Annotated in this window: 41 protein-coding genes (1 of these 41 cut by a window edge); 25 read left to right on the top strand and 16 right to left on the bottom strand. The window is 45.7% G+C overall.

Translation table 11 applies throughout. The features are described 5' to 3' along the window. Window positions 1-130: 130 nt before the first annotated feature. On the bottom strand, window positions 131-697 hold the full coding sequence (gene sodC / locus MHN09_RS04640) for a superoxide dismutase [Cu-Zn] SodC (RefSeq protein WP_239239362.1): 567 nt from the start codon (window positions 695-697) through the stop codon (window positions 131-133). 419 nt (window positions 698-1116) lie between these two features. Here sodC and MHN09_RS04635 point away from each other — a divergent pair, with 419 nt between their 5' ends. From MHN09_RS04635 to MHN09_RS04625, 3 genes are all read left to right on the top strand, one after another. Next, complete coding sequence (locus tag MHN09_RS04635; RefSeq protein WP_069944780.1) at window positions 1117-1758, top strand: glutathione S-transferase family protein; 642 nt, start codon at window positions 1117-1119, stop codon at window positions 1756-1758. Between the two features lie 234 nt (window positions 1759-1992). After that, window positions 1993-3837 carry a DUF885 domain-containing protein gene (locus tag MHN09_RS04630; protein ID WP_131138298.1) on the top strand — a complete coding sequence of 615 codons (1845 nt, stop codon included), beginning with the start codon at window positions 1993-1995 and terminating at the stop codon, window positions 3835-3837. A gap of 315 nt (window positions 3838-4152) precedes the next feature. Then, window positions 4153-4488, top strand: coding sequence for a VOC family protein (locus MHN09_RS04625; protein WP_014950470.1), 336 nt, complete (start codon window positions 4153-4155; stop codon window positions 4486-4488). Here the strand turns inward: MHN09_RS04625 and MHN09_RS04620 are convergent. The 5 genes from MHN09_RS04620 to MHN09_RS04600 form a co-directional block, all read right to left on the bottom strand. Continuing rightward, entirely contained in the window at window positions 4485-6575 is a 2091-nt protein-coding gene (locus MHN09_RS04620; protein ID WP_239239360.1) for an NADPH-dependent 2,4-dienoyl-CoA reductase, read from the bottom strand. The two genes, MHN09_RS04625 and MHN09_RS04620, sit on opposite strands and share 4 nt — an antisense overlap. Window positions 6576-6907: 332 nt before the next feature. Beyond that, window positions 6908-7381 (bottom strand): DUF4426 domain-containing protein, encoded by a 474-nt coding sequence (locus MHN09_RS04615; protein ID WP_239239358.1) that lies wholly within the window; start codon window positions 7379-7381, stop codon window positions 6908-6910. Between the two features lie 96 nt (window positions 7382-7477). After that, window positions 7478-8014, bottom strand: a complete 537-nt coding sequence (locus tag MHN09_RS04610) for a YggT family protein (protein ID WP_239239356.1) — start codon at window positions 8012-8014, stop codon at window positions 7478-7480. Window positions 8015-8034: 20 nt separating this feature from the next. After that, the gene (gene proC, locus MHN09_RS04605; RefSeq protein WP_014950466.1) at window positions 8035-8856 is read right to left on the bottom strand and encodes a pyrroline-5-carboxylate reductase; all 822 of its coding nucleotides are present in this window, start codon (window positions 8854-8856) and stop codon (window positions 8035-8037) included. 70 nt (window positions 8857-8926) lie between these two features. Beyond that, complete coding sequence (locus MHN09_RS04600) at window positions 8927-9613, bottom strand: YggS family pyridoxal phosphate-dependent enzyme (RefSeq protein WP_039227916.1); 687 nt, start codon at window positions 9611-9613, stop codon at window positions 8927-8929. Window positions 9614-9640: 27 nt separating this feature from the next. On the opposite strand from MHN09_RS04600, the gene MHN09_RS04595 reads away from it, so the two are divergent. From MHN09_RS04595 to MHN09_RS04585, 3 genes are all read left to right on the top strand, one after another. After that, on the top strand, window positions 9641-10684 hold the full coding sequence (locus MHN09_RS04595; protein ID WP_014950464.1) for a type IV pilus twitching motility protein PilT: 1044 nt from the start codon (window positions 9641-9643) through the stop codon (window positions 10682-10684). Window positions 10685-10692: 8 nt separating this feature from the next. Continuing rightward, on the top strand, window positions 10693-11805 hold the full coding sequence (locus tag MHN09_RS04590; protein ID WP_014977241.1) for a PilT/PilU family type 4a pilus ATPase: 1113 nt from the start codon (window positions 10693-10695) through the stop codon (window positions 11803-11805). Between the two features lie 140 nt (window positions 11806-11945). Continuing rightward, window positions 11946-12263, top strand: a complete 318-nt coding sequence (locus MHN09_RS04585; protein WP_049586039.1) for a DUF2007 domain-containing protein — start codon at window positions 11946-11948, stop codon at window positions 12261-12263. A 46-nt stretch (window positions 12264-12309) separates the two neighbouring features. Here the strand turns inward: MHN09_RS04585 and ruvX are convergent, their stop codons facing one another. The 4 genes from ruvX to MHN09_RS04565 all read right to left on the bottom strand — a co-directional run bounded on the left by ruvX (window position 12310) and on the right by MHN09_RS04565 (window position 15249). Then, window positions 12310-12741, bottom strand: coding sequence for a Holliday junction resolvase RuvX (gene ruvX, locus MHN09_RS04580; RefSeq protein WP_014980071.1), 432 nt, complete (start codon window positions 12739-12741; stop codon window positions 12310-12312). Continuing rightward, entirely contained in the window at window positions 12734-13300 is a 567-nt protein-coding gene (locus tag MHN09_RS04575; RefSeq protein ID WP_014950460.1) for a YqgE/AlgH family protein, read from the bottom strand. The genes ruvX and MHN09_RS04575 overlap by 8 nt, the downstream gene beginning before the upstream one ends. A 128-nt stretch (window positions 13301-13428) precedes the next feature. Next, the gene (gene gshB / locus MHN09_RS04570; RefSeq protein ID WP_049586041.1) at window positions 13429-14382 is read right to left on the bottom strand and encodes a glutathione synthase; all 954 of its coding nucleotides are present in this window, start codon (window positions 14380-14382) and stop codon (window positions 13429-13431) included. A gap of 138 nt (window positions 14383-14520) precedes the next feature. Then, complete coding sequence (locus tag MHN09_RS04565) at window positions 14521-15249, bottom strand: 16S rRNA (uracil(1498)-N(3))-methyltransferase (protein WP_014980069.1); 729 nt, start codon at window positions 15247-15249, stop codon at window positions 14521-14523. 908 nt (window positions 15250-16157) lie between these two features. Between MHN09_RS04565 and MHN09_RS04560 the strand changes: the two genes are divergently transcribed. Next, window positions 16158-17000: a mechanosensitive ion channel domain-containing protein gene (locus tag MHN09_RS04560; RefSeq protein WP_014950457.1), complete on the top strand. Its 843-nt coding sequence runs from the start codon at window positions 16158-16160 to the stop codon at window positions 16998-17000. Window positions 17001-17144: 144 nt separating this feature from the next. Here the strand turns inward: MHN09_RS04560 and MHN09_RS04555 are convergent, their stop codons facing one another. Further along, complete coding sequence (locus MHN09_RS04555) at window positions 17145-17942, bottom strand: M48 family metallopeptidase (RefSeq protein WP_156086824.1); 798 nt, start codon at window positions 17940-17942, stop codon at window positions 17145-17147. A gap of 502 nt (window positions 17943-18444) precedes the next feature. On the opposite strand from MHN09_RS04555, the gene MHN09_RS04550 reads away from it, so the two are divergent. From MHN09_RS04550 to prsR, 4 genes are all read left to right on the top strand, one after another. After that, window positions 18445-20247 (top strand): choice-of-anchor I family protein, encoded by a 1803-nt coding sequence (locus MHN09_RS04550; protein WP_156078751.1) that lies wholly within the window; start codon window positions 18445-18447, stop codon window positions 20245-20247. 407 nt (window positions 20248-20654) lie between these two features. Continuing rightward, window positions 20655-21779, top strand: a complete 1125-nt coding sequence (locus tag MHN09_RS04545) for a beta-ketoacyl-ACP synthase III (protein WP_014977238.1) — start codon at window positions 20655-20657, stop codon at window positions 21777-21779. A 146-nt stretch (window positions 21780-21925) separates the two neighbouring features. Further along, window positions 21926-23998 (top strand): XrtA/PEP-CTERM system histidine kinase PrsK, encoded by a 2073-nt coding sequence (prsK, locus tag MHN09_RS04540; RefSeq protein WP_239239354.1) that lies wholly within the window; start codon window positions 21926-21928, stop codon window positions 23996-23998. A 75-nt stretch (window positions 23999-24073) separates the two neighbouring features. Beyond that, window positions 24074-25435: a PEP-CTERM-box response regulator transcription factor gene (gene prsR / locus MHN09_RS04535; protein WP_014950451.1), complete on the top strand. Its 1362-nt coding sequence runs from the start codon at window positions 24074-24076 to the stop codon at window positions 25433-25435. Between the two features lie 93 nt (window positions 25436-25528). Here prsR and MHN09_RS04530 read toward each other — a convergent pair whose 3' ends face one another. The 4 genes from MHN09_RS04530 to MHN09_RS04515 all read right to left on the bottom strand — a co-directional run bounded on the left by MHN09_RS04530 (window position 25529) and on the right by MHN09_RS04515 (window position 29104). Then, entirely contained in the window at window positions 25529-25846 is a 318-nt protein-coding gene (locus MHN09_RS04530) for a hypothetical protein (RefSeq protein WP_014977236.1), read from the bottom strand. 18 nt (window positions 25847-25864) lie between these two features. Then, entirely contained in the window at window positions 25865-27997 is a 2133-nt protein-coding gene (locus MHN09_RS04525; protein WP_239239352.1) for a GGDEF domain-containing protein, read from the bottom strand. A 128-nt stretch (window positions 27998-28125) separates the two neighbouring features. Beyond that, window positions 28126-28449: a hypothetical protein gene (locus MHN09_RS04520; protein WP_014950448.1), complete on the bottom strand. Its 324-nt coding sequence runs from the start codon at window positions 28447-28449 to the stop codon at window positions 28126-28128. After that, a complete protein-coding gene (locus tag MHN09_RS04515; protein ID WP_239239349.1) occupies window positions 28409-29104 on the bottom strand; it encodes an AAA family ATPase in 696 nt (231 codons plus the stop codon). The genes MHN09_RS04520 and MHN09_RS04515 overlap by 41 nt, the downstream gene beginning before the upstream one ends. 225 nt (window positions 29105-29329) lie before the next feature. Here MHN09_RS04515 and MHN09_RS04510 point away from each other — a divergent pair, with 225 nt between their 5' ends. The 6 genes from MHN09_RS04510 (at window position 29330) to MHN09_RS04485 (ending at window position 38525) form a co-directional block, all read left to right on the top strand. Then, window positions 29330-30070, top strand: coding sequence for a glutathione peroxidase (locus MHN09_RS04510; RefSeq protein ID WP_014950446.1), 741 nt, complete (start codon window positions 29330-29332; stop codon window positions 30068-30070). Between the two features lie 84 nt (window positions 30071-30154). Next, window positions 30155-31243 (top strand): alpha/beta fold hydrolase, encoded by a 1089-nt coding sequence (locus MHN09_RS04505; RefSeq protein ID WP_187289714.1) that lies wholly within the window; start codon window positions 30155-30157, stop codon window positions 31241-31243. Between the two features lie 235 nt (window positions 31244-31478). Next, window positions 31479-31940: a hypothetical protein gene (locus MHN09_RS04500; RefSeq protein WP_239239346.1), complete on the top strand. Its 462-nt coding sequence runs from the start codon at window positions 31479-31481 to the stop codon at window positions 31938-31940. Window positions 31941-32128: 188 nt separating this feature from the next. Further along, window positions 32129-33532 carry a TolC family protein gene (locus tag MHN09_RS04495; protein WP_239239343.1) on the top strand — a complete coding sequence of 468 codons (1404 nt, stop codon included), beginning with the start codon at window positions 32129-32131 and terminating at the stop codon, window positions 33530-33532. Between the two features lie 12 nt (window positions 33533-33544). Next, window positions 33545-35194, top strand: coding sequence for an efflux RND transporter periplasmic adaptor subunit (locus tag MHN09_RS04490; protein WP_239239340.1), 1650 nt, complete (start codon window positions 33545-33547; stop codon window positions 35192-35194). Between the two features lie 55 nt (window positions 35195-35249). Next, the gene (locus MHN09_RS04485) at window positions 35250-38525 is read left to right on the top strand and encodes an efflux RND transporter permease subunit (protein WP_239239337.1); all 3276 of its coding nucleotides are present in this window, start codon (window positions 35250-35252) and stop codon (window positions 38523-38525) included. A gap of 85 nt (window positions 38526-38610) precedes the next feature. Here MHN09_RS04485 and MHN09_RS04480 read toward each other — a convergent pair whose 3' ends face one another. Beyond that, window positions 38611-39849 carry a dipeptidase gene (locus tag MHN09_RS04480; protein ID WP_239239334.1) on the bottom strand — a complete coding sequence of 413 codons (1239 nt, stop codon included), beginning with the start codon at window positions 39847-39849 and terminating at the stop codon, window positions 38611-38613. Between the two features lie 393 nt (window positions 39850-40242). On the opposite strand from MHN09_RS04480, the gene MHN09_RS04475 reads away from it, so the two are divergent. From MHN09_RS04475 to murF, 8 genes are all read left to right on the top strand, one after another. After that, window positions 40243-41013, top strand: a complete 771-nt coding sequence (locus MHN09_RS04475; RefSeq protein WP_014950439.1) for a SapC family protein — start codon at window positions 40243-40245, stop codon at window positions 41011-41013. Between the two features lie 158 nt (window positions 41014-41171). Continuing rightward, entirely contained in the window at window positions 41172-41996 is an 825-nt protein-coding gene (locus tag MHN09_RS04470; RefSeq protein WP_239239331.1) for a hypothetical protein, read from the top strand. Between the two features lie 491 nt (window positions 41997-42487). Beyond that, on the top strand, window positions 42488-42946 hold the full coding sequence (gene mraZ, locus MHN09_RS04465; protein ID WP_012519465.1) for a division/cell wall cluster transcriptional repressor MraZ: 459 nt from the start codon (window positions 42488-42490) through the stop codon (window positions 42944-42946). Next, entirely contained in the window at window positions 42943-43884 is a 942-nt protein-coding gene (gene rsmH, locus MHN09_RS04460) for a 16S rRNA (cytosine(1402)-N(4))-methyltransferase RsmH (RefSeq protein WP_014950437.1), read from the top strand. The genes mraZ and rsmH overlap by 4 nt, the downstream gene beginning before the upstream one ends. Beyond that, window positions 43881-44216, top strand: a complete 336-nt coding sequence (gene ftsL / locus MHN09_RS04455; RefSeq protein ID WP_014950436.1) for a cell division protein FtsL — start codon at window positions 43881-43883, stop codon at window positions 44214-44216. The genes rsmH and ftsL overlap by 4 nt, the downstream gene beginning before the upstream one ends. Beyond that, window positions 44213-45988, top strand: coding sequence for a peptidoglycan glycosyltransferase FtsI (locus MHN09_RS04450; RefSeq protein ID WP_014977227.1), 1776 nt, complete (start codon window positions 44213-44215; stop codon window positions 45986-45988). Before ftsL ends, MHN09_RS04450 begins: the two co-directional genes overlap by 4 nt. Then, window positions 45978-47543, top strand: a complete 1566-nt coding sequence (locus MHN09_RS04445) for a UDP-N-acetylmuramoyl-L-alanyl-D-glutamate--2,6-diaminopimelate ligase (RefSeq protein WP_239239329.1) — start codon at window positions 45978-45980, stop codon at window positions 47541-47543. Before MHN09_RS04450 ends, MHN09_RS04445 begins: the two co-directional genes overlap by 11 nt. Further along, a protein-coding gene (gene murF / locus MHN09_RS04440) for a UDP-N-acetylmuramoyl-tripeptide--D-alanyl-D-alanine ligase (RefSeq protein ID WP_168476794.1) crosses the window boundary here: on the top strand, window positions 47540-47550 show its 5' portion. The gene runs 1399 nt beyond the window's last position; the window shows 11 of its 1410 coding nt (coding positions 1-11); its start codon is at window positions 47540-47542; the stop codon falls past the right edge of the window. Before MHN09_RS04445 ends, murF begins: the two co-directional genes overlap by 4 nt.

Below are 47550 nucleotides of genomic sequence, written 5' to 3'. Positions count from 1 at the left end.
TAGCATTAGATATGGAAACGCCTAACGCAGTGCATAATAGAAAAGGCCAGCTTCGAGAGCTGGCCTAATAACTGTCAACCTATATTAGGACGACACAGATGTTGATTGCATAACATGAGGTGGCGTTAGTTTATTTCCCAATTACGCCACATGCTACGCGGTCACCACCGCCACCTAACTTTTTAGGTGAATCAGAGTAATTGTCGCCACCTGCGTGAATCATTAAAGCGCGGCCTTCAATATCATCTAACTCAAGCTCTGGTGCAAAGATAGGCTGGGTTGCGTTTCCATTTTCATCAACATAAAGCACGGGTAGATCACCCTCGTGACCCTTTTCAGACCAAGGAGCACGGTGTTTACCGGTATCTTCTGGATCGAAATGGCCGCCCGCTGCGCCGCCCAACACTTTTTTTCCATCTGTCATTGCTGGTGAACAATCACCATTTTGATGAACATGAAAACCATGAATACCCGGGGTTAACCCTGACAGATTTGGCGTAAATACTACACCGTCATCATCATAACTGCTCACCACTACTGAGCCCATGCTCACCACTACTGAGCCCATGCTCATCCCTGTTTCCAGGTTATTCATTATCACTTCTTTTCCATCACTATCATGATGACCTGCGAAACTGCTCGCACTTAACATTAATGTCAGTGAACCTGCTAAGGTAGATAGTAAACGTTTCTTCATCGTGTTCTCCTTCACTCAATTATTAACGAATTTGTTAAAAGCATTGAAGTGAGATGAGCATAAAGTGAACCATTGTGGCGCATAACTCAGGGATACTACGAAAGACTAGGAATACTAGGGCGTTGAAGCGACAACCGAGTTGTGTGTTAGCGCATAGCTACTGGCATTTACGGAAATCATTATATTGGTTACGTGAAAAAGTTACCGACCATTACCTTATCTTTTTGGCTTTTCCTTATTATTTTCACTCTTTTTGAAGGTAGCCTCTTTATATAGTCTTTGGATATGGAGTCTCTCCATAAGTAGGCGGTACTGTCATACAGAAGTTACAGTGTTAAAACTCAGTAACAATATGGCAGTAGCACTTTTTTCCTATTCGACTTACAGTTAGCTCACATTACATAAGCAAGGGCATAGGTATGTATACACTTTACGGATATCCGAAAACTCGTTCGGTTCGCGTGGCATGGGCACTGGAAGAGCTAGGTTTACCTTTTGAGTACAGCTTAGTTGACTTAAAACAGGGGCAACACCTGTCAGAAGGATTTAAAGCCATCAGTCCTGCCTCTAAAATCCCAGCGCTTTCGACGCCAGAAGGTACCTTGACGGAATCGGCGGCTATCGTCACTTTTTTAGCTGAACGTCACGGCATGCATGAATTCATTCCAGAGCCTGGTAGCTTCGAGCGAGCCAAATATGAAGAAATGATGTTGTTTCTCACCAATGAGTTAGAGCAACCGATTTGGAATTTGGCAAAGCACACCTTTGCACTACCCAAAGAGCAAAGACTTGAACAAATGCGTGATGTAGCGGTGTGGGAGTTTAAGCGCGTGTTGCCCGTATTTTCTTCTATGCTGGGCGATAAAGAATTTGTATGCGGCACCATGTTTACCATGGCCGACATAATAGCAGGTCATATTTTGGCGTGGGCAAAAGGTAGCAAGCTAGATATCACGCTAGACGGTAAAACAGACAATGTATCCGCGTACGCACAACGTGTGTTAGGTCGTGAAGCGTATGAGAGGGCGTGGCGAAAAGAGATGGATCATTTGCCTGAATAAACAGTGCATCCTGAAAAACCTTAAATGAATAGATACCGTGTGAAGATGTGGCTAATTAAGTAAACGTTGAATTGCATTGTACAGCCGGTATGCCTGATATCAGGCGTCAGGTACGCATTATTAGGTTTAAATGCGCTTGTCACGCGGTATATAGAATCAAGAAAACACATAACGACAGCGCTTTTTTTGCGAAATATAAGCAAAAACAGCGAAGAAATAACAAGGGAACAAAAAATGAAAGCATTCAAAACACTACTTGTAAGTAGTGCAGTAACCATGGCACTGGGCCTTAGCTCAGCAGTGGCACATGAACACGGCAACGCAAATGTGCAGAGTTCATCAAAAAGTACTTCAGTGTCAAAAGAAGCGTCTGAGCACGAAAAACTTTTTGCGTTATTTGCAGCCGCTGACCAGCGTGATATTGAGCTAAACCCAATCATGGCCATTTTTCGCGGCGACATGCGTTACGCAGACAGAATGGGCGACTTCTTAACAGACTCTCACGCTTTAGCGGGAAAGACAGCGACATTGCTGAATTTGTCAGAGCTTAAACAAATTGACCGCAGTAAGTTAAGCGACACCGATAAACTCGCCTACGACGTATTTAAATACAACGAAGAGCGCTCGCTAAAAATGTCTACCGACGAGATTGAAGCGCTAACGGAAGTGCGTCCTGTTAATCACTTCAGTGGGTTCCACACCTTCTACCCGACTTTTGCGAGCGGAAAGGGCGCAGCGCCATTTAAAACAGTAGAAGATTACGAAAATAACTTATCTCGCCATAAGGATTACATTGCTATTTCTGACCGCGCTATCGGAAAGTTCCGCGAGGGCATGGAAAGCGGTGTTCTTGAAACTAAGCTGACAATCGATCGCGTGATCAAGCAGTTCGATACTCAGCTGGCTATCCCAATTAAAGAGTCACAGTTTTGGGGGCCAATTACTATGTTCCCAGAAAGTTTCTCTGACGAAGAAAAAGCCCGTTTAACCGCTGACTACGAGAAAGCGACGCAAGAGATTTACGATGCAACCACGCGTATGCGCGACTTCCTTCGCGATGAGTATTTGCCTATTGCACGTGAAAGCATTGGCCTTAGCGATATGAAAGGTGGTGCAAAGCTTTATCAATTGATGGTGGAAGGTTCAACGACACTACCAATGACGCCTGATGAACTGCATAACCTTGGTTTAAAAGAAGTTAAGCGTATCAAAAATGACATGCTTGAAATTAAGGACGAAGTGAAGTTTGAAGGGACATTAAACGAATTCTTCGACTATGTACGTACCGATCCTAAGTTCAAGCCTGAAAGCCGTGAAGCGCTAACACAGAGCTATTACGATATTGGCCGTGAAGTTGATGAGAAAATTGATCAGTATTTTTCACTGTTGCCGAAGTCTGAGCTAGAAATCAAACCCTACGACCCTGCTATCGAGCAATTCAGTGCGGGTGGATCATATCAGCCGGGCACGCCAGACGGCTCTCGTCCAGGTACTTTCTACTTTAATGCCTACGATTTGCCTAGCCGCTTAACCACCGGCAACGTTACCTTGTATCTACACGAAGGCGCTCCAGGTCACCATTTCCAAGTGAGTCTGGCGCAAGAAAATGAAGCGCTACCTTCATTCATGCGCTTTAGCTTCCTACCAGCCTTCGGTGAAGGTTGGGCGCTGTATTCTGAAACGCTAGGATATGAAATGGGGTTCTTTGACGATCCATGGAATCGTTATGGCACGCTTCAAGATGAGCAGTTGCGCGCCATGCGTTTGGTGGTAGACACAGGTATTCACGCGAAAGGTTGGACCCGCGAACAAGCCATCGACTTTATGCTTGATAACTCAGGCATGACCCGCACAGAAGTTGTTGCCGAGGTAGAGCGTTATATTGCGATCCCGTCGCAAGCGCTATCTTACAAAGTGGGCGCGCTTAAAATTCAAGAATTGCGCGCGCGCGCGGAGAAGGCATTAGGTGATGATTTCGATATCCGTGAGTTCCACGCACAAGTGTTAAACACGGGCGGCATTCCACTTGCTATTCTTGAGCAGAAAATTGATCGCTGGATCGCTAGTCAAAAAAGTTAAGGAATAATATTTTTATTTAAACTTTTTACTGCGTAATCAGCGTTAGGTTAAGAACAGTAAAAAGCCGATATTTGACGTAAAGCCAGTAATATTCTGTATTACTGGCTTTTTTCTTTTTGCGACTAATGGCAGTGATATTGTTCAAAAGCTTCACTAGAGTAATAATACCAATCCGCATATGGGAATTTGAAAGGGAACAGCCATTCCTGCATTCCCACGCTTTGCTAGGAAACTTGCCAGCGCCTTCTGAGTGGGCAATTATCTATGCGGATTGGTATACGTGAACAATGGTTACGAAATTTAAGGGAGAATAAAGTGGAGTTAGGGCTATTTTCGTTAAGTTTAACGGTTAAAGACATCAGCAAGTCGAAGACGTTTTATGAGGCCTTGGGCTTTGAAGCCATGCCTTCATGCGGCTCGGTGGAAGATAAATGGTTAATGATGAAAAATGGCACCACCATGATTGGGTTATTCGAAGGGATGTTTGAAGATAACATTATGACCTTCAACCCAAGTGATGTTAGGGCACTTCAGGCAAATCTAGTTGAACAAGGCATCGCTTTAGACGTGCCTGTGAAAGGCGATAGCGGCCCCGGGCATCTAATTGTTAAAGACCCGGACGGCAACGCTATCATGTTCGATCAGTTTTAAATTCGCGCTGCCAGTTCAGCGCCTTGACGGATAGCGCGTTTAGCATCAAGTTCAGCCGCTACGTCAGCACCGCCGATAATGTGCACGGTAAATCCTGCCTCTTCTAGAGGTTGTTGCAGAGGCTTAAACGGCTCCTGACCAGCACATACAATGACGTTATCGACAGGCAATACTTTGGGGGTGTCGTTAATCAGCACGTGCAGGCCTTCATCGTCTACTTTCTCGTAGCTCACACCATTTATCATTTGAACATTGTGGTGTTTCAACGATTGCCTATGGATCCAGCCCGTAGTTTTGCCCAGCCCTTTACCTACTTTAGACGTTTTACGTTGTAGCAGATACACTTCCCGCTCAGAAGGCTCTATGGCTTTTTCTTTTAGTGCGCCAGGAGCAGAATAATCTTTATCTATACCCCAGTGCGCTAGCCACTTTTCTTTATCTTTGGCTAGATTTTCGTGTTCTACCAGGAATTCCGCTACATCAAAACCAATGCCGCCAGCGCCAACAATAGCCACTTTCTTGCCTACTGGCTTGTGGTCGCGCAATACGTCTAAATAACTCATCACTTTAGGGTGGTCGTGCCCTTCAATTGTAAGCGTACGAGGATTAATACCGGTGGCTAGCACCACTTCATCAAACCCCTTGTTTGAGAGGTTCTCTACGTTTACTTGGGTGTTAAGGTGAACCGTAACGCCCACGCGAGCTAACTGATTGTCAAAGTAGCGTAGGGTTTCGTAAAACTCTTCTTTACCCGGCACTTGCTTGGCGTAATTAAATTGACCGCCAATTTCACTGGCTTTATCAAATAGATGTACCTCGTGGCCGCGCTCTGCGGCATACATGGAAAACGCTAAACCCGCAGGCCCTGCGCCTACTACCGCTAGTTTTTTCTTATTTTGAGTAGGGGTAAAGGTAAGTTCGGTCTCGTAGCACGCTTGTGGGTTTACCAAACAACTTGCACGCTTTTGTTCGAATGCATGGTCTAGGCAAGCCTGGTTACAGGCAATACACGTGTTGATTAGCTTAGACTCATTGCGCATGGCCTTCGCTACAAAGTGTGCGTCAGCCAAGAAAGGTCGCGCCATCGATACCATATCAGCATGGCCTTGTGCGAGTACCGATTCTGCAACTTCAGGCGTATTGATACGGTTAGTGGTAATAAGAGGGATAGACACCTCTTTTTTCATGCGTTCGGTTATCCAGGTAAACGCCGCGCGAGGCACCGATGTGGAAATAGTAGGTACCCGCGCTTCGTGCCATCCAATGCCGGTATTAATTAGCGTAGCGCCTGCTTTTTCGATTTCTTTGGCTAAATATACAACCTCGTCCCACTTAGCGCCGCCTTCGACTAAGTCCAGCATAGACAGGCGATAAATAATAATGAAGTTAGTGCCCACTTTCTCGCGTACACCTTTTACTATTTCTATTGCCAGACGAGCACGATTTTCTAGGCTGCCACCCCATTCATCATTTCTATGATTGGTGCGCTCACAGAAAAACTGATTTATGAGGTAGCCTTCAGAACCCATAATTTCCACGCCGTCATAGCCTGCTTGCTGGGCAAGGGCTGCACATTTTACGTAGTCTTTAATTGTGCTTCTTACGCCACGTGAGGACAGTTCGCGAGGCTTAAAAGGGGTAATAGGCGACTTCATAGGTGAAGCCGAAACAGCAAGTGGGTGATAACCGTAACGGCCTGAATGCAAAATTTGCATGCAAATTTTGCCGTCTTCCTTATGCACAGCGTCGGTAATAACACGGTGCTTTTTCGCGTGGCGAGAGCGGGTCATTCTGCCAGCAAAGGGCGCTACCCAACCTGAAATATTAGGGCTAATACCACCTGTTACGATTAGCCCCGCACCACCTTTTGCTCGCTCAGCGTAAAACGCAGCAAGTTTGTCAAATCCGCCTTTCTCTTCTTCCAAACCTAAATGCATTGAACCCATTAGGGTACGGTTGCGAAGTTGAGTAAAACCCAAATCCAACGGAGCTAATAAGTTAGGGAAGTAAGGTGAGAGTTGTTCTGAATTGTGGGCAGACTGCGGTGTAGCTGTCTGAGATACGGTCTGAGACGAGGGCGTATTCATGATTATTCTCTGTTTTATTTGCTATGAAGGCAGTTAGTGCATGTTGCTCTTTGCTGCAGCGCAGTGCTCATCTGTCTTTCGTGATTTAAGTGCTAATGGTTACACATAATCCAACCACACTAACTTGCCCGACCAGTTGCTTTGATTATTTACCACCACATTCAATTGGTAAAGTGCAGTTACCCTATTTTTAACATAATAAAAAAGCGAGATACCGGGCTAACGGATATCTCGCTTCGTTAATCAGTGCTTTTCATCACAAGCATGAGTGCGTTACAGGTGAGCGCTTACTTATGATATTGGTATTATTAAAGCAGTGCTCGCCTTATAAATTACTCGTCAACGTACATTTTTTGCTGAAACTTCAGCGTTTGTTTGCTGCTACCTTTTTGAACGTCAATCTCAAACCTAAAGGTTTCCTGATCGCGAAATGGCAGCACGGCAAGGTAGTAGATAGCATCACCTTCTTCCACCTTTTTGAAAGTCAGCTTACGTGAGTTACCTAACAGATTCTTAGCCGTACCTGTTACATCTGCCCGTTGCGCTTCACCGGAAACTTTGTTTAACACCGAAATGTTAACCAACGCATTAAACTTACTTCTTACAATGCCGTAGCTAGCCGCCACTTCAGGTGTGAGAAATGGCGTACTCACCACCATATAGTGAACATCCCATTCACCAAGCGTTTGCTTCTGCTCGGCAAATGCGGAAAAGCTTAAGCATGACATAGCCATCGCAAGAAGTGCTACGTAAGCTTTTTTGATTTGATTTATTCTACCCATGATAGAAACTACCTCTGCCTTCATCTTATTTTCGATTCTTACCCATTACAGCTTGTTTCGCTCTATGTCCCAAACTGCATGACCGATATTTTCACAAATAGTGTCTTTAGCAGACATTGTTTACATAGGGAAAATGTCACGGATCAGAAGCTGTAGAAACTGTAATGCGATGATGGCAATAAGCACGGATAAGTCTAAACCGCCTAATGGTGGAATGACTTTGCGTATTGGCGCTAAAAACGGCTCGGTTAGCTGATACAGTACATAGTCAACCGGAGACTGACCTTGTGACACCCAGCTTAAAATAGCGCGTAGCAGCAGCACCCAGAACATTAACGACAGGGTTTCTTTTATCACGCCAATTACTGACAAAATCGCAATGCCGACTGGGTTTAGACTACCGCCAAACATTAACCCTAGAGTTATTAGCTTAAGCGCGCATACCGCTAACGCCAACACAAAGGTAGCGGTGTCGAACCTGCCGATTGACGGAATAATACGGCGCAACGGCCCCACGATAGGGTGGGTTGCTTTTACTACAAATTGACTGAGTGGATTATAAAAATCTGCCTGAACCATTTGTAACCAAAGGCGCAGAATAACCACCATCAAATAAAGGCTAAATAAGGTATCAACCAAAAATACCGTTGCGTTCATGTTGTGTTTTTCCTAAAACGTTATAGCTGTTTTGCCATTTCTTCAGCACGTGCTACGGCGGCGCGCATCGACTTGCTGACAATATCTTTTAAACCTTCATTAATGAAAGTGTTAACGGCTTCTGCGGTAGTGCCGCCCTTAGACGTAACTTGGGCACGAAGCTCGCTTAATTCAAGGTCTGGGTTGTTACAAACCATTTCGGCTGCGCCTAACATGGCTTGTTGAACCATTAAGCGAGATTGCGCTTTGTCAAAGCCCATGTTCATGGCTTCTTCCTGCATATTTTGTAAGAACAAGAAGAAATAAGCTGGGCTGCTGCCCGCTGCGGCGATAACACCGTTAATACCCTCTTCTTTATCTACCCAAACGGTTTCGCCAACGCTGTTCATTACATCGTCAACGTATTGCCTGTCTGACTCAGAAACCGTGTCGTCGGCATACATCCCAGACATGCCTTTGCCTAACAAGCTCGGGGTGTTTGGCATAATACGAACAACAGGGTATTCACCACCTAGCATTTCTTGCAATCTGGCTACCGGCAGCCCAGCTGCAATGCTCATAAACAACTTGCCCGAAAGGTCATTGTTTTTCTGAAGCTCGCCGCACATATCGCCCATTATTTGTGGTTTTACCGCAAGGACTATGGCATCAGCGAATTGGCAGGCTTCATCATTAGATTGTGTGGTGTGAATACCAAACTCGGCCTTCAGGCCGTCTAACTTTGGTGTGGAAGGGTTTGCCGCAAGGATGTTTTCTTTTGCGTACCCAGATTTGATAAGCCCACTGATGATGCTGCGGCTCATGTTACCCGCGCCAATAAATGCTAATTTTTTCTGTTGCATGTAAATCCTATTTGTTGGTTGCGTTTAAGTCTGTGTAGCGAGGCGAAGCGCTATCATTCAGATTAGCGCGCTAGTTTCGCTTACCGAAAATAGCGGTACCGATTCGCACCATAGTCGACCCGTGTTGAATCGCTTCTGTCATATCACTACTCATTCCTACGGATAGGGTATCAAAATTGCTCAATGATGTATGGTAGTGGTCGAATAATTCTTTTAGCTTAGACAGTGTGGCGCGCTGTTGTTCTTCACTAGGATCAGCTTTGGGAATGGCCATTAGTCCACGCAAGGTCAGGTGCTTTTGAGAGTTAATAAACTCCACTAGCGCATCTAATTCACTTAGGGCTACCCCTGACTTACTCTCTTCGTCATCAATATTAACCTGAATGCACACGTTTAACGGCGGCATAGAGTCAGGCCGCTGTTCGTTTAAGCGACGAGCAATTTTTTCTCTATCTACAGACTGAACCCAATCAAAGTGTTCGGCTACCACTTTGGTTTTATTCGATTGGATTGGACCAATCATGTGCCACTCTATATCGCTTAAGTGAGAAAGTTCCTGAACCTTTTCAACACCTTCCTGCACGTAATTTTCGCCGAACATACGTTGTCCGGCTTCATACGCTTCCATGATATCTGATACGGGTTTTGTTTTGCTAACCGCTAGCAATTTAACGGAATTTGGTGGACGATGTGCACTGGTAGCGGCTTGGTCTATTCCTTTTCGTGCGGAATCTAGTCTTTCTGCTATTGTTTGCATTATTCACCTTGTTTTGGAGAAGTGGTTGTGGATATTACCGAACTTTTGGCTTTCAGTGTTAAGAATAACGCCTCAGATTTACACTTATCAGCGGGCCTACCACCAATAATTCGTGTAGATGGCGAAATGCGTAAACTGAATGTGCCAGCCCTCGATCACAAGCAAGTACATGGTCTCGTTTATGAGATTATGAATGACATGCAGCGCAAAGAATACGAAGAAAACCTGGAAACCGATTTTTCTTTCGAAGTTAATGGCTTGTCGCGCTTTCGTGTTAACGCGTTTGTGCAAAACCGAGGCGCCGCGGCAGTATTACGTACTATCCCCAGTAAAGTATTAACCTTAGACGACCTTGGCGCGCCTGAAATTTTCAAGGAAATTATAAATCAGCCTACCGGCATTGTACTTGTGACAGGCGCTACCGGCTCGGGTAAAAGTACCACGCTTGCGGCCATGGTCGACCATATCAACACCCATAAGCGCGAGCACATTCTTACCATTGAAGACCCTATCGAATTCGTGCATGACAACAAGCTTAGCTTGGTAAACCAACGGGAAGTACACCGCGACACACACTCGTTTAATAACGCTCTGCGCTCGGCACTTCGTGAAGACCCTGACGTTATTCTAGTCGGTGAGCTACGTGACCTAGAGACCATACGCCTTGCCATTTCAGCTGCTGAAACCGGCCACTTAGTATTCGGCACACTACACACCAACTCTGCGCCAAAAACCATTGACCGCATCATTGACGTTTTCCCGGCAGAAGAAAAAGCCATGGTGCGCTCTATGTTGTCTGAATCATTGCGCGCGGTAATTTCACAGACACTGCTTAAGAAAGTAGGCGGAGGCCGGGTTGCTGCCCATGAAATTATGGTGGGGATCCCCGCTATTCGTAACCTTATTCGCGAAGATAAAGTGCCGCAAATGTACTCGGTTATTCAAACGGGTCAGGCTCATGGTATGCAAACCATGGATCAGTGTCTTCAGCGCTTAGTGGCGATGGGTGTTATTACTAAACAAGACGCCGCTGCAAAGTCAGTTGATAAACAGTCGATGAACAGTTTCTAGAGGCCATCATGTTAGATTCATTACTTCAAAAAATGGTCGATACCAACGCATCGGATTTGTTCGTAACGGCGGGATTCCCCGTAAGCGCCAAAATTAACGGCAAACTTACGCCAGTGACGGAAAGTGCAACATCGGAAGAGGCATCGCTGGCGCTGGTTCACGAAGCGATGACCGAAAAACAGCAGAATGAGTTTCACACCACCAAAGAGTGTAACTTCGCCATAGTACGAGAGGGCATTGGTCGTTTCCGCTGTTCCGCATTTTGGCAGCGTGACCAAGCGGGCATGGTGATTCGCCGCATCGTTACTCAAATTCCGAAAGCTGATGATTTGGGTCTGCCGCGAGTATTAAAAGAAATTATTATGGCTAAGCGCGGTCTGGTTCTATTTGTAGGTGGAACAGGCACGGGTAAGTCCACGTCACTGGCTGCGCTTATTGGACATAGAAATGAAAATTCGCACGGGCATATACTGACTATTGAAGACCCCATTGAGTTTGTTCATGAGCATAAAAACTGTGTTATTACCCAGCGCGAGGTGGGCATAGATACTCAGTCTTTCGACGACGCCCTTAAAAGTTCGCTACGTCAGGCGCCTGATGTCATTCTTATTGGTGAAATTCGTTCAATGGAAACCATGGAATATGCCATGTCGTTTGCTGATACCGGGCATTTGTGTGTGGCTACGCTGCACGCTAACAATGCGAACCAAGCTATTGAACGTATTATGCATTTAGCGCCGAAAGATCAGCACGATAAGTTGCGCTTTGACTTAAGCTTAAACATCCGCGCCATTGTTGCGCAGCAACTAGTACCAACGCCAGACGGCAAGGGTAGGGTTGCGGCAATAGAAATACTGCTTAATTCGCCGCTAGTGCGCGACCTAATACAGCGCAATGAAATAGGCGCGTTAAAAGAAGCAATGAAAAAAGGCAAAGAGCAGGGCATGCAGAGCTTTGATATGGCCCTGTATGATTTGTACAAAGCGGGTAAGATTGATATGGACCAAGCGCTGCACCACGCCGACTCGCCTAATGACCTGCGCTTAATGATCAAGCTTGATACCAGCGACGGTTCTAGCTTAGGTACACTGTCAAATGTATCTATTGATATGGATGACTAATTGCTTTCGCTTTCTGCTGAAATCCCTTTAGGGGGAGCTGCATTTGAAACGCTTACTGAAATAAAGCAGTAGAGAGACACGTTTTTCTCGCATGATGAGCAGCCCACGGGCTGCTTTTGTGTTTAACAAGAGGGTAGCCATTGAAAAAACTCTTCACTTCACAAGACGCTTTTGAACTTCAAGCGGTTCGCAGCGAGCTTGACGCTTTATCTATTCCTTATATGGTAAAAAATGAGTTTGCCAGTGGCGCAATCGGAGAGCTGCCTTGGCAAGATTCTCAGCAGGAAGTGTGGCTTGTTGACGATAGCTGGTATGCAAGAGCGTCGAAAGTTATTGAGCTCTTCATTCAAAAATCAAACGATAAGGCATTATCTAGTGAAGACTGGATTTGCGGTGAGTGCAGTGAACAAAACGGCGCTGCTTTTGATGTCTGCTGGCAGTGTGGGGCAGAAAAATAATAACAGCAAGAGCCAGCAGCATACAAAGGTCAACAGGCCTTAACAATTATTCGTACTGACTCTCGCTCCAGCTAGCGAATATTACACAGGCCGACACACTATCAACCTTATCTTTAGTCAGTTTCTTATAGCCACCTAACTCAAACAGCATGGCTTTAGCGTCTGTGGTAGTCAGTCGCTCATCACAGGTGTCAACGGCCACTTTAAAACGCCCATGTAGACGGTTTGCAAATTTGCGGGCGCGTTGAGTCATCTCCTGCTCAGTACCATCCATATTAAGCGGTAAACCCACCACCACGATATGCGGTTGCCATTCTTCGTAAAGCTTTTCTATTAACGTCCAGTCAGGAATACCGTCTCGTGCCTTCAGCGCTGCAAGAGGGGAAGCCGTACCGGTAATTTCCTGACCTACCGCCACGCCAATGCTTTTGGTACCAAAATCAAACGCAAGTACCGTACGATTTCCTATATCAGGCATGTCCCGCTCCCGGTGCTAGCTGCCATACATCCACACCGAGTTTATTTACTGTTGCTTGCCATTTCTTGTGCATAGGCGTGTTAAACAGAATTTCTTCGTCAGCTTCGATGGTGAGCCATGCGTTTTCCTGCATTTCCTTCTCAAGCTGACCGGCTGTCCAGCCCGCGTACCCCAAAGCAATCAAAACGTCTTCAGGGCCTTCATCATTGGCAATAGCAGTCAAAATGTCCTTGGAGGTGGTCACCATAACCCCTGGTGCAAGCTTTAAGCTAGATGCCCACTCTCTTTGCGACGAGTGCAGCACAAATCCTCGCTCTTGGCTTACAGGACCGCCAGCCAGCACGATTTGCTCTGCTTTGTCGTCAGACACAGTGAGTTCTTTGTCAGTCTGCTCAAGAAGCTGCTTCACGTTCATGGTAGAGGGCTGATTTACTACAATACCCATAGCACCTTCAGCGTTGTGTTCACAAATATAAATGAGTGAGCGAGAAAAGTACGGATCGTCCAAACTAGGCATCGCGACCAGAAAATGATTTTGTAGGCTTTTTAATTCCGTCATAGTTTGTCTTTTATCTACTATCTTTTGCTCTGTAAGGGCCTTTACACTATTGAAGCTAAAGGCGCTCTATCCACTCATATTTGCTTTCTACAATACAAACTGCACTGTGTTACCAATACAACCTTACTTTATTTACTGGCTAAGCGCTTTTCAATGGCGTCAAACAGCGCACCCATTATATTAACATCGTAAGCTGCTTCTATTTCTCTTACGCAAGTTGGGCTAGTAATGTTTATTTCAGTAATTTTGCTGCCAATAACATCAAGTCCTACAAATAAAATGTTATTTTCCTTGAGTGTTGGCGCGATGGCTTCGGCTAGGGCGCGGTCAGAATCTGAGATTGGCTGAGGGCGTCCTGTACCGCCAGCGGCTAGGTTACCTCTGGTTTCCCCTTTTGTAGGCAGTCGCGCTAAGCAGTACGGCATGACTTCGCCATCAACGATGAGTACGCGCTTGTCGCCGTCTTTAATCTCTGGAAGGTACTCTTGCACCATCATGTAGCGCGTGCCTAACTTGGTTAGGGTTTCAATAATAACGCCTAAGTTATTGCCATCAGGCTTCACTCTAAAGATAGACGCGCCACCCATACCGTCTAAGGGTTTGCAAATAATGTCTTGGTGCTTGGCGTGAAACTCACGGATAAGCGCTTGGTTGTTCGTGACTAAGGTATTGGGAATGTGTTCTGGGAAGTATGACGTAAACAACTTCTCGTTGTAGTCGCGAAGCGCTTGAGGGTTATTCACAACTAGCGCTCCCGCGTCCTGCGCAAGCGACAGCACCTGAGTCGCATACAAAAACTCGCTGTCAAAAGGAGGATCTTTGCGCATGAGTAACACATCAACGTCGCCTAAATACAACGTAGACTCGTCTTCAATGGTGTAGAAATCTGTAGCTTGATCCTTGACCGATACGGTTTTACCTAAACCCATAGGCTTACCATTGTCTAAATACAGGTCTTTTAATTCAAAATATACAACCTTTGCACCGCGGCGCTGAGCTTCAAGCATCATCGCAAAGCTTGTATCTTTATGTGGCTTAATGCTCGCGATGGGGTCCATAATTACGCCAACGGTATATTGCATAATGTTTTCACCTTGAATGTTGATAAAATGCCGGCTCAGATGGCCTAGCTGATTGTAAACTTATATGGGGGCACACCTGAATTCTTCAAGTTACTGAGCTAGCACTATGCTGGTTCTAGAGCTGCCTAAAATACTGACTTAGAAGTCGCCGTGCTGAGCTTGAAGAATACTTAGGCTTGTAATCGCTGCTGTCTCGGTGCGCAAAATACGTGGGCCCAAACTTACCGACTGATAGCCGTTTTCGTTTGCCTGATGAATTTCTGTTTCAGATAACCCACCTTCAGGGCCAATAAGCAAACGAAAGCCTTGAGCATTATAAGGTTGTCTTGCCAAGCTTTGCTCTGCGCCAGGTGCGAGAACTAATCTTGTGGTATTGGTTGAAGACGACAACCATTGATTAAGACTAACCGGGGCGTTGAGCGCGGGAATAATGTTGCGACCGCTTTGTTCACAGGCGCCAATAATGATCTTCTGCCATTGCTGAATTTTCTTTTCCCAGCGTGACTCGTCGAGTTTAACCGTACAGCGTTCAGTGATCACGGGCGTTATTTCTGATACGCCAAGTTCCACGCTTTTTTGTAGCACGGTATCCATTCTATCGCCTTTAGATACACCTTGACCTAAGTGCAAATGAAGCGGGGACTCTTTCGCTAGCGATAAACAAGCGTCGGCTTCAACCGTCACTTTTTTTCTTTGAACGCTAATGATTTGCGCACTGTATTCATTGCCGTCGCCATTAAAAAGCACAATAGGGCGATTGGGCTTTATGCGCAGTACCGTCGCGATGTGATGACCAGCGTCTTCAGTTAACTCAAACTCTTGTTCTAACGGGATTGGATTGGGGTAATAAACTCTTGGTATACGCATAACAAATCAGATGTGTAGTTTTAACGCGTATAATACGTGTGTGGATACAGGTTGCAATGCTGTCGACAACATCGCGTAAGTAAATATGCAAAAACTTACGCAAACGACAGCATGCTGCCTATTTAAGAATCACATGACTCACTCTCTAGGCCGCGGAAGGCGAAGAGTTGCTCGAAGTAGATTTCAACACGTTGGATGAAGACTTCGATTGGGCTGCTGGGCGGTGGTCCGCTCTTGCGTACTTAGTATGTTTTCCTTTATCGGTGCGCAGTGAATATAAAAATAAACACAAAACCACCGAAAACAGGGTTATGAGAAGCAACATGCGTTAATCCTTTACGTGACATAGTTTGCTAAAGCTCCTTCATGAAGTTGCTCAACACACACTGATGAGGCGTAGTGAAAAGTCAACTTTCATGAAACTTTAGTCTAAAACTTTATGGCTAAAAAATCATCAAAAAAAATGTCTTATAACTCGGTAACTTCCAAAAAATGGAAAAGAATCACAAAGCATATTTAAGCTTCGTGATGAAGAATGCGCTTGTTGAGTGACAAGCGTGTGACAAGTGAAGAAAAAGCGTTCATTTTTTGCTTTTTTATTCTAGCGCCTGTGTGCCACCTAAACGGGATAGAAACTTGTCGATTTAGAGCCACTACACCGTCAAACATCCGCCTTGCCTAGATGGCAAAAAAAACGCTGCAAAAATATACAGAAAAGGTCAGTAAGTCCTAAAGTAAAACAGATAAATTTCCACTACTTTTGTATAATGCTAACGTTTTTAAACACCCATGTAGCTTAGACTTTAGAGCAAATTTACTGTGTTTGAGGCCATATTACATTGGTCTTAAATAAAATAGCTGCTACCTTATTTGAGCAATTATCAACTAACCATGACAAGGATTATATTATGGAAGAAAAACTTTCGCTTTTTTCTGCAAGCGATGTTGAAAGGTACATAAACGATTACGCCATCCCGTGGGGGATTAACATTCTGATGGCAATCGCGATTTATGTAATAGGTAGGATCGTAGTTGGATTCATTTTATCTGTATTTAGACGCCTAATGGCCAAGTCTAAATACGACAACATGCTAGTGGACTTCCTGGAAGCTATCCTTAGCGCCATTTTAATGCTGTTTGTTATTGTCGCTTCGCTTGATCAGCTAGGCGTAGATACAACGTCATTAGTTGCTATATTAGGTGCTGCTGGTTTAGCTATTGGTTTGTCATTGCAAGACTCGCTTAAGAACTTCGCAGCTGGCGTAATGCTTCTAGTTTTCAAACCATTTAAAGCGGGTGATTTTGTCGAAGCTGCAGGTACTGCTGGTTCTATTGTTAAGATTGGTATTTTCACCACAACAATGAACACACCAGACAATAAAGAAATTATTGTTCCTAATGGCAACATCTACGGTGGCAACATCACTAACTATTCAGCAAGAGACACGCGTCGTGTAGACATGGTTGTTGGTATTGGTTACGACGCTGACCTTCTTAAAGCGAAAAGAATTCTTGAAGAAATGGTGGCGGCTGATGAGCGTATTCTTGCAGAGCCAGCGCCTAAAATTGCAGTATCTGAACTGGCCGACAGCAGCGTGAACTTTATTGTTCGTCCATGGGTGAATTCTGCCGATTTCTGGGGTGTTAAATTCGACTTCACTGAAAACGTTAAACTGCGTTTTGATGAAGAGGGTATTTCAATTCCATTCCCACAAATGGATGTACATCTTCACAAAGCAGACAGCGAATAATTTCGTTGGTTTCAAACAAAAAACGCTGCATTTCGCAGCGTTTTTTTTATCCTAAGATTAAGTGCGAAGTAACACGCCGCGATTACGAACATTTTAACTCTCGATGAGCGGGTAATGACCTATACGAAATGGTATTACTTACTTTTAGCGACAGTTCGGGCGGTAAGCAGTAGCTTGATAGTCTGCATAGGCGTTAGGCATGTTCGCTTGTAAATTATCAATTCTGGTTTGAGGTGCTGGGTGAGTCGACAAAAGTTCCATTGGGCGGTTGCCGCCGCTTGCTGCGTCCATGTTTTCCCACAAGTTTACAGATTGTCTTGGGTCAAACCCAGACTTCGCCATTAGCTGAAGACCAATGACATCGGCTTCAGATTCATGAGTTCGGCTAAAAGGAAGTTGGACACCGACTTGAACACCTAATCCGATCGCAGCCATGATGGGACCCGACTGAGGCACTTCATTCGCGGCTAAAACTTGGCCTACCGCCTGACTGCCCATATTTATCAATGTTGACTGCGACATTCTCTCATTACCATGCTCTGCAATAACATGACCTACTTCATGGCCAATGACAGCAGCAAGTTGATGCTGGTTTTCTGCAACATTGAGCAAGCCTGTATAGACACCAATTTTTCCACCGGGTAGCGCAAATGCGTTAACTTGTTCATCGTCGAATACAACGACTTCCCATTGACCATTGAATACCGTGGCTGGTACTTGAGCAGTGATGGCATTTGCAACGCATTCTACGTAAGAATTTTGAACCGCTTTATTCGAAATTTTTAATTCTTCTTTCATGCCCGTGAATGCCTGATCACCCATTTGCGCGAGCTGAGTTTCAGAATAGAGCAACACTTGATTTCTACCCGTAGGAGATGTTGCACAGGCTGTTAAAGTAAGCGCTGCGGCAATAACTGCCGAAGCTGTGAATTTCAATTTCATGGTTAATCCTTTTTTATCACTGAATGTTCTCGCTTCGCTCACTTTTGCGCGCTAAAGCACTATCCCATTCAGTTTATACGTCTATTTGGCAATATTAGTATCAGATAGTGCTTATAAATAAAACTATACCTTTGAAAAAGCGAAGCGTGTTCCGCTGTTAAGCTAAACCGTTTTTCCTTACACGCGTTAGGATATTTGAAATATATGCTTACAATTGCATGAACGAAGTGTGATTACTTTGAGCCTACTGCTCCGTGCTGTCCATATTTAAAGCGGCGTGTGTGCCATCTATTGTTATAGAAAAGTTACGCGCTTTTGCCTATTTAATATTTGTGTCATAAACTGATTCTAATTTATACATAGAAGTTACATAAAATTTCTGGTGTACTAAGGTTAGGGATCCCTGTTTTCTTCCTTCGCTTTGCGAGAACAAGGTGGAAAAATCCTTGGGTTTCTCGAGCCTCATAACGTACGACAAAAATACAAATAAAAAGGAAATCAAATGGCAGTGCGTAATAAGTTTAAATACGGGTTACTTGCATTTTTAGTATCAGCGGCGCTCACGGGATGTGGCCTTGATGGTGACGACGGTGCGCAGGGCGAAACAGGAGCTCAAGGACCTCAGGGTGAACAAGGTGACCCAGGGACAGACGGAAGTGATGGTACCGATGCGTCAATCGGCATTGCAATGGATATCGTTGGTCGTGCTTTCTTAGGCAATCAAACGGCCGCAGAAATTGTTCAGTACCACGCTGAGACCAATACGATTTACGCGACAAACGGCGAGACGAATACAATAGCAGTTATTGATGCCTCTAGCGTAAACACGGCTACTATGGCTGATCCGATAAACACCACTACGCTAACGCTTACCACTATCGCACTGCCTGCCGATATAAATGGTGTGACTTTAGGTAGCTTAACAAGCATTGCGGTTAGCGGTGACCTTATGGCTGTTGCTGTACCTGCAGACGTTAAAACTGATAACGGTTATGTGTTGTTCTACAACGGGCTAGACAGTTCTGCTCCAGCCTTTTTGGATTCTGTCGAGGTTGGTGCACTACCGGATATGGTCACTTTTACGCCGGATGGTGGCAAAGTGTTGGTAGCGAACGAGGGTGAGCCTTCTGATGACTATACCATTGACCCTGAAGGTTCTGTTAGCGTCATTAATATTCTAGCAAGTGGTGAGCCAGAAGAAACGGGGACGACCGTTGGCTTTACTGCTCTAAACGGTACTGAAGCAGACTTGATGGCGCAGGGAATGATGTTTCCTAACCCAGCAGGACGCACGATTAACGGCACAGCGATTACCTCAACGGTAGCGAAAGATCTGGAACCAGAATACATCACCGCTACTAACGACGTTGCATACGTTAGTCTTCAGGAAAACAATGGCCTTGCGATTATTGACTTGGAAGAGTTAACGGTAGATGTCGTCGGCCTAGGAACTAAGTCTTGGGCTGGACTTAATATTGATATCCAAGAAAATGATGCGGTGAGTTTTGGTCAGTACACAGGTATTTATGGTGTATACCAGCCTGATACCATTGCTAATTTTACGTGGAAGGATGCGACTTTCATTCTTACCGCTAACGAAGGCGATGCCCGTGAGTACTTCTTTGACGCTGCTGATGAGGCGGCATGTACTGCTGCAGGTGGTGTTGATTTTGACGAAGATGATGGCTGTCTAGCTTATACAGACGAAGTTAAAGTAGAAGATCTTACCGCTGCCGCCAACTCTGAATTAGCTATGCTACAGGCGACAGGTGAAGCGGACGACTTACGTGTAACTTCAGCTATGGGTGATGCTGACGGAAACGGAGAGTACGATGCAGCGTACGCTTACGGTGCACGTTCATTCACTATCTGGGATCAAAATGGTTTAGTGGTTTATGACTCGGGTGATGATTTTGAACGTATTACAGCGTCGGTTCATGGGGCGCAGTTCAACAATGGTGACGATGAAAATGCAAGCGACTCGCGCTCAGAGAATAAAGGTCCAGAGCCAGAAGCGTTAACCGTGGGTCAAGTTGGCGATCGCACTTACGCGTTTATCGGCACAGAGCGCATGGGCGGTATTTTCGTATACGACGTTACTAACCCTTATGACGTTCAATTTGCAGAATATGTAATTAACCGTGACCTAACCGAAGGTTTGACAAGCGACGATGTCATTGGTGACCTAGCGCCAGAAAGCCTGGTTTTTGTTAGCGCTGAAGACAGCCCAAGCGGTGTGCCTCTTCTTGTTGTAGGCAACGAAGTTAGCGGCACAGTAACGGTGTGGCAAATCAACCAGCTGTAAGCTCCCGCGTTGATTACATGAAACCCCGCTTTGAAGCGGGGTTTTTTATTGGAAGCTTGCCAGACCTTCCCGAAGGGCGAGTTTTAAATGTCCTTACTCTTTGTTGTGTCACCTTGATGTAGAGCCACTATACCTGCGAAAACACGCCACGATTACGAACATTTTAAGTCTCGCTGAGTGGGTAATTATCTATGCGGACTGGTATTAAACGGAGGAATAGAGCTTTCCTTGCGTTCGCAATGGTTACACCGTTTAAGGATTAAGGTAAGCTATAACCCATAAAACGCAGTCGTATTTTTTAAGGTAAATACGATTAGGCTCAATTGCACTGGTATAGATGCGTTTAGGACACAGAGTAACGCAATGCTCAATACCGCCATAGTGCTATCAAATAATAGAGAATGCCTATGTCTCAGCAAGTTGTGATTAGTGGTGTGGGTGTATGGCACCCTAAAGACAGTATAACTAACGAAGAGCTCGTAGATAGCTACAATGCTTACGTAGATGCGTTTAACGAAGAAAATAAAGCGCAAATCGAATCAGGTGATGTAGCAGCAATGCCTTATTCAAGTGCAGAGTTCATCGAAAAAGCATCAGGAATTAAAAGTCGCTACATCTATCAAAAAGAGGGTGCGCTAGACATCACTCGAATGAAGCCTAAGATTGCCCCTCGAGCAGATGACGAACTTTCTCACCAAGCCGAAATTGCCGTCGAAGCGGCCAAGTTAGCTCTGGCATCCGCCAATGTTACGGCCGATGAAATTGATGCTGTGATTGTGTCGTGTGCATACACCCAGCGTGCTTATCCTGCGATTGCAATTGAAGTACAAGAAGCTCTTAATATTGAAGGGTTTGGTTTCGATATGCTAGTTGCTTGTTCTGCAGCAACGTTCGGTATGCATCGCGCCTATGAAATGCTGAGCGCGAAAAATGCGACTCGCGTGTTGGTTATTAACCCTGAGTTGGTCTCACCGCAAATTAACTACGCTGATCGCGACAGTCACTTTATTTTTGGCGATGTGGCTACGGCGACGGTGCTTGAGCTTGCTGAAACCGCCAAAAGTGAGCACGTATACGACGTGCTAAGCACCAAGGCATTGACGAAATTCTCAAACAATATTCGTTCTAATTTTGGCTACATGACACGTGCCGAAGACGTTGATCCGTATGGACCTGATAAGCTGTTCCATCAAGCGGGTCGCAAAGTTTTCAAGGAAGTGTGTCCATTGGCAGCAGCGCATATTGAAGCGCATTTAGCGAGTCACGACATTACGCCAGAAGGCGTCAAGCGTTGGTGGCTTCACCAAGCTAATATCAATATGAACACCTTGATTTGCAAACGCCTGTTAGGTCGCGATGCTGACCGTACCGAAGCGCCAATTGTGTTGGACGAGTATGCCAACACGGCTTCTGCGGGTTCTGTGATTGCTTTTGGTTTAAACCATGAAGACCTGGTTGCCGGTGACGTGGGAGTACTTTGCTCTTTCGGTGCAGGGTATTCAATTGGCTCACTAGTGATCCGTAAACGATAGTTTTTATCATAGCGCGGGCGATGCCTGCGCACCGTACCTAGCTGAAAACGTTATGTGCTGTATATCGAAGGTTTCAGGGACGTTGCATCAATGCGCCTCCCTGTATTTCATCTCCTAAATAATGATAATAAAGGTGAGATAAAAGGATGATTTCAGATGTAGGCTATGGGTTAAATAGTCTGGCGCACTTAGCCCTTTTATTGCTGTTGTTAACGGTACGCAAACCCGGCGTAGCCAAGCATTTATTGGTATTGGCGACCGCAGCCACCTTTTTATGGTCTACAACCTTAATCACTTCGCTATTTGGACCTATCTCGCTAAGCTGGTTACTCAGCGCTGACGTGCTTAAGCAGCTCGCATGGCTACTCTTTTTGGCTGGCTGTATACAGACCAGCTTTAGCAACATCTTCGACGTTCTAAAACGACCTGTAACGTTAATTATTATTGCCCCCGCACTAGCAGCATTGCTCGCCCCTTATCTATTGGTAGTAAATCCCGCGTGGAGCTTTCTTGTACTGATCGTGCTGTCATTAGAAGTGCTTGTTCTTCTGGAAGTTGTGTATCGACAGGCGGGGCGTGAGCAGTGGGCGTTTAAACCCATTATTATTTATCTGGGAGCAACCAACCTGTTTGAGTTCGTTACCTATGCAAACGCTACCATGGTAAACCAGGTTGAAATTGGCTACATAGCGGCACGAGGCTATATTTACTTCTTGTTAATGCCCTTACTCGTCATATCGATTCGACGAATTCATCACTGGGGCATTGATATCTTTATCTCGCGGGACGTGGTATTGCACAGCTCTCTACTCTTAGTGGCGGGCGGTTATCTTTTTGTGATGGCTGTTGTCGGCTACGCCATAAATTATATGGGAGGCAACTGGGGAGCGACGGTTCAAATCATATTGGTTGTGATGTCATTCGCATTGCTCGCTACTGTATTCTTGTCCAACGGCTTTCGCACTAAGATAAAAGTATTTATCACTAAACATTTCTTTGCGAATCAGTTCGACTACCGCGTTGAATGGGTGAAATTAACGCAGTGGTTAACACGTGCAGGGGATACCTCATCAGATGTTTACAACGCTGGCCTAACAGGAATGCTTAACGCCATTCAATATGAGTCAGGTCTGCTGTTTAAAGTAACGCAGAATGGCTATGAATGCGTGGCTAAGGCATCACCTATTACAAACACTGCGGCAACAGATAACAATGAAGCGTCAACTGATTCGAAAGAAAACAACGCTACCTGTACAACGTTGGAAACGCTCGCAAGTTACAGCGACAAAAATGGCTGGATCATTGATACGGACGCCTACCTCGTCAAACCATTCGATTACGAGGGGTTAAAGCTAGATAGAGATGCACTAAAAGCATGGGGCTACCAACTCTTCGTGCCTTTCTTAAAAGAGGGAAAACTGTGGGGATTTGCTGTTCTCGCGTCAGGAGACAATGAAAAAATCACTTTAAATTGGGAAGTGAAAGACTATCTAACCGCCGTATCTGAGCAAGTAGGCACGTACATGCAGCACCACGAGGCCGCTCAAGTGGTAGCAGAAAACGCCCAATTTGCGGCATTCAATCGAATGTCTGCGTTCGTTTTACATGACTTAAAAAATGTACTAGCTCAAGTCGACCTTATTCTTGCCAATGCTCAACAGCATAAACATAACCCTGAATTTATCGAAGACACCTTCGAAACCTTGGAGCATACTAAGGCAAGAATGGAAAAAATGCTCAAGCAGCTGACTGATAAGAAGGCCGTTGAAGAAGGTGTAAACTCAGAATTTTTGATTTCGGAGCTGGCCAAAGATGTGGTCAACAACCGCTGTTCAGGTTTACGTCCGCTACCAACAGTTCATGTGCTAAAAGAAACGGCCGTGACGGTTGATAAGGATAAGGTGGCAAACGTGCTTTATCACCTAATCAGCAACGCTCAGCAGGCAACCGCAGATGACGGAGAAGTCGACGTGGTGATTACTGGAAATTCTGACAACAAAACGCAGCTAGTTTTGATAGAAGATACAGGGTCAGGTATGGATAAAGCGTTTATTGAAGAGCGACTATTCAAGCCATTTGATACCACGAAAGGGAATGCTGGTATGGGTATTGGTGCATATGATGCAAAAACATATATCGAGTCTATCGGTGGCAAACTAACTGTTCAAAGTGAACCTGGACGCGGTAGCTGTTTTACGCTGTATTTTCCGATAGGATAGGGTGTATAACTAAAAGGTGGATATTATCAAATCCACTCCCTTTCGATGGATGAAGTAGAATAATAGGATGATGAAATGACCGATACCATTTTGGTAGTAGATGATGATTTAGGTATCCAAAAGCAACTTAAATGGAGTCTTACCGATTACAACGTTGTTTTTGCGGACGATCACACATCTGCCATAGCCCAGCTCCGTCGTTTTGAACCTAAGGTTGTTACCCTAGATTTAGGGCTTCCGCCAGATCCAGCGAATGCGTCGGAAGGTTTACGTATTCTTCACGATATCATTGCGCTAGCGCCTAGAACCAAAGTTATCGTTGTTACAGGTAATAACGATAAACAACACGCATTAAAAGCAATCGATTTTGGGGCATACGATTTTTATCAGAAGCCTATCGATTCAGATACCATCAAATTATTGGTGCACCGTGCGCTTAACCTGTCTAAGTTAGAGCATGAGAATAGCATTCTTGCCCGCACTCGTTCTGGCATGTCCAGAATAGTGGGTAACAGCGAAGCTATTCAAAAAGTGGTACGTCGCGCTGAGAAAATTGCTAATACCGACATAAGCACTCTGTTACTTGGTGAAAGTGGCACTGGTAAAGAAGTTTTCGCGCGCAGTATTCATGAACACAGCCCTAGAAAAGACAAACCTTTTGTTGCTATTAACTGTGCGTCTATCCCAGAGAACTTACTAGAAAGTGAGTTGTTCGGTTACGAAAAAGGGGCGTTTACTGGCGCGAACAAAACCACCGTCGGCAAGATAGAAACAGCACAAGGCGGAACACTGTTTTTAGATGAGATTGGTGATATGCCCATTGGTCTGCAAGCTAAGATGCTTCGGTTTTTGCAGGAGCGCGTGATCGAGCGCGTTGGTGGACGCAATGAAATTCCCGTTGATATACGCGTAATTTGTGCAACGCACCGCGATTTACAGGCTATGGTGGCACAAGAAACGTTCAGGGAAGATTTATATTACCGTGTGGGGGAAATGCCGATCATGATCCCTCCTTTACGTGAACGAGACCAAGACATTATTTTACTTGCACGTACGTTCTTGAATATTTATCGCGAAGAATTCAAAGCTAAAGCGAAGAGCTTTTCAGAAACTGCAGTTAACGCCATGCTAGCCCATAAGTGGCCGGGCAACATTCGAGAAATGCAAAACAAGCTAAAGTCTGCGGTTATTATGGCTGAAGGTACGGTAATTCAACCTGACGATTTAGGCTTGATGCCTGTAGATGCCCATGATGAGCCTGAAACGTTGAATCTGCGTGAAGTGCGAGAAATTGCTGAAAGTCGAGCTATTCGCAGGGCCTATCAAAAAGCAGATAAGAATATGTCGAAAACGGCAGAATTACTTGGCGTCACTCGTCCCACGTTGTATTCGCTCATTGATAAATACCATATGGAAGACATCAAAAATAGCGACTAGCGTAGGCATGACTACCAAACAGGAGAGAAATGTACTTCTCACCTGTTGATATCTGGGCGAACTCGCAGTTCGCCTTTATCCTTGTGTACCCACCTAAAATACAAACTGGCAGTGAGACTCTGCTAAGACGTCATGACCGCTGAAGGTCACCTCAACCGACACTTGGTTAGAGCCACGCTCAACAAAGATAACGCTCCCACAAATGTTACACACGTGGTGGGTTTCGTCATTAGCCTCGTGTAGTTCCGCTAGCGCTGACGGTGCACAGTCAATAACCAGCTGCTCTTTTTCAACTGTAACGCGCAGTTCACTGGTATCTGAATGGCTTAGCGTTTCGTCATCGGCGTCAAGCTCTCCGATATGATCAATTTCATATTGAATTGCTTGGCAGCTGCAGCTTCCTCTGTACATATCTCTATTCCTCTACTGCTATTTATCGAGGGTCTCCGGCCATTTGATACTTGCCACGTTGTTGAACGATGTGGCAATTCTCGAACCAGGAAAATTAAACTTCGTATCTAGTGGAGTGGGATATTCCCTTGGAGTTTTAAGCGTTTCGATTACGCCAACCCATCCATTTCTCCCTGATAACTTAGTGGCATATAGCGCGTAATCGATAACAGCGAATGTACGTTTCCACGCGGTATCAAAGTCTTCCTCTCTATCTGGAGGAAGCAGCGAAAAGCCAATGCTACAAGTAATATTGATTGGTTTTTCTAAGCCGATATCAAAAGGGGTGCTTGCGACCATTTCTCGGCAGCGCTCGGCAACCTCAGGGAGCTCTTCACGAGTGGATTGGCGACAAACCACAAGAAACTCCTCGCCTCCCCATCGAATAATTAAATCCGTTTGTCTGAACACCTCTTTGAGGACATTGGCAAACGCTGATAGCACTTTATCGCCGGCAATATGCCCATAGTCGTCGTTGATGCGCTTGAAGTGGTCGATATCAATAAGTAAGCAAAGTAAGTCTTGTTTCGTCTTTCCTGTACTGGGGCTTTGTTTTGCCGAGAACTGGCTGCGCCTTATTTCACCGGGAAGCTGCGATTCGAGGTAGTGCCTATTGTACAAACCCGTTAACGGATCGCGCAGGCTTACCTCTTCTAGCGTTTTATAGGCTCTTTCCAGTTCTTGATTTTTTTCTTGAAGATTGAGTGTTTGCTGGCGTACTTCTCGGCGCAAAATAATCGTTTGCTGACGTTGTTTGTAGCGGCTCCACACTAAAAACGTCAAGAGTAACGCTGCTAATGATATGCTCCAAAAAAGAGTCGTCTGCAGGTTTTCTCGCTCAGCTTGCGCTAACGCCAGCTGCTTGGATTCTTCCAGTTTCTCCAACGTCCTAGATTGCCTCACAAGCTCAATCTCAGCCTGCAGGCCTTCAATGGCAGACTTGTTTTCTGAATCAAGTAGTACTTCACGCAGCTGCTGCATAACAGATTGAATATCTAGGGCTTTTTTGAATTCGCCTAGTGATACAAAGGCGCTTAGCTGTAACGACAGAAAACTAAGCTGTCCTCTAAGGTCTCTATTTTTTCTCGCGTCAATGGTACCCGTGCGGGCCTCTTCTAAGGCTAATTCGAAACTCTGCTCTTTCATATAGGCTTGCGCTAAAGCGAGTCTGCCTTCTTTGACCAATTTTGCCTGACCCGATGAATCGGCAAATTGCATGGCTTCTTGCAATAACTCTCGCCCTTTAGCCGTATCGCCGTTTTCAACCAATGCTCTTCCCAATAGCATTTTTGCTTCGGCTATGGCCCCTACATCAGAGGTGGATAGCAGGAGTTCAAGACCTTCGTTAATTGCTCTTATCGCTTGGTCTACAGAGCCTGTTTTGAGAGATAGGGCACCAATACGAGTTTTGATCACGCCAAGTAATCGGGTCTCCTGTGTTTCCTCGATACTGTCGAAAGCGTCTTGGTAGTAGGTATGAGCCAACGTAGCTTGGTTGAGCAAACTGTATATCTCTCCGATGCGCAGCAACGTAACACTCATTTCACTGGCCATGTTATTTTCACGAAAGTAACGTAGCGCTTGCTTTAACGGCTCCAAAGCGGTTTCAATTTCGCCTTGTTCTTGTTGAATTATGCCTAGCTCAAGGTTCAATTGAGCCTTAAGTAATTCATTACGCTCAATTTGAGCAATAGACATAGCGCGACGCACATAAGTCAGTGCAATGGCATAATTTGAGAGGTGTCTTTCTGAGGTGGCTAGTTGTAATAGCGTTGACGCCATTTTGTTTAATTCACCATCTGTGGTGTAGCGCTCTAAGGCGGCATTAAAAATGGCTTTTGACACCTCAAAGCGCGATGCGTTTTGAAGTAAGAGTCCGAGGGCAGAAAATGTATCAGCAGACATTTGTTGCTGTTGTAGCGCTTGCTCTAAAAGCAACAGTGCCTTGCTATCGGCGTCAGTATATTGCTTGGCATTTAAAAGGTTCTCGACATCAGCAATCTCGGTATTGAAAAGCTCGAACGCTTCTACCGTTTTAACCTGTGCGCCATGCACAGCAATTAGCAGGGCACACACCAGCACGCGCACGATGCTAAATCCTTCACGGCCCATTCGATTGTATCTCCTATACACTGTCAGAACATGCTGTCGGTGAGTATCTCAGTAGGCTAACGCCAAGGCAACATCATTATTGTGAAGGATAAAACGAATGAAATGCGTATTTGGATTTATACTTTAGTCTAATTTATGCTGTTATTTTCAATCCACTCTCGAATCAGTGCAGATTTGGCTTTACCTGTCTTTTGGGCAATGTTTGCAAGTTTTTCAATACATTGCGGCGTCAACGTAAAGGTAGCATGTCGCATACCTTCTGATTTTGCAGGCTTTCTTATCGGCACAACGCGGTCTGTACGAACGTCTTTTAAATCGTTTTTTGCCGCCGATGGTTGCTTTTTATCCACTTTACCTTGGGCATAAAGCAGCGCATCGTCGATAAAATCTTCTACAGTTCGTAGATTGGGCTTAGCTAACGGCTTCGACTTTTTGAGGTTGAGTAAACTCATAAGCATCCTCCACTTTGCCAGCTAGTAGCTCTTCAAACAAGGTTCTTATTTCTGTGGCCGCTTTACCTTCTGGTTCACTCTCAATAACTGACTGCCCTGACTCTTCTGAATCGTCATACATGTTTCTACTAAAAGTAACAGAGTTTAGGACGGGAATACCAAATGAGCGACACACTTCTTTTGCCTCTAGAATACGGTTTGCCAGGCTAGGTAGAGAAGGGCACTGTGTGATAACGAACGCGGCGTTCATTTTCGGGTTAACCATTTTACAGGTAGATAAAATATCTTCCATGTGAGGTACCGTTTTGAGATCGCGACGTTTGGGTCTAAGTGGAATCAGTATATGGTCAGCAACCGCCATTGACGAGCGAAGCGCTAGGTTATCTTGTCCACCACAGTCTATTACAACGTAATCGTAATACTGACGCAGGCTAAGTAATTCGTTACGTATTTTACCATATAACTGAACACAGTTAATTTCAGCGAGACGAGGGTTAACTTTACGCTCTTGGATCCAGTCTGAGGTCGTTCGCTGCGGGTCACAGTCGACCATTAACACCTTGGCACCTTTTTCAGTGCGAAGATACACTGCAATGTTTTGTGCCAGGCAGCTCTTTCCGCTACCGCCTTTTTCTCCACCAACCAAAATAATCATGGTGATAACCCTCGAATATCGCTTATGTTAAAATACTGAGCGTTACGGTGGGTCGTGAATGGTGTCACGACCGTACCTAACCTCCACTCAAAGCATAGGCAGGCTATCAGCTAGGTTCAGCATCAAAATCGATATTAACGAATGTAAGACAATACCTATTGATTTGTGCAACAACTCATTCTAGTCTTCTTACTTTATAATTGAGATTACCGATAAGAGGTTGTTATGTCAGAAAGTCGCTTCACTTCCAAAGAAGGCCAAAAAGTACCTAGCGTTTCATTTCCGTGCAGAGAAGGTGAGACGTGGGTAACGAAAACGACAGATGAATTATTTTCTGGCAAAAATGTTGTGGTCTTCTCACTTCCAGGTGCTTTTACACCAACCTGTTCTTCTACCCACTTGCCTCGCTATAACGCTTTAGCGAAAAAGTTTGCGAAACACGGCATTGATGAGATTGTTTGTGTATCGGTAAACGATACTTTCGTTATGAATGCATGGGCCGCAGATCAAGAAGCCGCTAACATAACCGTTATTCCCGACGGTAACGGAGAATTTACCGATGGCATGGGTATGCTAGTCGATAAAGCGGATTTGGGTTTCGGCAAAAGAAGTTGGCGTTACTCGATGCTAGTGAAAGATGGCGTGGTAGACAAAATGTTTATTGAACCTGATGTAGCTGGCGACCCGTTTGAGGTGTCGGATGCAGATACGATGCTGGCTTACATTGCGCCAGAGGAGCAAACTAACGCACCTGTTTCTATTATCACAAAACCGGGTTGTCCTTTCTGTGCTAAAGCGAAAAAACTGCTTGATGAAAAAGGCTACGAGTACGAAGAAATCGTGTTGGGCAAAGATGCATCACTAACCAGCTTAACGGCGATTAGCGGTCGAGAAACTGTGCCGCAGGTCTTTATCGGTGGTAAACATATCGGTGGTTCTGACGATCTAGAGGTTTACTTTAGCTAACGTAATATACGTATTAATCGTCACAAGAAACGGGAGCATGGTAAACTGCTCCCGTTTTTTATTAATTATCCGTAGCGGAGAATAATAGTGTCATCGAAGTTTTTTGTAAAAATGCTCATAGGTATTGTTGCGCTTTTAGGTGTAAATATGGCTATAGCCGCAAATTTATCTATACCCGATACGAGCGAAATGAAAAGCAGAAGTTTTTCAGACCTTCAAAATCAGTTCAAAGCATTTTACGAAAAAGAGTGGGGCCAAACCCAGCCGTGTAGAGAAACGGCACTCAATCGTTTTTCGGTATGCAGCAACGTATTGCGCAATGAAGGCAATTCGCCTTTCATGCTGACCAACAAATCAAGCAGCAAGGTGGCAGTGCTTATCCACGGCTTAAGCGACTCACCTTTCTTCATGCGTGAAATCGCCAACATCTTATTTGAACAGGGTTTCACTGTAGTCGTGCCGCTTTTGCCTGGGCATGGTAAACGAGATGCCGACGATGACATGTCTGACTGGGATTTAGCTGAGCGCTGGCAGGGGCATGTTGATGAAGTCATTAAATTGGCTGATAGCATGGGTGATACTTTGCTTGTAGGTGGCTTCTCTACAGGTGGTGCGCTGGCGGTTGAACATTATCTGGATAGTGCAGGAAACGAAGTAAATAATATTGATGGTCTTATGCTATTTTCTGGCGCGCTGGCGCTGTCTGATAATGCTGAAAGTATGTCTCGAATTTGGGGCATTAAACTTTTAGCCAGAATTATTGATGGAACCTATCAAACTCATGGCCCCAACCCTTATAAGTATCCAAATGTGGCAGGTTTAGCAGGGTTGGAATTGATGGATTTAATAAACATCATTCGGGACAAAGTCGAGGAAGGACAGCAAATTGAAGTGCCGCTTTTTGCCGCTCATTCTCAAGCTGATGTAACCACGCCAATTCGCGGCATAGAGCAGTTAATGGACGCAAGTAAAGGTCCGAATACTTTTTTCGTTATCGATGAATCGTACGGGTTGTGCCATGCAGATTTAGTTGTGAATACAAGCTTGCTCAATAAAATGAATTTCAACGCAAGCATGGTTAATCAGCAAGAAGAGTGTGCGGTACCTAAAGCAAACCCGCTATTTTCAACCATGGGCCTTATGTTGCGAGATTACCTGTCTCAGTTTGAATAAGTTACTGGGGCCTGTTGACCTCTGGTGTACAACAAAGGTCAACAGGCCCTAGCTTAGCGACATTAACGGCTAGCTTTACTGCTTGGTTACATCACGCTATTATTTCGTTGCACAATAGACAGCAATATTTTGAGTACAGTATTTGAGAAAGTTTCGGATTAGTTTAACGCGCAAACGGTATAGGTCGGCGAATGCAAGTTCGTTTATCCTTACACTGTTTTTAATGGTGGCCCTCGTGTCGTCAGGTAGCGCTGTATCTATCGAACATTCATACGAACATGCCCATTCAATGTCGGTGATGACACCGCAGTCGGATGCTGCTCATGCTAACCATCAGGTTCGAATACCTGAGTCTGCTAATACACATTGTCAGCACCAAGAATTGTCATCACAACATGCGGATTTAAGTGCTAAAAACAGCAAGAGCAAACCCGCTCAGTTCGACGGCGTAAAAGTTAGCGATGCAGGCGTGAAAAGCGTGAAAGCATCGCAGATGAGTGACATGTCTTGCTGCAAGGATGAATGTAATTGCCCAGCCGATCACTGTTTTAATCTTAGCGCGAGTGCGCTTATTCAGCCTACCGTTGAAACCGAAATATCGGTAGCCAGAATGGCTGCCACTGCACCTATACTGGGGCAGCGCTCATCTCCTCACTTCGGGCAGTTTCGCCCACCTAAGTCACTTTTCACAGCATAGATCTATCTCGCGGATTTATTTCGCAGCAGAGACGTTTTTATGTCACGACGTCGTCTTGTCGTTTTGAGATGTCTCTAATCTTTTATCTATGTAACGCGTGGTAAGCCTTTTTGCTAATCCCCTTTGTCGAATTTAGCGAAGAGCGGGGCAACGTCAACACGCCTTACACCTGAAAAGTGATGTTATACATGAGCAACTATTCGGTACCCAAAAAAGTGAACGAAAGCGCTAACAGACCTTGTAAAGTAAGCGCTTTGTTCGCCTTAATTTTTGTGCTTTCTTCTTTTTTGATGGCTAATAAGCCCGTTGTCGCGCAGACCCTAAGCCTGGAACAAGCGCTGCAGTTAGCTATTCAATACGACCCTTTGCTTAAAGGGAATGCGCATCGAAAGGATCGCTTTAATGCAGAAGCTGAAGCGTCATCATATTGGGCAAATCCTCAGGTTTCAGCGTCTGTACAAAACTTGCCTACCGACGGCTTCGTATTTGACCAAGAGCCTATGACGCAATTTAAAGTTGGTTTGAAGCAGCAGTTACCGCGAGGCGATGAAAACCTCTACAGCCAGCAAAAGTATCAGGTTATGGCTGATCAAATGTCGGTAGAGAGCCAAGCGAGAAAGGCGTGGCTTAAACGTGAGGTTACCCTTACCTGGTTAGATTGGGTCTATGCAACACGTCGCATTGGATTATTGGACAAAGAGAAATCATTGCTTACACAGCTACTCGATTTTACTGACTCCAGATACAGCCAAGGCGTTGGTGCAGCGGCCCAGCAAGACATATTGCAAGTGCGCTTGGCATTGTTGTCACTAGACGACAAATATGTGCAGGCCTACCAGCAAAAAAATGAAGCGAGATCGGCACTTTCAAAATGGTTTGGTGCGCCGCTAGATGAATCTGTAAGCGCACCGCTGGCTCAATCAACGCCTTCTTATCCAACGCGTATCGAGCTCGATGCTATCTTAAACGACAGCAACCTCAGCCTTTCTTCGTTCTTAACGGTTATTGAGAACAGTGAGCCTTTTTCAATACTACAGCATCATCCTGAGGCTATGCTGCTTCAAATTCAGACCCAGATAGAAGCGCAAAATGTGAACATAGCGCGAGAGCAAACTAAGTCTCAGTGGGCATTTGAAGCAAGTTATGGATACAGACAAGATGCACAAAATGGCGCAAGCCGAGCTGATTTTGTGTCATTGGGTGTTCAAGTAGACCTTCCGTTTTTCAATAAATCTCGTCAAGACGCTTCAATAGCCGCAGCGGCTTCCAAAATGAGTGCGTCTGAAACGGACTTCCGCTTGAAAGTGAACGAGCTTGCCGCGAATGCAGAGGTGCTTAAATCACGCTTGTCAGCGCTAAGTGAGCGCAAAGCGCTTTATGAAACGGCGTTAATTGGTGAAACACGGCAACTTTCTGAAGCTGAACTGACAGCTTATACCACAGACACCGGTGATATCGGTGATGTTGTCAATGCCAATCTCAAGCAAGTACAGGTACAGGATGATTTACTCAAAATCGACATCGAGCGCGCCAGAACATTGGCGTCACTTGCTTATTTGTACCTGCCCACTCACGCCCATTTTTTCGAATAAAGAGTAGTTAATATGACATCTTCAACTCACCCTGCTCCAGATACAAAAAGCACGCTAATAAAAGGTTTGCTAGTAGGTCTGCTATTTGGCGGCCTATTAGCGTTCGGCTTGGCTTCACTATTGTTGTCTGATTCATCAAAACACGGAAATGGCGAAAGTGCCCTTAGCGACGAAACTGATGATAAAGCCCCTTTATATTGGGTAGCGCCTATGGATGACAGCTATCGCCGTGACAAACCGGGAAAGTCACCGATGGGAATGGACTTGGTGCCAGTATACGCCATTGACGACGCAACATCTGCGAAAAGTAATGAGCGTACGCCTGGTACCGTAATGATTCCGCCAAATGTACAGCACAATATAGGTGTTAAAGTCGCGCCCGTTACCATTGGAACACTTCAACAGACCGTAACGGCGGTGGGCAACGTTGCTTACGATGAAGATAGCATTGTGCACATCCACCCTAGAGTATCAGGTTGGGTCGACAGGCTTTTCATTAAATCTCAAGGTGAGCAAGTAGAAGAAGGACAGGCACTTTATACCCTGTATTCGCCAGAATTAGTTAGCGCACAAGAAGAATACGTTTTAGCCCTTAAGCGAGGAGACGCACGTTTAATTCAGGGCGCAGCCGAGCGCCTAAGAACACTGGGGCTATCAAAGAGCGTTATTGAAGCATTGCAAAAAACTAGACGAGTAACACAAACCGTCACATTTAACGCGCCGCAAAGCGGTGTGGTAGAAGCTCTGAATATTCGGGAGGGGTTTTACGTTCAGCCCGGGACAACCTTGATGAGCATCGCACAGCTAGATACGGTGTGGGTGATTGCAGAGGTGCCTGAAAAGTACGCGCAAATCATAGCGCCTCATAATGGCGCTGTGATTACCCTCGACGAAATGGACCATGGGTCCGATGCTAAATGGGAAAGTCACGTAGAGTATATTTATCCGTCTTTGTCGGAAACAACGCGAACCCTGAAAGTGCGCATACCGCTAAACAATAACAACCACACGTTAAAGCCCAATATGTTTGCCCACGTTGGAATAAAGCCTACCCAACGCAAGGCAGCGTTACTGGTTCCTCGCAGTGCCGTTATTCGCACGGCTGAGGGCGCAAAAGTGGTACTCAGTGATGGCGATGGCAACTTTAAGTCGGTACGGGTAACGCTGGGGCAAAGCGATAGTACACATTTTGAAGTCGTCGAAGGCTTGCTGCCAGAGGATGATGTGGTGGTATCAGCACAATTTTTGATTGATTCAGAGTCGTCGAAAAGCAGTGACTTTGAGCGAATGAAAGCGCCCGATCATCAGGCCACGACAACAGGTACTATTGAGGCAATTGAATTGCCGGCTGACACCGAAACGAATGGCGCTTCGAATGACGCAAAGTTAGTGATCGCTCGCGGGCCGATTGAAAAATGGGGACGGGGACCTGCGACAATGTCATTTTCGGTATCAAAGCATATTGACTTATCTCAGTTCAAAGAAGGTGACAACATCATGTTCACCTTTGTGACTGGCGAAGAATTCACGGTTATCGATTTGCGAAAGCGCAGTGAACATGCAATGGACAAGGGCATGGTTCATGGCACAGAACACAGCAATCATAAACATGATACGAGCAACCTGAAGGGCGATGGAGAGCAAAGCGATGCTCACGAGTAACTGGTTCACAAGTCGGCAGAACAAAAATCGATAAATCATAAGGAGCATATGCACCATGATTGAATCGGTAATTCGCTGGTCGGTAAACAATAGAATACTGGTATTGCTGAGCGCTATTATGCTCAGTATTGCGGGTGTCTGGGCGGTGAAAAACACCCCCGTCGATGCTATCCCTGATTTATCTGATGTCCAAGTTATAGTGAAAGTAAACTATCCCGGTCAGTCGCCGCAAGTGGTGGAAGATCAGGTGACGTTTCCTCTCACCTCTGCGCTAATGTCAGTGCCTGGCGCACAGACGGTGCGAGGGTATTCATTCTTCGGCGATGCCTACGTATATATAATCTTTGATGACGATACAGACATGTACTGGGCTCGAAGCCGTGTTCTGGAATACCTAAGCCAAGCGTCTTCGCAACTTCCAGAAGGCGTGACACCTCAGTTAGGTCCAGATGCGACAGGGGTAGGTTGGGTTTACATTTATGCGTTGGAGAACGATGCTAGTCAGCCAAATGCGCTAGATGCTGGTGAGTTAAGGGCGTTGCAAGACTGGTTCTTGAAGTTTGAGCTTCAGTCAGTTGAAGGCGTATCTGAAGTGGCGTCTATTGGAGGGATGGTTAAACAATACCAAGTTATTGTCGACCCTGAAAAATTACGTGCCTACAACATTCAGCCATCCATGATAGAAATTGCCCTTAAACGGGGTAACCGCGCGTCAGGCGCTTCGGTTATTGAAATGGCCGAGGCAGAGTACATGGTTAGTGCGCAAAGCTACATTCAGGGCATTGATGACATACTGGCGTTGCCCACAGGCATTATCAAAGACGGCGTTAGCATAACGATTAACGATGTAGCTCAAGTGGTAGAAAGCCCGTTGATGCGCCGCGGTATTGCTGAACTAAACGGGAATGGCGAAACCGTGGGTGGCATTATAGTGATGCGCTATGGTGAAAACGCAAAATCCACTATCGATGCGGTTAAAGCTAAGCTGGATTCATTGAAAGCGAGCTTGCCGAAAGGTGTGAATATCGTCCCCGTTTACGACCGCTCCACCCTTATTGATAAGTCCGTCGATACCCTCACCAATAAGCTAGGTGAGGAATTGCTGGTTGTTGGTTTGGTATGCGCTATCTTCTTGTTTCACATACGTTCATCTATGGTTGCGCTAATCAGTTTGCCTATTGGTATTCTCGCCGCCTTTATCGTAATGAAGCTGCAGGGACTTAATGCCAACATCATGTCTTTAGGTGGCATTGCTATCGCTATTGGTGCAATGGTGGATGGCGCTATTGTTGTGGTTGAAAATTTACACAAGCACATTCATCAGCATGCTGTTTCATCAAGTCAGGGAGCCTCAGCGAGTCAAAGGGGTTCAGCGAGTCAAAGGGATTCAGCAAGTCAGGTGGGGTCAGGGAGTGCCCAGTCGCAAACATCTTTACCAGCCTCTGCGCCAACATCTGCAAAGCTTTCGGCAGTCAAACGTTGGGAACTGGTGATTAAGTCGACCACCGAAGTTGGCCCAGCTTTATTCTTTGCGCTCCTAATTATAACCGTATCCTTTATTCCTGTTTTTGCATTGGAAGCGCAAGAAGGGCGTCTTTTTGCGCCTCTTGCCTTTACCAAAACCTATGCCATGGCAGCAGCTGCGGCGCTGGCAATTACCTTGGTACCTGTGCTGGCGGGTTATTTTGTACGCGGAAAAATACGATCTGAAGCCCAGAACCCGGTAAATCGAGCTTTAGAACGTGTGTATCAGCCATTGCTAACGCGGCTGCTTAACTACCCACTGCTCACCTTGGCGGGGGCATTTTGCTTATTGCTTTCCATGTACTGGCCGTTAAGCCAACTAGGTAGCGAATTTATGCCCGAACTGGACGAAGGCGATTTGATGTATATGCCTACTACCTATCCGGGTATTTCAGTGGGTAAAGCCAGAGAGCTTTTACAGCAGACGGACAAGCTTATTGCAACCTTGCCCGAGGTTGAAACGGTATTCGGGAAAATTGGACGCGCAGATACGGCCACAGACCCCGCACCATTGACGATGATTGAAACCTTCATTCAGCTTAAACCGAAAGCGCAGTGGAGGGAGGGCATGACCACTGAAAAGCTCAAAGAAGAGCTTAACGCTCTGGTGCAATTTCCAGGGCTGACCAATGCGTGGGTAATGCCAATTAAAACCCGCATCGACATGTTGGCAACCGGGATAAAAACCCCTGTTGGGATCAAGATTGCGGGGCCTGACCTAGCAGGCATTGAAGCCATTGGAAAGGATATTGAGATACTGCTTAAAGACCTGCCCAATACAGCATCAGTATACGCTGAGCGTGTGGTGGGTGGCCGTTACGTTTATATCGATATCGACAGGCAGTTGGCGGCGCGCTACGGCATGACGATAGACGATGTTCACAGTATTGTAGGCTCGGCAGTGGGCGGCAAAGTGGTTACACAATCAGTGGAAGGGCGTGAGCGTTTTCCTATCGCCATGCGCTTTTTACAGCACTACCGCGATACGCCTGAATCTTTAGCATCCATGCCTTTCGTCACACCAAGCGGTGTTCACATTACCCTTGGCGATGTCGCGACCGTGCGTATTGACGACGGGCCGGCTGGGATTAAAAGCGAAAATGCCCGATTAAACGGATGGGTATACATTGATATCTCGTCAGACTCAGCCACGGGTATTGACTTAGGGGGGTATGTAGATAGCGCGAAACGTCATTTGTCACAGAACCTTGATTTACCCACTGGATACTCTATTACGTGGGCGGGGCAGTTTGCTTACCTTGAGCGCGCGAAAGCAAAACTGTCGGTGGTTATACCGCTAACGTTAGCCATTATCTGCCTTTTGCTTTATCTGGCATTTAAACGCCTTCGCGATGTGGCACTCATACTCGCGACCTTACCGTTGGCGCTGGTGGGCAGTGTATGGTTGCTTTACCTTCTTAACTTCAATCTGTCGGTGGCGGTAGGTGTTGGGTTTATTGCCTTAGCAGGTGTAGCGGTAGAAATAGGCGTTATCATGCTGGTCTATCTAAACCAATATGTATCAGATGCACTCACTAGCCACAAAACAGAAAATGGCAACACTAAAAAAGATGCGCTTGTGAAAAAGGCTATTGTCCATGCCGCCTCGGCAAGACTTCGCCCAGTTATGATGACATCGCTTTCTATTATTGTTGGCTTGTTGCCTGTGCTTTATGCCACTGGAACTGGTAGTGAAGTGATGCAGCGCATTGCGGCGCCTATGGTAGGCGGTATGGCGAGTGCACTGGTATTAACACTGTTGGTATTGCCAAGCGCGTTTTACTTAATTGTGTCACGCAAAAAATAATAGAGTTGAAAGTGCAGTAGAGTAGATAAAGCATGGGGAAGCGATAACACGCTTCCCTACGCTTCATTTTTAAAGTGTTGCGCGACTAGAGCGCTGCCGCGTGATCTTTCGCATGCTCTTCCGCATATTCCTCAACTTGTTGCCATACGCGCAAAAGGTTTCCGCTCAATATCTTTTCGATGTCGGTACGGCTGTATCCTCTATCCAACAATCCTTGTACTAAGTTTGGAAAACTCGCCACGTCTTTAAGGCCAATGGGTAATGAGTCACCTACACCGTCATAGTCTGAACCAATACCTACGTGATCAACACCAATCAGTTTTACCACGTGATCGATATGGTCAAGCACTTCGTCTAGGGTTGAATAAGGGTATGGCACTTCTTTGCGATAATTCTCTTCAAAGTTCTCTAGCTTAGGGCTGTCTTCGCCTTCTTTTTCAACCAAGGCTTTGCGCGCTGCAGTAAGGCCACTACGCCACTTGCCAGCTTCTTTAGATACAAAACTAGAACCAAAGTTAATCATAATCACACCGCCATTTTCGCCGAGTTTTTTGATCATCTCGTCGTCCATGTTGCGCTCAAAACCGGGGGTAAAGCGGCGCAGTGAAGAATGTGATGCTATGACTGGCACCTTTGTTAACTCAATAACCTGATAAAAGGCGTCGTCAGACACATGGGAAATATCTAGCATGATGCCGATGTTGTTCATCTCGCCCACTAAAGTTTTGCCAAACGGGCTAAGGCCTTTCCATTTTCTGCGCAGGTCATACGAGGAGTCAGAAATGTGGTTAGCTTGACTATGAGCAAGGGTGATGTAGCGAATCCCGCGCTCGTAAAAATCCGTTAGATTCGCCAAGTCACCTTGAATAGGAGAACCATTTTCCATGCCCATTGGCAGTGAAATTAACCCTTTTTCAAATTGGGCTTTTACGTCAGAAGGGCTTTTAGCAATGGCAAATTTATCAGGTGCGCGGGCAACAATGGCTTCTACTGAATCGATGAGCTCATGGGCAAGCTGCGTAGATTCTGGAGAGTTGTCTAAACTAGCAGGCACGTAAATACTCATAAAAGGGGCGTTCAAACCACCAGATACTGCACGAGGGTAGTCGAAGTCGCCGTCCTGCGTGGCTTTAGTGACATCAACCCACTTTTCCTTTACGCGATAAGGAACATCAATGTGTCCATCAACAATAATAGTTTCTTGTGCGATCTTGATAGCTTTTTCAGATGCTGAATAAGTAGAGGTCTCAGCAAGTACAGAGTGTGAAGCAAAAAGCGCAGAGATAAGTAATGCGCAAGATGAGAGTGGGAAGCGCCCCTTCATAGAAAATCCTTATTTTGTTTTTTTATCGCTTAGGTCAACAACCGCTAACTCAATAGCAATACGAGACTAAAGGATAATGCGCACTGCGACAATAGGCTTTTACTTGCTATGCATTTACCCCAGATTGCTCTCGCTAAGCCCTAAATTAGTCGATATTGCTCATTTTTAGAGCGCTTGTGCTTGTTTACTTCAAGTTTACATTGCAATAAAAATTTAAAACTTGTTATGGTGAAGACTGCGTGACTTCATTGCGCGAATACGGGATACTCCCAAGCGCTCCGCCAATTATCGATGACTTCTATGCATCAGCGCGGCCGACGTAATTTTTTAGTGGCACCCGCTCTTCTCACATAATCAAGCCGGGGCCACAGCTAACAAGTATGAGAAATAAATATGGCTATTAATTTTGTACCGCTAGATAAAGAAAAGCATAAAGACCTAAAGGTTGCGGTAAATACATCTTTCAGCTTTGCGAAAAATACACACCTTGCAGCAGCAACGATCCGTGAATTTGCACAACTAGCTGCGACAATGCCGCTAGTGTTCATTGAAGACACTACATCAAAGCGTCACCACGTTGTGACTATGCTTGGTATGGAACAAGGTCAAAACCTTTTTCTAACTGGCGACAGCTGGAAAGGCCCTCACGTTCCAATGAACATCCTTCGCTATCCATTCGACGTGCGTCCAGACGGCGACAAGCTTGGCGTTTACATTGATGAAAACTCTGACCTTATTTCTGACGAAGGCCAAGCGCTATTCACCGAAGCTGGTGAAGCAAGCGAGTTCCTAGATAACCGTCAGAAATTCCTAGCAGACCTTGCGAATAGCGAAATGCTAACTCAGCGTTTTGTTGCGAAAGTCGTTGAACTGGACCTTCTTGATCCAATTCAAATTCGCCTTACATACCAAGATGGTAAACAGCGCAATGTTACTGGCATGATGAGCATCAATGAGAAGAAGCTTCTTGAGCTGCCAGAAGAGCAGGTGCTTGAGCTACACAAGCAAGGCTTCCTAGGTGCTATCTACGCAGTAATGATGTCTGTTGGTCAGCTAAACCGCCTTGTTGAGCTTTCTAATGACACAGAAAACCCAATTCGCAGCATGCAGCTTTCTGCGGTTAAAGCAGAAGAAGCAGCACCTGAAGCGGCGCCAAACGCGTAATCGTTCCCTCATTTTGAAGTTTAAAAGCCCGCAAAGTTGCGGGTTTTTTTGTACCTACAATTCACGTTCAGACTTCGTCATGTTTCGTTCAGAAACCGTTAAGTTTTAATGTCTTATCTTACACCTCGTTCCCAACACATTTTTTAAGGACAAAAGACATGAACACTAACACTAATAAGCTAAAAACTACGCTAACTGCACTATCACTTATCACGGCTTCAGTATTTACAGTCTCAGCAGCACATGCAGCTACACAAAACGAAGTACAGGTAACTGCTGTCGATTTTGAAGGGGTAGATGACAACCTCTACGGTGCAAGATATGTGCGCTACCTTGAAGAAGTTAGCGGAAACAGCGGCGCTTACCTTATCAACCCTTATCTTCAGCGTGTATCGAGTTTATCTGGTGGTTACGCCAATTTAGATGGTGCCGACTTTTTTAATCTTGGAGCGACGTTTTACATCGATGAAAACTTAATGTTAGCAATCGAAGGGGTTCATAGGAAATGGAACAATGGCTATGGCGAATCTGATAGCACCGACATAAATGCTAAGCTGGGTTACAACTTATCACGTGAGTGGCAAGTTGGCGCAGGTTTGACTTATCAGCACTTCAGCACTGAATATGTCTTCGAAGATGACGTGTTTGAAGCTAGCGGTAACGAATCTTCTGCATTAATTTTTACTCGTTACACAACTGTTGGAAAGGAGGGTAAAGGCTGGGACTTTATGGCCGAGTATATAGCTGAAAGTAATGACGTTTTTTATGGCTCAGCTCGTTACTTCTTCAATAAAGGTTTCAGTGTTGCTGGCTTGTTCACCTATTCAGATGCGCCAGACGGCTTTGTAAATGAAAAGGCTGTTGGAGTAGCACTCGATTATTGGGTCAATGAACAGTTTTCAATATCAGCAAGCTATGAAACGGATATTGATGGGGAAGAAAGCAGTGACGTTGCTTCACTTTCAGCATCCTATCGTTTCTAAGTAAGAACTCCCTGATTATTGCTATGCGTTAGCACGCGTTGATGTAAATGCAGTGAGTTAGCACTAGTCGTGTTAACTCACTCGTTTTTTAACGTGCTGATGTGGCGCAGCTGGTTGAATTTCGACTCAGCTTACGCGCAATACCGCTGAAAACAGCGTTAAACATAATCGTGAGATCTCGCCGCTTATTTACAGTCAAAAACAGCAGTTCATCGATTAATTACGCCCTAATTTTTTCTCAGCTGAATATTTTTTAATCTTTTTTACACGCCTAATCATACACTTCCTAAAAACACTGTATATCCAACCAGTTTAAACCCAGTGTTTATGCGGCCTTCACGCCTTTTTTCTACTTGACAGTGGGGATCATTGATACCTAAACTGTATCTCAGTGGGTAAATGTGGCGAATTGTGGATCAAATCATCATCACTTTGCAGATTAGTACTCAAAAAACAAGAAAACCAAGAGCAAATAATAAAAGGCTAGGGGAATGTTCCGCGGCGCTAACGCAATCAATCTGGATACAAAAGGCAGACTGGCTATACCGACGAAGTATCGTCAGTCGCTGCTGGATGATTGTCAGGGACAACTGGTCTGCACAGTCGATACACAACAAAGTTGTTTGCTACTTTACCCACTTCCCGAATGGGAAGAGATTGAGCTTAAACTATCTAAACTTTCAAGCATGATCCCAGCCGAGCGTCGCTTGCAGCGATTGCTACTAGGTTATGCTTCTGAAGGTGAGATGGATAAAAGCGGGCGCATTCTTGTTCCTACTCCACTGCGAAGTTTCGCAAAACTCTCAAAAGAAGTCATGTTAGTTGGTCAGTTAAACAAATTCGAAATTTGGGATGCCGATATTTGGGCACAACAAGTTGAAGCTGATATAGACACCGAACGCAAAGGCGAATTTGAACTTACCGAACGATTACAGGACTTTTCTCTATGACGCAGCCTAGCGAATTTAAACATATTTCAGTATTGCTTGATGAATGCATTGAAGCCCTAGCGATTAAACCGAACGGTATCTACATTGACGCCACTTTTGGCCGTGGGGGGCACTCAGCACATATTTTGGATGCATTGGGTGAACACGGGCGTCTCATCGCCTTTGACCGTGATCCGCAAGCAATCAAAGCGGCAGAACGCTTCGCTGATGATAAACGTTTTAGCATTATCCACTCACCGTTTGGTGATATGGCAGAAGAAATCGAAGCGCTGGGACTAACCGGTAAGATTGACGGTGTGCTTATGGATTTGGGGGTGTCTTCACCTCAGCTAGATGATGCCGAGCGTGGTTTTAGCTTCCTTCGTGACGGCCCGCTGGATATGCGTATGGACACCTCACGTGGACAAAGTGCTGCAGACTGGTTGGCTAACGCCGAAGAACAAGACATTACGCAGGTTATTAAAGAGTTTGGCGAAGAGAAGTTCGGCAAACGCATAGCCCATGCCATTGTAAACACGCGCAAAGAAACACCCATTACGCGCACAGCTCAGCTAGCCAAAATTATCGACGAAGCGGTTCCTGTAAAGGATAAGTTTAAACATCCGGCAACCCGTGCATTCCAAGGTATTCGCATTTATATCAATGCGGAACTTGAGCAACTTCGTGTTGGCCTTAAAGCCGCCACACAGGTGTTGGCGAAAGAAGGACGTCTTGCCGTTATTTCGTTTCACTCTCTTGAAGACCGTTTAGTAAAACGCTTCATTAAAGATCAAAGTAAAGGGAAATCAGTACCACACAACTTACCGATCACTCAGGCTGAAATAGATGCAGATAAAGTGTTAAAAGCCTTGGGCAAAGCGATAAAACCTTCAGAACAGGAGATCGCGAACAACGTTCGCTCTCGCAGTTCGGTATTACGTGTGGCAGAAAAGTTATGACCAAAGCCGCGCCAGACAAGGCCAGCACTAATTTTAAATTACTGCTAATAATTGTTTCAGATTTGACCCGCAACAAGTTGCGGGTTTTGTTGTATTTAATGGTTATCACGAGTGCCATGGCAGTGACACTAAGCAGTCATCACAACAGACAGCAGGTCATTGCCCTTGAAGACCTTATGCAAGAGAAAGATGAGCTGGATGTCGAGTGGCGTAACCTGGTGCTTGAGCAACGCGCGTTGACCGAGCATAACCGCATAGAAAACCTGGTTGAAAAACAGTTAGAAATGTACCGTCCAACCGCAGACGATGAAGTAGTGGTGAAGTTAAAATGAGTACAACAGCACTTTCTCGCCAACGTAAAAAAACCGGTGCAAAACAAAATGTAACGCCAAGCTTAGTGCACTGGCGCTTTGTCGTTGTGCTTGTTGTTATTATGCTAGTTTTCAGCGTGCTAGCCGCCCGTGCAGCCTATATTCAAGTTATTGAGCCAGACGAGCTAATTCAACAGGGCGACAACCGCACACTAAGAACCCGTGATATGCCAACCTATCGCGGGCTTATTACCGATAGAAATGGTGTTGAGCTGGCGGTGAGTGTGCCTGTTCGGGCCATCTACGCAGACCCTAAGGTTATCCATGAAAACAACGGCTTCGAGGAAGAACGCCGTTGGGAAGCGCTGGCAGATGTACTGCGCCAAGACGTCAATGAACTCAAAGAGAAAGTGGCAAACCCTAAACGCCGCTTTGTTTACTTGCAGCGTCAGGTGTCGCCTGCCATGGCAGAGTACGTTGATAAACTGGACATTCCAGGCATTTATCTTCGCCGTGAAAGCCGCCGCTACTATCCTACAGGTGAAGTTTCAGCGCAGTTAATCGGCGTAACCGATGTTGACGACACGGGCGTTGAAGGCTTAGAGCGCATGTATAACGAGTGGCTAACGGGCACGCCGGGTTCTCGTAAAATACGCCGCGATGCGAAAGGCCGTCAGGTAGAGATCTTAGAAACAAAATCAGGCGAAAAAGCCGGCGACCTGCAGCTGACTATTGATCAGCGTATTCAGGCACTTGCTTATAAAGAAATTAAAGAAGCCATGATTTATTACCAATCAAGCTCGGCTTCCGCCATTGTCATCGATGTAAAAAGCGGTGATGTGTTAGCCATGGTGAATGCACCGTCGTTCAATCCGAATGACAGAAGCGATATTTCTGCGCACAGAATGCGTAACAGGGTTATTACCGATGCGTTCGAACCAGGCTCGGCGCTAAAACCGCTGGCCGTCCTTACTGCATTAGAGTTCGGTGAAGTGGAGCCTGAAGACTCAGTAAACACTCATCCAGGATGGATGCGATTAGGCGGCAGCCTAGTAAAAGATTCGCGCAACTACGGCGAACTAACGCTAGAAGAAATTATTCAGCATTCCTCAAATATGGGGACGTCGAAGCTGGCGCTTTCTGTGCCTAAACAGTTCCTGCTGGATACCTATTACAATATGGGCTTAATGAGCGATACCGGGCTTAATATGGCGGGTGAGAGTAGCGGTATCTTTCATGAGCGCAGCCGCTGGTCTGAATTTGAGCTAGCCACGCTGTCATTTGGATACGGCATTTCGGTTACCACTGCACAGTTGGGGCGTCTTTACGCAACGTTGGCGAACGGGGGTATTAAAACACCGCTTAATGTCATCAAGTCGCCAGAGCAACCTTCATGGCAGGCTCAATCTGAGCGGGTGATCAGCGAAGAAAACGCTAACGCTATTGTTCAAATGATGGAAAGCGTAACCCAGCGTGGCGGTACAGCAACAAAAGCGTCGGTACCAGGTTATCGCGTTGCTGGGAAAACAGGAACAAGCCGAAAAGCGGTGGCCGGCGGGTACGGCGAAGAGTACGTCAACATTTTCGCCGGTATCGCACCTGTGTCTGACCCCAGGCTAGTAACTATTGTATTGATCAACGAACCTGGCGGTGATTTGTATCACGCGGGGGATACCGCTGCACCTGTCTTTTCATCAATTATGGGTGGCGCACTGCACATGTTAAACGTTACGCCCGATGACAAGCAGGTTACATCTAGCCGCTTATTGAAAGGAGGTCAAAGTGGTAGTTAGTGCCTTTATTCAAAGTATAAAAGCTTTATTGGCGAAATTTGGTGTAGACGCCCCAGATATCCGCATTGAAGGTTTAACGCTAGACAGCCGAGAAGTGAATACACGCTTAGCGTTCTTGGCAATTAAGGGCCACGAACGCGATGGTCGAGATTTTATACCCCAGGCAATAAGTTTAGGGGCCCGTGTAATTCTGGCGCAAACTGAAGACAGTAGTGCCCATGGTCAGATGGAAATGCGTGACCACAGCGTCATTATCTCGCTGTATGAATTACCACAAATGCTCTCTGCATTAGCTGCTGCATTTTACGACTACCCTGCTCAGAAAATGACGACGGTAGCAGTGACAGGGACAAACGGAAAAACCTCTACAGTTCAATTGCTTACCCAGCTTAAGGATGCGTTAGGTACACGTAGTGCAAGCATCGGAACTCTAGGGAGTAGTGTGTTTGAAGGCGATGAAACCCAATGGTTGAACACGCCGGCAGCGAACACTACGCCCGATGCCATACGTATGCAGTATTTGTTGGCAGACTTTGTGCAAAGTGAAGTGCGCCATACGGCCTTCGAAGCAAGTTCTCACGCATTGGTTCAAGGTCGGCTTGGTACAGTAAAAACCGATATTGCTGTTTTCACCAACCTTACTCGAGATCATCTCGATTACCACGGCACCATGGAAGAGTACGGCAAAGCCAAGCGCTTGCTGCTTCAGCAGCCAGGTTTAAAGGCTGTGGTATTAAACGCTAATGATGATGAAAGTAAGAAGTGGGATGGTGCAGCAGATAAGTCGATTACACGCATCTGGACAGGTATAGACGAAAGTGGTCTGGATGGAAGCGGTGAAAGTGAATACTTGCGAGAGCATAACAATCCTCAAAGTCGCCATTGTTTCGCCACAAATGCTTCTTATCATGCAGGTGGATGTAGCTTTGAACTGGTGAGTTCGTGGGGAAGCGCTGCTATTTCGCTGCCACTATTCGGAAAGTTCAATATCAGTAATGTATTGAGTGCTATAGGTACGTTACTCGCTGAAGGTGAGCGTTTTGATGACGTGGTTAACGCGGTAAATGCGATCACGCCTGTACCCGGGCGAATGGAAGTTTTCTCTGTAACGGGTGCCGCTAACTTGGTGGTGGACTACGCGCATACACCAGACGCTCTGGAGAAAGTGCTGTTAAGCGCCAAATTCCATACAACGGGCAAAGTGTGGTGTGTGTTTGGCTGTGGCGGGGACAGAGACAAAGGCAAGCGACCGTTAATGGGGCAGGCTGCCGAGGTTGGTGCTGACGCTATTGTGATCACCACAGATAACAGTCGCAGTGAAAGCCCTGAATCTATCGCCGAGGATATCATTGCGGGTTTGAAGAACCGTGAGCTGGCAGTGTCTATTCCCGATCGCGAGCAAGCTATTCGTCATTGCCTTGAGCATGCGCATGAAAGCGACATCATCATTGTGGCCGGAAAAGGCCATGAAGATTACCAAATTATCGGTGACAAAAAGACTAACTATAACGAACGTGCAGTTGTGGCGCGACTGCAACAGGAGTACAGCAAATGATAACAAC

This window comes from Alteromonas sp. MmMcT2-5 (assembly GCF_022348315.1).
Classification (GTDB): Bacteria; Pseudomonadota; Gammaproteobacteria; order Enterobacterales; family Alteromonadaceae; genus Alteromonas; species Alteromonas macleodii.
The sequence above is the reverse complement of the archived record's forward strand: the minus strand, read 5'-3'. Positions and strand labels throughout refer to the sequence as shown.

Bases quoted from the DNA above. Each gene is read 5' to 3' on its own strand.
- prsR (WP_014950451.1), top strand. From the start codon at position 24,074: ATGACCGATACCATTTTGGTAGTAGATGATGATTTAGGTATCCAAAAG.
- MHN09_RS04560 (WP_014950457.1), top strand. From the start codon at position 16,158: ATGGAAGAAAAACTTTCGCTTTTTTCTGCAAGCGATGTTGAAAGGTAC.
- MHN09_RS04475 (WP_014950439.1), top strand. From the start codon at position 40,243: ATGGCTATTAATTTTGTACCGCTAGATAAAGAAAAGCATAAAGACCTA.
- MHN09_RS04530 (WP_014977236.1), bottom strand. From the start codon at position 25,846: ATGTACAGAGGAAGCTGCAGCTGCCAAGCAATTCAATATGAAATTGAT.
- sodC (WP_239239362.1), bottom strand. From the start codon at position 697: ATGAAGAAACGTTTACTATCTACCTTAGCAGGTTCACTGACATTAATG.
- MHN09_RS04550 (WP_156078751.1), top strand. From the start codon at position 18,445: ATGGCAGTGCGTAATAAGTTTAAATACGGGTTACTTGCATTTTTAGTA.
- MHN09_RS04525 (WP_239239352.1), bottom strand. From the start codon at position 27,997: ATGGGCCGTGAAGGATTTAGCATCGTGCGCGTGCTGGTGTGTGCCCTG.
- gshB (WP_049586041.1), bottom strand. From the start codon at position 14,382: ATGCAATATACCGTTGGCGTAATTATGGACCCCATCGCGAGCATTAAG.
- rsmH (WP_014950437.1), top strand. From the start codon at position 42,943: ATGACGCAGCCTAGCGAATTTAAACATATTTCAGTATTGCTTGATGAA.
- MHN09_RS04520 (WP_014950448.1), bottom strand. From the start codon at position 28,449: ATGAGTTTACTCAACCTCAAAAAGTCGAAGCCGTTAGCTAAGCCCAAT.
- ftsL (WP_014950436.1), top strand. From the start codon at position 43,881: ATGACCAAAGCCGCGCCAGACAAGGCCAGCACTAATTTTAAATTACTG.
- MHN09_RS04485 (WP_239239337.1), top strand. From the start codon at position 35,250: ATGATTGAATCGGTAATTCGCTGGTCGGTAAACAATAGAATACTGGTA.
- MHN09_RS04590 (WP_014977241.1), top strand. From the start codon at position 10,693: ATGTTAGATTCATTACTTCAAAAAATGGTCGATACCAACGCATCGGAT.
- MHN09_RS04610 (WP_239239356.1), bottom strand. From the start codon at position 8,014: ATGAACGCAACGGTATTTTTGGTTGATACCTTATTTAGCCTTTATTTG.
- MHN09_RS04630 (WP_131138298.1), top strand. From the start codon at position 1,993: ATGAAAGCATTCAAAACACTACTTGTAAGTAGTGCAGTAACCATGGCA.
- MHN09_RS04555 (WP_156086824.1), bottom strand. From the start codon at position 17,942: ATGAAATTGAAATTCACAGCTTCGGCAGTTATTGCCGCAGCGCTTACT.
- MHN09_RS04635 (WP_069944780.1), top strand. From the start codon at position 1,117: ATGTATACACTTTACGGATATCCGAAAACTCGTTCGGTTCGCGTGGCA.
- prsK (WP_239239354.1), top strand. From the start codon at position 21,926: ATGATTTCAGATGTAGGCTATGGGTTAAATAGTCTGGCGCACTTAGCC.
- ruvX (WP_014980071.1), bottom strand. From the start codon at position 12,741: ATGCCTGATATAGGAAATCGTACGGTACTTGCGTTTGATTTTGGTACC.
- MHN09_RS04470 (WP_239239331.1), top strand. From the start codon at position 41,172: ATGAACACTAACACTAATAAGCTAAAAACTACGCTAACTGCACTATCA.
- MHN09_RS04615 (WP_239239358.1), bottom strand. From the start codon at position 7,381: ATGAAGGCAGAGGTAGTTTCTATCATGGGTAGAATAAATCAAATCAAA.
- MHN09_RS04495 (WP_239239343.1), top strand. From the start codon at position 32,129: ATGAGCAACTATTCGGTACCCAAAAAAGTGAACGAAAGCGCTAACAGA.
- MHN09_RS04545 (WP_014977238.1), top strand. From the start codon at position 20,655: ATGTCTCAGCAAGTTGTGATTAGTGGTGTGGGTGTATGGCACCCTAAA.
- MHN09_RS04575 (WP_014950460.1), bottom strand. From the start codon at position 13,300: ATGACGGAATTAAAAAGCCTACAAAATCATTTTCTGGTCGCGATGCCT.
- mraZ (WP_012519465.1), top strand. From the start codon at position 42,488: ATGTTCCGCGGCGCTAACGCAATCAATCTGGATACAAAAGGCAGACTG.
- MHN09_RS04565 (WP_014980069.1), bottom strand. From the start codon at position 15,249: ATGCGTATACCAAGAGTTTATTACCCCAATCCAATCCCGTTAGAACAA.
- MHN09_RS04600 (WP_039227916.1), bottom strand. From the start codon at position 9,613: ATGCAAACAATAGCAGAAAGACTAGATTCCGCACGAAAAGGAATAGAC.
- MHN09_RS04480 (WP_239239334.1), bottom strand. From the start codon at position 39,849: ATGAAGGGGCGCTTCCCACTCTCATCTTGCGCATTACTTATCTCTGCG.
- MHN09_RS04515 (WP_239239349.1), bottom strand. From the start codon at position 29,104: ATGATTATTTTGGTTGGTGGAGAAAAAGGCGGTAGCGGAAAGAGCTGC.
- proC (WP_014950466.1), bottom strand. From the start codon at position 8,856: ATGCAACAGAAAAAATTAGCATTTATTGGCGCGGGTAACATGAGCCGC.
- MHN09_RS04510 (WP_014950446.1), top strand. From the start codon at position 29,330: ATGTCAGAAAGTCGCTTCACTTCCAAAGAAGGCCAAAAAGTACCTAGC.
- MHN09_RS04620 (WP_239239360.1), bottom strand. From the start codon at position 6,575: ATGAATACGCCCTCGTCTCAGACCGTATCTCAGACAGCTACACCGCAG.
- MHN09_RS04490 (WP_239239340.1), top strand. From the start codon at position 33,545: ATGACATCTTCAACTCACCCTGCTCCAGATACAAAAAGCACGCTAATA.
- MHN09_RS04450 (WP_014977227.1), top strand. From the start codon at position 44,213: ATGAGTACAACAGCACTTTCTCGCCAACGTAAAAAAACCGGTGCAAAA.